Annotated in this window: 38 protein-coding genes, 1 pseudogene, 1 CRISPR repeat array and 1 riboswitch; of the genes and pseudogenes, 37 read left to right on the top strand and 2 right to left on the bottom strand. The window is 50.8% G+C overall.

The window, feature by feature from the left end; all coding sequences use genetic code 11:
* Positions 1–115: 115 nt before the first annotated feature.
* Positions 116–1,278: direct repeats of the CRISPR family, unit length 32 nt; unit sequence GTCGCTCCCCGTGCGGGAGCGTGGATTGAAAC.
* A 145-nt stretch (positions 1,279–1,423) separates the two neighbouring features.
* A complete protein-coding gene (locus QOL74_RS17265; protein ID WP_283410751.1) occupies positions 1,424–2,518 on the bottom strand; it encodes an HD-GYP domain-containing protein in 1,095 nt (364 codons plus the stop codon).
* A 59-nt stretch (positions 2,519–2,577) separates the two neighbouring features.
* Positions 2,578–2,659, bottom strand: a riboswitch (cyclic di-GMP riboswitch).
* 276 nt (positions 2,660–2,935) lie between these two features.
* Between QOL74_RS17265 and QOL74_RS17260 the strand changes: the two are divergent.
* The 5 genes and pseudogenes from QOL74_RS17260 to QOL74_RS17240 form a co-directional block, all read left to right on the top strand.
* Positions 2,936–3,226, top strand: a pseudogene (locus QOL74_RS17260) (glutaredoxin family protein); the annotation flags it as partial.
* A gap of 32 nt (positions 3,227–3,258) precedes the next feature.
* Positions 3,259–3,837 (top strand): dihydrofolate reductase family protein, encoded by a 579-nt coding sequence (locus QOL74_RS17255; RefSeq protein WP_283410750.1) that lies wholly within the window; start codon positions 3,259–3,261, stop codon positions 3,835–3,837.
* A 72-nt stretch (positions 3,838–3,909) separates the two neighbouring features.
* Entirely contained in the window at positions 3,910–4,770 is an 861-nt protein-coding gene (locus QOL74_RS17250) for an NAD(P)-dependent oxidoreductase (RefSeq protein ID WP_283410749.1), read from the top strand.
* A gap of 289 nt (positions 4,771–5,059) precedes the next feature.
* Complete coding sequence (locus tag QOL74_RS17245; protein WP_283410748.1) at positions 5,060–7,525, top strand: transglycosylase domain-containing protein; 2,466 nt, start codon at positions 5,060–5,062, stop codon at positions 7,523–7,525.
* 11 nt (positions 7,526–7,536) lie between these two features.
* Positions 7,537–8,826, top strand: a complete 1,290-nt coding sequence (locus tag QOL74_RS17240; protein WP_283410747.1) for a dihydroorotase — start codon at positions 7,537–7,539, stop codon at positions 8,824–8,826.
* Positions 8,827–8,993: 167 nt separating this feature from the next.
* On the opposite strand, the gene QOL74_RS17235 is transcribed toward QOL74_RS17240, so the two are convergent.
* Complete coding sequence (locus QOL74_RS17235; RefSeq protein WP_283410746.1) at positions 8,994–11,198, bottom strand: diguanylate cyclase domain-containing protein; 2,205 nt, start codon at positions 11,196–11,198, stop codon at positions 8,994–8,996.
* A 266-nt stretch (positions 11,199–11,464) separates the two neighbouring features.
* On the opposite strand from QOL74_RS17235, the gene QOL74_RS17230 reads away from it, so the two are divergent.
* From QOL74_RS17230 to lysS, 32 genes are all read left to right on the top strand, one after another.
* Positions 11,465–12,709 (top strand): EAL domain-containing protein, encoded by a 1,245-nt coding sequence (locus tag QOL74_RS17230; protein ID WP_283410745.1) that lies wholly within the window; start codon positions 11,465–11,467, stop codon positions 12,707–12,709.
* 155 nt (positions 12,710–12,864) lie between these two features.
* On the top strand, positions 12,865–13,233 hold the full coding sequence (locus tag QOL74_RS17225) for a hypothetical protein (protein WP_283410744.1): 369 nt from the start codon (positions 12,865–12,867) through the stop codon (positions 13,231–13,233).
* A gap of 51 nt (positions 13,234–13,284) precedes the next feature.
* Entirely contained in the window at positions 13,285–13,632 is a 348-nt protein-coding gene (locus QOL74_RS17220; protein ID WP_283410743.1) for a cupin domain-containing protein, read from the top strand.
* A 78-nt stretch (positions 13,633–13,710) separates the two neighbouring features.
* Positions 13,711–14,865, top strand: a complete 1,155-nt coding sequence (locus QOL74_RS17215; RefSeq protein WP_283410752.1) for a THUMP domain-containing class I SAM-dependent RNA methyltransferase — start codon at positions 13,711–13,713, stop codon at positions 14,863–14,865.
* A gap of 31 nt (positions 14,866–14,896) precedes the next feature.
* Positions 14,897–16,321, top strand: a complete 1,425-nt coding sequence (locus QOL74_RS17210; protein WP_283410742.1) for a sigma-54 interaction domain-containing protein — start codon at positions 14,897–14,899, stop codon at positions 16,319–16,321.
* A 394-nt stretch (positions 16,322–16,715) separates the two neighbouring features.
* Positions 16,716–17,759: an L-erythro-3,5-diaminohexanoate dehydrogenase gene (gene kdd / locus QOL74_RS17205; RefSeq protein WP_283410741.1), complete on the top strand. Its 1,044-nt coding sequence runs from the start codon at positions 16,716–16,718 to the stop codon at positions 17,757–17,759.
* Between the two features lie 132 nt (positions 17,760–17,891).
* Entirely contained in the window at positions 17,892–19,142 is a 1,251-nt protein-coding gene (gene kamA, locus QOL74_RS17200; protein WP_283410740.1) for a lysine 2,3-aminomutase, read from the top strand.
* On the top strand, positions 19,139–20,206 hold the full coding sequence (gene kamB, locus QOL74_RS17195; RefSeq protein WP_283410739.1) for a lysine 5,6-aminomutase reactivase subunit KamB: 1,068 nt from the start codon (positions 19,139–19,141) through the stop codon (positions 20,204–20,206). Before kamA ends, kamB begins: the two co-directional genes overlap by 4 nt.
* A complete protein-coding gene (kamC, locus tag QOL74_RS17190) occupies positions 20,203–21,876 on the top strand; it encodes a lysine 5,6-aminomutase reactivase ATPase KamC (protein ID WP_283410738.1) in 1,674 nt (557 codons plus the stop codon). The genes kamB and kamC overlap by 4 nt, the downstream gene beginning before the upstream one ends.
* Complete coding sequence (gene kamD, locus QOL74_RS17185; protein ID WP_283410737.1) at positions 21,873–23,429, top strand: lysine 5,6-aminomutase subunit alpha; 1,557 nt, start codon at positions 21,873–21,875, stop codon at positions 23,427–23,429. Before kamC ends, kamD begins: the two co-directional genes overlap by 4 nt.
* Positions 23,429–24,184, top strand: coding sequence for a lysine 5,6-aminomutase subunit beta (kamE, locus tag QOL74_RS17180; RefSeq protein ID WP_283410736.1), 756 nt, complete (start codon positions 23,429–23,431; stop codon positions 24,182–24,184). Before kamD ends, kamE begins: the two co-directional genes overlap by 1 nt.
* 158 nt (positions 24,185–24,342) lie before the next feature.
* A complete protein-coding gene (gene tilS / locus QOL74_RS17175) occupies positions 24,343–25,737 on the top strand; it encodes a tRNA lysidine(34) synthetase TilS (RefSeq protein WP_283410735.1) in 1,395 nt (464 codons plus the stop codon).
* Between the two features lie 132 nt (positions 25,738–25,869).
* Positions 25,870–27,900: an ATP-dependent zinc metalloprotease FtsH gene (ftsH, locus tag QOL74_RS17170; RefSeq protein ID WP_346771764.1), complete on the top strand. Its 2,031-nt coding sequence runs from the start codon at positions 25,870–25,872 to the stop codon at positions 27,898–27,900.
* Between the two features lie 357 nt (positions 27,901–28,257).
* A complete protein-coding gene (locus QOL74_RS17165) occupies positions 28,258–29,934 on the top strand; it encodes an acyl-CoA mutase large subunit family protein (RefSeq protein WP_283410733.1) in 1,677 nt (558 codons plus the stop codon).
* A 30-nt stretch (positions 29,935–29,964) separates the two neighbouring features.
* A complete protein-coding gene (locus QOL74_RS17160; protein WP_283410732.1) occupies positions 29,965–30,369 on the top strand; it encodes a cobalamin B12-binding domain-containing protein in 405 nt (134 codons plus the stop codon).
* A gap of 32 nt (positions 30,370–30,401) precedes the next feature.
* Positions 30,402–31,373: a methylmalonyl Co-A mutase-associated GTPase MeaB gene (gene meaB / locus QOL74_RS17155; protein ID WP_283410731.1), complete on the top strand. Its 972-nt coding sequence runs from the start codon at positions 30,402–30,404 to the stop codon at positions 31,371–31,373.
* Complete coding sequence (mce, locus tag QOL74_RS17150; RefSeq protein WP_283410730.1) at positions 31,354–31,761, top strand: methylmalonyl-CoA epimerase; 408 nt, start codon at positions 31,354–31,356, stop codon at positions 31,759–31,761. Before meaB ends, mce begins: the two co-directional genes overlap by 20 nt.
* Before the next feature lie 52 nt (positions 31,762–31,813).
* Entirely contained in the window at positions 31,814–33,361 is a 1,548-nt protein-coding gene (locus tag QOL74_RS17145) for an acyl-CoA carboxylase subunit beta (RefSeq protein ID WP_283410729.1), read from the top strand.
* A 39-nt stretch (positions 33,362–33,400) separates the two neighbouring features.
* On the top strand, positions 33,401–33,814 hold the full coding sequence (locus tag QOL74_RS17140; RefSeq protein WP_283410728.1) for an OadG family protein: 414 nt from the start codon (positions 33,401–33,403) through the stop codon (positions 33,812–33,814).
* Positions 33,815–33,866: 52 nt separating this feature from the next.
* Positions 33,867–34,262: a biotin/lipoyl-containing protein gene (locus QOL74_RS17135; RefSeq protein WP_283410727.1), complete on the top strand. Its 396-nt coding sequence runs from the start codon at positions 33,867–33,869 to the stop codon at positions 34,260–34,262.
* Between the two features lie 39 nt (positions 34,263–34,301).
* Positions 34,302–35,540, top strand: a complete 1,239-nt coding sequence (locus QOL74_RS17130) for a sodium ion-translocating decarboxylase subunit beta (protein ID WP_283410726.1) — start codon at positions 34,302–34,304, stop codon at positions 35,538–35,540.
* Between the two features lie 100 nt (positions 35,541–35,640).
* On the top strand, positions 35,641–36,612 hold the full coding sequence (locus QOL74_RS17125; protein WP_283410725.1) for a biotin--[acetyl-CoA-carboxylase] ligase: 972 nt from the start codon (positions 35,641–35,643) through the stop codon (positions 36,610–36,612).
* Positions 36,613–36,754: 142 nt separating this feature from the next.
* On the top strand, positions 36,755–37,573 hold the full coding sequence (locus tag QOL74_RS17120; protein ID WP_283410724.1) for a type III pantothenate kinase: 819 nt from the start codon (positions 36,755–36,757) through the stop codon (positions 37,571–37,573).
* An 88-nt stretch (positions 37,574–37,661) separates the two neighbouring features.
* Entirely contained in the window at positions 37,662–38,840 is a 1,179-nt protein-coding gene (locus QOL74_RS17115; protein ID WP_283410723.1) for an acetyl-CoA C-acetyltransferase, read from the top strand.
* Between the two features lie 214 nt (positions 38,841–39,054).
* Positions 39,055–40,467, top strand: a complete 1,413-nt coding sequence (locus tag QOL74_RS17110) for a sigma-54 interaction domain-containing protein (protein WP_283410722.1) — start codon at positions 39,055–39,057, stop codon at positions 40,465–40,467.
* A gap of 394 nt (positions 40,468–40,861) precedes the next feature.
* Positions 40,862–42,427 (top strand): acyl CoA:acetate/3-ketoacid CoA transferase, encoded by a 1,566-nt coding sequence (locus QOL74_RS17105; RefSeq protein WP_283410721.1) that lies wholly within the window; start codon positions 40,862–40,864, stop codon positions 42,425–42,427.
* Positions 42,428–42,454: 27 nt separating this feature from the next.
* Entirely contained in the window at positions 42,455–43,756 is a 1,302-nt protein-coding gene (locus QOL74_RS17100) for a GntP family permease (protein WP_283410720.1), read from the top strand.
* 84 nt (positions 43,757–43,840) lie between these two features.
* Positions 43,841–44,581 (top strand): 3-oxoacyl-[acyl-carrier-protein] reductase, encoded by a 741-nt coding sequence (gene fabG, locus QOL74_RS17095; RefSeq protein ID WP_283410719.1) that lies wholly within the window; start codon positions 43,841–43,843, stop codon positions 44,579–44,581.
* A gap of 248 nt (positions 44,582–44,829) precedes the next feature.
* Positions 44,830–45,657, top strand: a complete 828-nt coding sequence (locus QOL74_RS17090) for a methyl-accepting chemotaxis protein (RefSeq protein ID WP_283410718.1) — start codon at positions 44,830–44,832, stop codon at positions 45,655–45,657.
* Between the two features lie 202 nt (positions 45,658–45,859).
* Entirely contained in the window at positions 45,860–46,852 is a 993-nt protein-coding gene (dusB, locus tag QOL74_RS17085; RefSeq protein ID WP_283410717.1) for a tRNA dihydrouridine synthase DusB, read from the top strand.
* Between the two features lie 162 nt (positions 46,853–47,014).
* Entirely contained in the window at positions 47,015–47,503 is a 489-nt protein-coding gene (greA, locus tag QOL74_RS17080) for a transcription elongation factor GreA (RefSeq protein ID WP_283410716.1), read from the top strand.
* A gap of 77 nt (positions 47,504–47,580) precedes the next feature.
* Positions 47,581–49,068, top strand: a complete 1,488-nt coding sequence (gene lysS / locus QOL74_RS17075) for a lysine--tRNA ligase (RefSeq protein WP_283410715.1) — start codon at positions 47,581–47,583, stop codon at positions 49,066–49,068.
* The last annotated feature ends 413 nt before the right edge of the window (positions 49,069–49,481 follow it).

Raw genomic sequence — 49,481 nt, 5'->3', positions numbered from 1 at the left:
CTTGATCCCATTTGTATCGTCTCCTTTGTCATTTCATTATATCTTTGACATCGGAAAGTCTCAATTCAACATGTCCTATTTTCATTCTAACATCATTACTCTTGGAGAACTTTATGTCGCTCCCCGTGCGGGAGCGTGGATTGAAACGAGCGGGGGCTCGGCTGTTGGGTTTTGAATATAGGTCGCTCCCCGTGCGGGAGCGTGGATTGAAACGCCCTTAGTCATGAGAGTTCACCCCTTCAACGCTAGTCGCTCCCCGTGCGGGAGCGTGGATTGAAACCCAGACACCATACATGGAGTCATCACCCAGTCAGGGTCGCTCCCCGTGCGGGAGCGTGGATTGAAACCAATTGATGTCAGAGCTGACTGGTATGGACACACCGTCGCTCCCCGTGCGGGAGCGTGGATTGAAACTTGACGAAGCAATGGAAGCCTTTGGAGATCTGGAGTCGCTCCCCGTGCGGGAGCGTGGATTGAAACTTAGGAATCAAGCAGAGATGCTTTTCGATCCCTTGTCGCTCCCCGTGCGGGAGCGTGGATTGAAACTGGACACTGATATGATCGCAGTGCCAGGGAGAACGTCGCTCCCCGTGCGGGAGCGTGGATTGAAACCAAAGCAAAAGGCGGCAAGCCGGTTGACAAGTCTGTCGCTCCCCGTGCGGGAGCGTGGATTGAAACCTTCCTGAGGTGCCTAACAAATATCGGGAGTATAGTCGCTCCCCGTGCGGGAGCGTGGATTGAAACTGGGAGATTCCCAGGAACACCTTTACAGCCTGCGGGTCGCTCCCCGTGCGGGAGCGTGGATTGAAACATTCCGTCAGTCACACCACCGGTTACCAAACCATCGTCGCTCCCCGTGCGGGAGCGTGGATTGAAACAAATACGGTGTTAATTAAATTATATAAATCAATAGTCGCTCCCCGTGCGGGAGCGTGGATTGAAACTCCTTTGACAATTTCCCGAAAGGATCCGTAGCGGGTCGCTCCCCGTGCGGGAGCGTGGATTGAAACTATCAAAAGAAGGTAATGCTGCCACTGTTAACCTGGTCGCTCCCCGTGCGGGAGCGTGGATTGAAACAAGACAGACGGCAACACGCGGCCGCTGATTATCAGGTCGCTCCCCGTGCGGGAGCGTGGATTGAAACAAGACAGACGGCAACACGCGGCCGCTGATTATCAGGTCGCTCCCCATGCGGGAGCGTGGATTGAAACAATCATCACATCACGCATTTCTTCCAGCAATTCTGGTCGCTCCCCGTGCGGGAGCGTGGATTGAAACACATAACATAAGAAACGCTTGTGCCATTGATCAACACAATTGTTAGCTGCGCGTTAAAATAATCCCCTAAGATAAGACCCTTGAAGCTTTGCTACTTCAAGGGTCTTATCTTAGGGGAACATACCGTCGAATATAAAAACAATATTTAACTGATCGCCGCCATGGTTAAATCTGTCAAAATCACTCGGTTGAGAGATTTCATCAGGTCGATGATTTCGCCTCGATCAGATCCCTTGAGAATTTTAACCTTGGGGCGCAAGAAAAAGTTGCGGTTGGTTTCCACCACTGTGGCGACACTGCCGTCATTCAGTTTGACCAGCGTATTAACCGGGTAAGGGTTCACGTGCTTCATATAGATTTTAGTGAGAGCCGGATCAAAGTGAGAACCTCCGCCCCCCATAATGTACTCAAGGCACTCGCTGAGAGTTTCCGGTTTGCGGTAAGGTCTTTCTGAAGACAGAGAATCAAAGCGGTTGGCGATGGCGGTGATTCGGGAGAATTGGTGGATCTCTTCCCCGGATTTCTGGTGGGGGTAGCCGGTGCCATCAAATTTTTCATGATGCTCCAGCGCCATGATTTTAACGGTGGAAGGCATATTCAGCTGAGTGGTTAAAAAAGCAAATCCCTTGATGGTATGAGCCTGAGCAATTGATAGTTCTTCAGGAGTCAACGGATCTTGTTTGCTTAGTATTTCTGAAGGTGTTTGAAGATGCCCAATATCATGGAACAGGGCTCCCAGTGCCAGCTTTTCAAGAGCGGGCCGGCTCAGACCGGCAGCGCTTCCCAAAATGGTGGCATGAATCATGGTGTTGACAGAATGTTGAAACAGTGCGGAGTTGACGTGCTTTATGTCCATCATTTCGACAACAATATCCGGTTTAAGAAAAATATCATCCACTATCTCGGCAACGCCAGATCGCAGCTGAAGAAGGTTGGCAGCTGTTTGTTGGTTTGTCATGGTGTTCAGTGTGCCATCGCTGTCATAGGACAGTCCTGAAGCCAGACGACGCAGCTGAGTAACCATTTTTTGCCGTAGTTCGGGATTTACCACATCATTTAGCTCATAATCATTGTCTTCAGCATAAATATAAATAAAATGATAGTCCATGGCTATCAGCCGGTTAATAATATAACTGGTCAAACGGGTCCCTTTTTTAACAAGAACTTGAGAGTGGTCATCATAAAGTGGCTGCCCCAGAATTTGGCCGGGCACCAATTGAGAGACGCGGGTTAGCTGCATGAGTATTCTCCTAACAATAAACTTGTTAATCGGTTGGCGAAAACAGGTTTATCCTGAGTTGCGGCAACTGGCTGCCATAGCGTATGCTTTAGGCCCTTGGCTTTGCGTCGCCGGCTTTCGCCGGGTTTGCATTTCACAGATGTCGTTATAATACATTTTGACATAGTTGTCCGGGTTTTTCAATAAAACCAGTGTTAAGAAATCATTTGTACGATGATCAGTACAGTAGTTAGTGATTCGATTAGTCAGGATTTGAAAAGATCTAACAGCATGATTAAGTTGAGATGTTGTCAGGGAAAAAGGGTATGAGATTTTTAGAACCAGTCACCAAACACAAATGTTAGGAGAGATGACAAGATGAAACATGAGTATAAAAAGATCATTATGTATTCAAGCCAGACATGACCCTACTGTCAACAGGCGAAAGCGTTTCTTTCGCAGAGTGGATTTTTTTATGAAGTGAGAGATATTAACACGAACCAGCTGTATCACGCCGAATTTTCGAAACTTGGGGCCACGGGTGTACCCACCTTTCTTGTAGGCGGCGAAATGGTGGTTGGATTTGACAAAAACAGGATTGAGACGTTGTTGGATTATCGCGTGGTTGCATGTGCTGCGTGCAAGAGCCGCATGCGAGTACCCAAAAATAAAGGGAAACTACGCATTACCTGCACCCATTGCCGTCATCAGTTTGAAATAATTACTTGATACCATATCCCATGCAATAGGGAGGCGAAAAAATGAAAACAGTCTTCAATGCTGCTGCCAGCCTGGACGGGTATATAGCAGATGACCGCAACTCGCTGGAATGGCTGTTTCAGTTGGGAGATCCTGAAGATACTGAGTTTGACAGATTTTATGATCAGGTGGGGACTATTGCCATGGGATCCACGACTTATCAGTGGATTTATGATCATCAGGTAAGTGTTTCCAATAAACCATCAGATGCCTGGCCATATAAGGTGCCTGTATGGGTATTCTCCAATCGGACGATGCCCCGAATCGAAAACAGGGACATTCGTTTTGTCTCAGGCAGCGTGGAACCGGTGCATGATGCCATGTGCCGGGAGGCAGGTGATAAAATCAGGTGGATCGTTGGTGGTGGAGATCTGGCAGCACAGTTTTATGATGCGGGTCTGCTGAATGAAATCATCATTACCGTTGCTTCGGTGACGTTGGGAAAGGGTGCGCCGGTTTTTCCCCGAAGAACAGATGCGCCATTGAAATTGTTATCTGTTAAACAGTATGGAAGCGCTTTCGCTGAACTTCATTATGAGATACAATACGTGAATCCATCGACTGCAGTGAAAGATCAATAGAAGAATACGATTCTGATAACCGAACTTACCAGACCGCTGAATGATGGGACTCTGCGAAGGAGGAATACTGACATGAAACCACAAACTGCCTTTATTGGACTGGGTGCCATGGGGTTCCCCATGGCCTGCCGATTACTTGACGCAGGATACCCCGTGAAAACGGCTGTGCATCGCAATCTGGAAAAAGCCAGCCAGCTGAAAGAGAAAGGCGCTGTCATTGCGTCCGATTTTTCGGAGGCTGTGAAAGGGGCTAAACTGATCTTTTCCATTGTTCCCGCTGATGAAGCGATGAAAGCGCTCTACCTGAATGAGCAGGTGATGGCAGCCATTGATCCGGAAGCCATCGTCATTGAAATGACATCGGCCTCCATGTCGGCGATGCAGGAAATTGGTCAGGCACTTCAGAAAAGAAACATCCGGGTGTTGGACAGCCCGGTGAGCGGCGGTATAAGCGGTGCCAGGGAGGGTACCCTTACCTTTATTGTCGGGGGAGATGCTGCCGTGCTTGATGAAGTCAGGCCGGCACTGGAATGCATGGCAAGCCGTATCATTCATGTGGGGCCGCTTGGGGCAGGCAAAGGCATGAAAGCGGCCAACCAAATGCTGGTGGGCATCCACATGGCAGCGGCGGCCCAGGCGCTGGCACTGGCGGAATCTGTCGGCATTGATCCTGATACATTCTTTCAGGTGATCAGCACCAGCTCGGGTGCCTCGAAAGTACTGGAAAACAAATTTCAACTGATGAAAAATCACCGTTTTGATCAGGGGTTTCAGCTTCAGCTTTTGGTGAAAGACATGAACATTGCCCTGGCACAGGGAGAAGGGCTGGATTTATCCATGCTGGAACAAGCCAGCGCCCTTTTTGCACAAGTACCGGCTGAACTGGCAGAGAAAGATTTTGCAGTGATCAGCGAGTTGTTCCGCAAAGCATAAAGTGTCTGATAGGATCCCGAAACATGCCGCAGAAAACAGTTGCGTTGCACCAATGACAGAAATCCTTTACAATAGAGGCTGAAAGCATGGTGGAGACCTTGATCTCCACACGCTTTTGGCCACTGTCGTTTTTTGACAGGGATTCACAGAGGTGAGACGAATCGTTATTATATCTGGTTCTTAACATCAAGCAGTAAGCAGTAAGTGGTAAACAGTAAACATCCAGCATTAAGCAGCCAACAATAGGCTAAGTGCAGTAAGCATCAATAATCATAAAGGATGAACCCTTATGGCCGAAAAAGCGCCCCGCACAGAAAAAATACAAAAAAAGAAACGCAAATGGCTCCGTACTTTGCGCACGATTTTTCTAACGGCGGTGCTGGTGATGCTGGTGATGCTGGGCGCTGTCACTGGAACGGCAGTGGCCATTGTGAGGGGCATCATCAATGATCTGGAACCCCTGGAAGCAGGCAACCTTTATCGGTTACTGGAAGAGAGCTCCTTCATCTACTACCGGGACCAGGGCGAATTGAAGGTGTTGGAGAAAATCGAAACGCCCCTTTACCGGGAAATTCTGGATTACGATGAAATGCCGCCCATGCTATTAAATGCATTTGTCGCCATTGAAGACGAACGTTTCTGGCAGCATAATGGCATCGACCTGCGCCGCATTCTGGGGGCTGGGTGGACCAATTACCGAACCGGGTCCCGTCAGGGAGCCAGCACCATTCACCAGCAATTGGCAAAAAACCTGTTTCTGACCCATGAACAAACCTATACCCGTAAAATTCAGGATGCCTATTATGGCATGCAGCTGGCAGAGCAACTGCCAAAAGAAAAAGTGCTGGAGGTGTATCTCAACACCATCTATCTGGGAGCGGGAGCCTATGGTGTTCAGGCAGCTTCACAGGTTTATTTCTCGAAGGATGTATCAGAACTGAACCTGGCGGAGATGGCACTGCTGGCAGGCATTCCCCGAAACCCCGCCCAGTATGCACTGATGAGAACGTTGGAAGAATCACAGGTACGTCCTCATCATACGGTGCTGATGCAAGAGGATGAAGGTTATGTGTTGGTTTACAACCCGGAAACCCGGCAGCGCCAGCGGCTGGTGCTTCATAAAATGAGGGAACTGGGATGGATCAGTGAAAACCAGTATCAGGAGGCTCTTGATCAGGATGTGCTGGCCCTGCTCCAGCCCAGCCGGTTTCAGCAGAATGACGAAATATCCACTTATTTTGGCGACCTGGTGCGCCAGGATGTACTGAAAAGCCTGGAGAGCTGGGGATATAGCCGGGAAGAGGCCCGACACCTGCTGTATCAGGGCGGATTACATATTCACAGCACGCTGGACTTGCAGCTGCAGCAAATACTGGAAGAAACCTTTGACACACCGGAATTATTCCCCGGTACTTTGCGTGACGCCAACGGGGATCTGCTGTTGGACAGTCATGGCAATGTACAGCCCCAGGCGGCCATGGTGGTGATGGATTATCGCACCGGTGAAATTAAAGCGCTCATGGGCGGCCGCATGGTGAATGGCGGGCGGCAGATTCTGAACCGGACACTGGTGGCCCGGCAGCCCGGATCTGCCATTAAACCCCTGGCTGTTTACACCGCCGCCATTGACAAGGGATGGACCGGCGCCTCCCGCATCAATGACGCGCCGGTGTACCTGGATGCCTCGCGGCCCAACCAGGCCTGGCCCCGCAACTGGTACCGGCAGGGCTATTTCGGATGGATCACCCTGCGGGATGCCCTCCAGTGGTCCAGCAATGTGGCCACGGTGAAATTACTGGCAGAAGTGGGCGGCAGTCGGACCGGGGCTTATGAAGTGATGTTTGAATACCTGGAAAAACTGGGAGTCACCACTCTTGTTTCCCGGGATGACCCTTACCGTGGTGCTGACGGCGGCCTGTATCATGATGAAACCTATTCCACCGCCCTGGGTGGAATGACCCTGGGGATTTCACCCCTGGAAATGACGGCGGCCTATGGGACCCTGGCCAATGAAGGGGTTTATGTGGAACCGGTCACCTTCACCCGCATCACCGACAGAAACGGGAATGTGCTGGTGGAACGGCCGGTGCGCCGGGAGCGGGTGCTCACGCCTCAGGGAGCTTTTGTTATGACAGATTTGCTGGTACACAGCATCACCTACGGAACCGGTGCCCGGGCAAAGCTGGATGCCACCAATAGCCTGATTCCCGTTGCGGGAAAAACGGGGACCACCACTGAAAACAAAGACGCCTGGTTTGTGGGATACACCCCTTATTACGCCGCCGGTCTCTGGATCGGCAACGACCGGCCTGAAGAGCTGGTGCAAGGCAGCGCCATGGCCGCCTCACTCTGGCAGCACATGATGATCCGCATTCATGAAAACCTGGAACCCAAAGACTTTGACCAACCGACAGATATTGAAGAAGTCACTATTTGTACCGTGTCAGGCCTGCGGGCCAATCGCTATTGCAGCAGTACCCGAAAAGAGTACTTTATCCTGGGAACAGCGCCGACAGGTGTTTGCCGGGTCCATGCGGCACCGCCGCCGGTGACGCCGTCTGAACCTGCAGAAGAAACGGGAGAAACGGGAGAAACGGCGGGAGAACCTGGTCAGCAAGCTGCGCCTCCAGGCCCGGAGGCACCTGCAAGTCAGCCGGGGCCTGAAGCTCCTCCTGCGACGTCACCCCAGCCGGCACCTGAATCAACACCCCAGCCGGCACCTGAGACAGAAGCACCTGAAACCAGTGGAGAATAGGAGAATTAATCATGAAAACCATCATTAAACACGTGCATTATCTGGACCCGGATACAGGCAGAGAACAGCAGGGACACCTGGTGATGAGCGACGGTTGCATCAGCGGGTTCACCGGTGACATGATCAGTGATGCCCATGAAGTGGTGGAAGGAGACGGCAAATGGGTATTGCCGGGTTTCATCGACGTGCATGTTCATTTTCGGGAACCTGGCGGTGAAATGAAAGAAACCCTTGAAAGTGGCTCAAAGGCAGCGGTGGCCGGTGGGTTTACGACAGTGGTCTGCATGCCCAATACCCAACCATCTCTTGATCATGGAGAAATCCTTCGGCAGCAATTGGCGAAGGCGGCAATGCTTCCCTGCCAGATGCTTTTCATGGGAGCGGTAACCCGGGGGTTGGCCGGCAGAGAAAGGGTGGATTTTAAGGAATACAACTTTCCCGGCGTGGTGGGCGTGACAGATGACGGCCGCCCCATTTCAGAGGCGCGTCTGATGATGGAGGCGCTGCAGGAAGGGAAACGATACGGCCTGTTGGTGGCCAACCACTGCGAAGATGAAAGCCTCATGTTTGACCGAAGTATGAATCAGGGAGTCGTATCTGAAAAACTGGGTCTTCATGGGGTGCCGGCCCTGGCAGAGGAGTTGATGGTGCAGCGGGATCTTTATCTGGCTGGTGCCACCGGCTGCTCTGTCCACTTACAGCATATTAGTACTGCCGCCAGTGTGGAGCTCATTCGCCGGGCCAAGGCCGAGGGGGTTTCTGTGACGGCTGAAGCTGCGCCCCATCATTTTGCCCTCACGGAGTACGCTGTGATGACCCGGGGGGCCATGGCGAAAATGAGCCCGCCCCTGCGACGGGAAGCTGATATGCGGGCGGTGAGGGAGGGACTGGCAGATGGCACCCTGGACTGCATTGCCACCGACCACGCCCCCCATGAAGCCGCTGCCAAGGGAGAGGATCTGATGAAGGCAGCCAACGGGGTGGTGGGACTGGAAACTGCTTTTGCTGCCGGTGTCACCCACTTAATCGATACGGGAACACTTTCGCTGAAACAGCTGGTGACCTGCATGAGCTCCCGGCCTGCTGCCATTTTGGGACTCTCGCAAAAAGGAACTCTGAAAACCGGCACTGACGCTGATGTGGTGTTGGTGGATCTTCGCCGCCGATGGACGGTGGATTCATCTGCATTTGCTTCAAAAAGCCACAATACCCCCTTTGAGGGAATGGCTCTCAGGGGGCAGGTGCAAGGCACATGGGTCAGGGGAAAGCGGGTCTATGAAAATCGGGTTTCAGCTGAATAGGCTTCACCGAACAGAAATCCTGTCAACCCAAGTGATGCTGTCAACTTTACCAATGTTGTCGATTCTGTCAATCTTACTGATTCTGTCATCTTTATCGATCCTGTCAATAGTGCCATCCTTGACGATTTTGTCAATCTTGTCAACGCTGCCGATCTTGACAAGGCGGTCTATATTGCAGCGGCGTCCTCTTCAATGAACTGGAGCACCCGGGTTTTGATCTGATCCCGAATGAGTCTCACCTGGGCCAGTTTATCTTCATGAGTACCTTCCACAGCCCCTGGATCCGGAAAGCTCCAGTTTTGACGCATCACCTTTCCGGGAAAGATGGGGCATTTTTCAGAGTTGTGCACATCACACACAGTGATGACATGGGTATACAGACGGCCTTCCTTAAAAAAATCAAACACACTGTTGGTGCTGTTGCCGGAAATATCGAAATCAATTTCCTGCATCACTTCCACCACCAGGGGATTTAAAGTGCCGGGCTCCAGTCCGGCACTTTCCACTTGGTAGGCATCTTTGCCGTAATGCTTCAAAAATGCTTCGGCCATCTGGCTGCGGGCAGCATTGTGCACGCACATAAAGAGAACTTTTCGTTGACGCATTGATTCATCTCCTCCATTTATGGCGGCATCCACCTGCCGCCAGTCTTCTTGTGTCAGTGATAGAAAGGAACTGCCGGTTGTTTCCTTGCACCGCTTTTTCCCCAGAGCGGCTGCCAGAGTGAGTCGGTCAATACTGCCGAAATCACTGGATTCATTGGTAACTGCGGCAATTGAAAGAGACACCAGTGGAAAGGTTTCCTTTTCGTGCCGGCGGTTTTGAGCCACTACGAAGCCCCGGGCCAGATCACCGGCATGATAATACTGGCGAATGGTTGAATCAAACTCTTGGATCACCTGTTGGCAAAGGGACTCATAGTGATAATGGGGAAGGATGATGACAAAATCATCACCGCCAATGTGGCCCAGAAAGGCATGGGGTTCATTGAGGAGCAACAGGTTCTTCTGAAGGATACTGCCCAGCGAACGAAGCACCCGGTCTCCTTTTTCAAATCCATAAATGTCGTTATAAGCTTTAAAATGGTCAACATCCACGTAAAGGAGTGTGCAGGTATTTAAATGCAGGGCCTGCTCCAGCTGGCGGGCGATGAGTTCATTGCCGGGGAGGCCGGTAAGGGGATTGGTATATTTGGCAATGCTCACATTCATCTCGGAGATGCGAATCAGCAGCTCCCGAATGCTTACCACCCCATGATAACGATCTTCCTTCTGAACAATGACATAATCATATAAATGATCCTGGCTGCGGCGCATGGCCAGTTCACCCACTTCATCAATGGGAGTCTGGTCATGAACCACCAGTGGATGGGTGACCATGATCAAACCAATGGGACGGTTCATAAAGATTTCATAACCATACTGGCGGCTGAGGTTCCGGTAAAACTGCTCCCGCATGATGAGTCCTGCGGCCCAGCCTTCATCAGACAAAACCACCAGCCCTTCAGTCAATGGATTGACAGCAAACAGTTCTTTTACTTCGGCACCAGTGCTTTTCAGTGAAACCGCGGGCACTTTGCCGGCAATGCTTCCCACCTGAACCGTCGCCGGCGGCGCAGGTCTGGTGGAAAAAGTGGACGAATTGGAGTTAACCACCTCTTGCAGATGAACGGCCGCCGGTGGCGGTTTCAGATCAGTGATGCAATCAAGGGGAGGGGAGAAATGGGTTCCGGTGCAATAAGGGATTTCAAAATGGACCGCCTTTTCAAGAGTGGCTGTATCTGCCACCTGACCAAGAAGAAGGGGGACGCCTGTCCATTTGGAAAACGCCTGGTAAAATGAATGATGTGGCATGGTTTCGTCAGCGGGACACCATTTCAACAGACAATGGCTGGCTTTCATTTCTCCTGAATGCTTCAACCATTCGTTTAGGAGAGGCATTGATACCGAAGCATCCACCTGAATGGTCAAGAAAAGGATATTAACCTGACGATAGTTGGTAATAAGGGGCTGAATGTATTCCATAAAACGGGGATCATTAAGAAACAACCCGGAAAAATTAATATAGACGGGAAGCCCCAAAGCATGTGTCTCACTGAGGTGAGCGACAAAAAGAACCTCTGTAAGAAACTGAATGCGGCGTTGCAGATGAAAAAGCTCATCTGCTGAAAAAGCGGCTTCTCCCATGAAAGCTTCCAGTAATGGATCAAACCGCCGGCTGAAAGAGGAGCGCAACTCATAGCCACACACATTGAAATAAGTGGTGCTGAAAATTGGTTCGAAAGTGGTTTGAGGTGGAAGTATTTCATGGAGCTCTTTGAGAGTCTGACCGGTTTCCTGAATCACCTGGTCATAAAGACGTCGGGAAATCATACTGCCAAGAACTCCTTTCCCGCACCCTGAAATCGAGGAATCACACAGGTGCATGAGGGGATGACGAAAACGGAACGTACTGAAAGCGTAACAGAGTCACATCAAGAACATGTCAATGGATGGTAAATATTCTGTTAAGCTTCCGGTTTTCCAAAAATTCACGGGAAGTTAACAAAATACTAACAGAAGCAAGCCGCGCTCGTGATAGAATAACAGCACCATTTATCATTCAAATACATAGGTGTAAGGGGAAGTGGGGAACAATTATGACAGCTGTGCCGCAGAACAACCACCAACTGAATCAGGAATTTTTATCCTTGCTGCATCACAAGCAGATCACCACCCACTTTCAGGCCATTGTTTCTCTAAGTGACGGCGAAGTGCTTGGCTATGAAGCTCTCAGCCGTGGACCTGAAAAAAGTTGGTTTTATAGGCCCGACCGGCTTTTTGACCATGCCCGCAGGCTCAACCGGGTGTGGGAGTTGGATCTTTTGTGCCGAAGCTGTGCTATTCAAAATGCCAGAGAGACCATCGGAAAGCATAAGCTTTTCATCAATGTTGACCCCGACAGCATCCTTGATCCAAAATTTCGAAAGGGGTTCACCCGGGAACAACTTAAAAGTGTGGAGCTGGATGCAGCCACCATTATTATTGAACTGACAGAAAAAACGGCGGTGACCGACTACCGCCATTTCAACAGGTTGCTACGCAATTATCTGGATCAGGGGTACCGTATCGCCATTGATGATGCCGGCAGTGGTTATTCTGGGCTTCGACTCATCGCAGAAACCAGGCCAGACTATCTGAAAATCGACATGGACTTGGTGCGTAATGTGGATAAAGACATGGTGAAGCGGGAGCTGCTGCGAAGCGTGCAACGATTTGCCCAACTGACAGGCATTAAAACCATCGCCGAAGGCATCGAAACCTGGGATGAGGCCAGAGCGCTCATGGATATGGGGGTGCATTACGGTCAGGGGTATTGGATCCAAAAACCGGCTCCGGTGATGGGTTTTCCCGCACCCGAAAAAGTGGAGGCCATGAAGGCTCATGGAAAACTGTTGACGCAGCTGAAGGGCAAATCTGAAGGGCTGACTGCCAGGGAGATCATGCGGCAGGACGCGACGCTGCAGTTAACAGACCGGTGCCGGGCTGCCGGCGACCTGTTTTCTGAAAATGACAACCTTCAGGGAATTGCCTTGTTGCAACAGAACCGGCCATTGGGTCTGGTGATGCGAAGCAAATACTATTATCAGATGGAAAAAAGCGGTGATGCTCACCGATTCCAGGAGCTTCCCCTGGGAGATGTGGCAGATCTTCAGCCGTTGATGGCCGGGAGTGACACACCTCTTCTTGATTTGTGCCGCATGGCCATGAGCCGGCGTGAACATCAGCTGTATGATTACCTGGTGATTCATGAAGACCAGCAATATTGCGGTGTTATTCCAGTGGCGCTGCTGCTGGATACGCTGGCACGCCGTCAGGAAGAAAATCAGTTTTCGGCGACATAACTGCCGGCAGCTTCGCCATCAGAGATAGTTCGCGGCTTTCAGACTTGCCTGTACCACTGCCGGTACAGGTTTTTTTGAGTCTTTGAACCATTGCAGAAACTCTGCTATAATGAGAAGAAACGCAGATGAAAATGCGCCGAAGAAGGGGTATGGGTATGGGCAAAAAGCAAGGAAAACAAACAGACACCCGGCAAATGAGCCTCGCAGGACTGTACGCCAGGGGCAAGAAACGCTATCTGCTGGTAAATGGTATGATTAGCTGGGGGTTGTCCACGGGGATTATTTTTTTGACCCTTTCCAGCCTCTGGAAGAACGGATTTTCTTTCAGTCACTGGAAACAGACCGTTTTCGGAGCGCCTGCAGTGGGAACGCTGTTGATTTTCATGGCGGGTGGATTGCTTTGGGGGCTCATCACCTGGTCAATGGTTGAGAAACAGATGGCCGCCCTGCAAACGTCAAAAAAGAAACAGACACCCAAAGGATCAAAAAGCGTCAGGGAAATAAAAGGAGTTAAAGGGAGTTAAAGGAGCTAAGGAACAAATAGACGGCCACCCCGTCATAAGGAGGAAAAAAACATGATTGTCGGACATACACAACAACTGGAGAAAAAAACGGTTACCCACCCCGAAGCCAAAAATGCTGCCATGCAGGTTCTCATCTCGCCAGAAGAAGGCTGGCAGGGCCACGTGATGCGGGTTTTCGAAGTGGCACCCGGCGGGTTTACTCCCAGACACCAACACCCCTGGCCGCACATAAACTACATTATTCGCGGCAATGCGACGCTGCATCTTAATGGAAGCGACCATCCACTGTCACCTGGATCCTACGCCTATGTACCGGCAGGTGCCCTGCACCAGTTCCAGAATACGGGTGAAGAACCCTTTGAATTTATCTGCATTGTGCCCGAGGAAGGACATCAATAAGTGAAAAAACAGGAAAGTAACCAATCCAATGCGATTCAAAAGGGAGCCGCCGCCAGCCAAAGGGCTGACCAGGGCCAGCTGGTGCAGTTGATTGCCACCACTGCCTTCGGGCTGGAAGCCATCGCTGCCAGGGAAATCAAGGCCCTGGGCTACGAGGTGCTTGAAACTGAAAATGGCCGCATCACCTTTCAGGGGCCTTTGGAAGCCATTTGTCGCGCCAACCTGTGGCTGCGTACCGCTGAGCGGGTGTTGCTGAAAATCGGCAGTTTCAAGGCAATGTCCTTTGAGGAACTGTTTGAGAAGACGAAGGCGCTTCCCTGGAGCCTCTATATTCCCGAAAAAGGCATTTTCCCGGTTTCAGGAAAATCCATCAAATCAAAATTGTACAGCGTGCCGGACTGTCAGGCCATTGTCAAAAAAGCGGTGGTGGAGAGTTTGAAAGGCACCTATGGCACCTCCTGGTTTCAGGAAAATGAAGGGCACTATGCCATCGAAGTGGCCCTGCTGAAAGACCAGGTGACCCTGACCCTTGACACCAGTGGCAGTGGCCTGCACCGCCGTGGTTACCGGGAAAGTTACCATCAGGCACCGTTGAAAGAAACCCTGGCGGCTGCCTTGGTCATGCTCAGTTACTGGAATCCAGACAGGGTGTTGGTTGACCCCTTCTGTGGTTCCGGCACAATTCCCATCGAAGCCGCACTCATCGGAAAGAACATCGCTCCGGGGATGAATCGTGATTTTGCTGCTCAGGAATGGCCCTGGATCGATGCCGCTCTATGGCGGCAGGCCAGAAAAGAAACCCATGAAGTGGCGCAGTTTCGGCGGCCTCTTCAAATTCAGGGCTACGATATCGACGAAAAGGCCATCCGTATGGCACGCCAGTATGGCGAACAGGCCCTTGACAGCCAGGAGATTCACTTTGAGCGCAGGGCAGTGGAAGACCTGGGATCCCGTTATCATTATGGCTGCCTCATCACCAACCCCCCTTACGGGGAAAGGATGGGAGAAGTGGAAGCTCTGGGCCAGCTCTACGAGACCATGGCCCAACGCTTTTTCAAACTCGATACCTGGTCCATTTATGTGTTGACGGCATACCCTGATCTGGAACGGATTTTTGGTAAAAAAGCAGACCGGCGACGAAAACTCTATAATGGCCGCATTATGTGCCAGTATTATCAGTATCAGGGTCCGCGACCTCCGCGAAGAGATGCAGAGATAAGTGCCGAAGATTAGGCGCTATGCCGAAAAATAGGCGGTGATAAGATTGGATCCCTTTAAAAACCGGCAAAATATGGAAAACCTTCTGGAACTGTTGAACGAAGGGATTCAGATGGTGGACGCCCAAGGGGTCATTGTGTACTGCAATGAAGCGGCAGCCACCTTGGACAGCCTTCATAAAGAGCAGGTGGTGGGCCATCATATTCTGGAGATCTATCCTTCTTTAACAGCAGAGTCAAGTACATTGCTGCAGGTGCTGAAAGTCGGTGAGCCCATTTGCGATTATCAGCAGACCTTTCTGAATTACCAGGGGAGTAAGATCACCACCATTAACACCACCATTCCCATTGTAGAGCAGGGAGCCATTGTTGGCGCTTTGGAAATCTCCAGGGATATCACCCGGGTGCGGGAACTGTCAGAACAGCTGGTGGATCTGCAAAAGAAAATGTACGGCACTCAGCGGCAATCGGCCCGACAATCCACCCGACAATCAACGGGAACGGCAAAATATACCTTTGACCATGTGGTGGGCCAGAGCACGGTGCTGGCCAGGTTGAAACAGAAGGCCATGAAAGCGGCCATGACCCAGTCTTCGGTCATTGTTTACGGCAGCACAGGAACGGGAAAAGAGTTGATTGTGCAGGCGATTCATAATGCCAGCCAGCGGCGGGAGAATCCCTTTGTGGCCCAGAACTGTGCGGCAATTCCGGCCACGTTGCTGGAGAGTATTCTTTTTGGAACGGTCAAGGGAAGTTTTACCGGAGCCGATCACCGGCCTGGTCTTTTTGAACTGGCAAACAAAGGCACTCTTTTTTTGGATGAAATCAACTCCATGCCCATGGAGCTGCAGGCAAAGCTGCTCCGGGTGCTGGAAGAAAAATCCATCAGACGGGTGGGGGATATCCGCACACGGGATGTGGATGTCCGCATCATCGCGGCGATGAATGTGGATCCTTTTGAGGCGGTTCAGAGCAAGATGCTGCGGGAAGATCTGTTCTACCGGCTGAATGTGGTATCATTGCGGCTGCCCGACCTGAAAGAACGTCAGGAAGACTTTCCCCGGCTGCTGGAACATTTTATTGAGAAGTTCAATGAACGACTGGGAAAGCATGTGAGGGGAATCACTCCCGAAGCCTATCGAATGCTGGAGCAGCATGACTGGCCCGGCAATGTCAGGGAGTTGGAGAATATCATTGAGGGGACGCTGAATGTCATGGAAGGTGATGCCATTGAGGCAGATGATCTGCCGCCCTATCTTCAGCGACGGCGCCCCCAGGCCGGCAAGGCGGCAGGTGTGGTGATGGTGGAGGGAGAAACGCTGAAGGGAGCCATGAACCGGCTGGAAAAACAGTTTATTCTGGCAACCTACCATCAAACCGGTGAAAATATCACCCGAACTGCGCGGTTGTTGGGACTTCCCCGCCAAACCCTGCAATACCGCCTGGGAAAGCTGGGCATCAAAACGCCGTAAACGCCGGCCAACGCCTGTCACTGAGACAGCGTTGGCCGGTTTTTTATGGGATCATTCCTTGTCATTTCGCGTGGAAGTTTCAAAGTTGTATGCCGAATAATCGGCGGTTGATGACATGGGGAGGCAATAAACTCCGTTTTTGCTGACTGAAAGCCAGTCATAATAGGCTAAAAACCGCATGGTTGAAGGATTTGTGAGATTTATTGACATCATGAATCGGGTTGGCATGATGATTGCATATCCATAAGAGAGGAGGATCATTCAAAGCGAGAAAAGCTTTGGGATGATCAGGATCATTTTTGAGGGAGGGTGAGTGCCGCTGGCGCATCACCTGACTGGTGGTTATGATGGCAGCACTTGGTGCGGCCTTAAAATCAAGAGGAGGGTTAAAAAAATGACAAAAGGAATCGGATGTCCCTACGGAACTCATCGGGTATTGGAGCCAAAAGGTGTCCTGCCCCAACCGGCACAGCGCATCGACAACACCATGGAAATTTATGACAATGAGGTACTTATTAATGTGCAGACCTTGAATGTGGATTCTGCCAGCTTCACCCAGATCAAAGAGCAGGCAGGCGGTAACCCTGAAAAAATCAAAGAAATCATGCTGGGAATCGTTACAGAACGGGGAAAACATCATAACCCTGTCACCGGATCAGGCGGCATGCTCATTGGAACCGTTGAAGCCATCGGCCCCGCCCTGGAAGGGAAAACAGACCTGAAAGTGGGCGACAAGCTGGCCACTTTGGTGTCTCTGTCGCTGACACCCCTGGTGATTGATGAAATTGTAGCCATCCGCAAAGAAATCGACCAGGTGGACATCAAAGGAAAAGCCATTCTTTTTGAAAGCGGAATCTACGCAGTGATTCCAAGTGATATGCCTGAAAATCTGGCCCTGTCAGTGCTGGATGTTGCGGGTGCGCCTGCACAGACAGCCAAGCTGGTAAAGCCGGGGGATACAGTGGTGGTCATCGGCGGCAACGGCAAGTCAGGCATGTTGTGTCTCTATGAAGCGAAGAAGCGGGCTGGCGTCACCGGCAAGGTCATTTGTGTGGGACGACGGGCAGAAGCGCTGGAAGAAATCAAGCCTCTGGGGCTGGCAAACGAATATGTACTGGCTGATTCCACCGATGCAGTGGGACTCATGGAGGCGGTCAAAAATGTGACCAACGGCGAAATGGCCGACGTGGTCATTAACTGCGTGAATATCCCCAATACCGAAATGGGCAGCATCCTGGCGGCTAAAGATACCGGGCTGATTTACTTCTTCAGCATGGCCACCAGCTTCACTAAAGCTGCACTGGGTGCAGAGGGTGTGGGACGTGACACCACCATGATCATTGGTAACGGATACACCAAGGGCCATGCGGCCATTGCCCTTCAGATTATGCGGGAAAGTGATGTATTGCGCAAGCGTTTTGAAGCCCTTTATGCATAAACCGCGGATCACAGGCCGGTTGAAAGACCTGTGGAAAAAATCGCCCTTCTGGCGATTTTTTCCACGCCAAATGAAACAGGCATGAGGGCAAGCCATTGATGCCAATCAAGAAAGTGAACGGAGGAGAAGAAAATGCGTTCCTATCAGGAAATTGAGCTTTGGAAGGATGTCACCGACGACCAGTGGAACAGCTGGGAGTGGCAGGTGAAAAATCGCATTACACAGGTGGAAGACCTGAAAAAAGTCATCAACCTGACACCCGAGGAAGAAAATGGTATCGAAAAAGCACTGGAAACCCTGCGTATGGGCATTACTCCCTATTATGCAGCGCTGATGGACCCTGATGATCCCCGCTGTCCGGTGCGCATGCAGGCGGTCCCCACTATGCGTGAACTCCATAAAAGTGCCTCTGACATGGATGACCCCCTTCATGAAGACGTGGACAGCCCGGTTCCCGGACTGACCCACCGCTACCCCGACCGGGTGTTGCTGCTCATTACCGATATGTGCGCCATGTACTGCCGTCACTGCACCCGCCGGCGTTTTGCAGGCCAAAAGGATACGGGTATGCCGGTGGACCGCATTGATGCAGCCATTGAATATATTAAAAACACCCCCCAGGTGCGTGACGTGCTGTTATCCGGCGGCGACTGTCTGCTGGTCTCCGACTCCCGCCTGGAATATATCATTGCCAAACTCCGGGAAATTCCCCATGTGGAAATAGTCCGTCTTGGCAGCCGCACACCGGTGGTGATGCCCCAGCGCATTACCGACGATCTGGTGAACATGCTGAAAAAATACCACCCCATCTGGCTGAATACGCATTTTAATCATCCCAAAGAACTGACGCCGGAAGCCAAAGAAGCGCTGGCACGCCTTGCCAATGCAGGCATTCCCCTGGGCAACCAGTCGGTGCTGATGCGGGGTGTGAACGACTGCATTCACGTGATGAAAGAACTGGTCCACGGCTTGGTGAAAGAACGGGTGCGACCCTATTACATTTATCAGTGCGATCTTTCCATGGGCATTGAGCATTTCCGCACCACCGTGGCAAAAGGCATTGAAATTATTGAAGGACTTCGGGGACACACCTCTGGTTATGCAGTTCCCAACTTTGTGGTGGATGCCCCCGGCGGCGGCGGTAAAATTCCCGTGGGGCCCCAGTACATGATTTCGCAGGGTGCCGGTAAAGTGGTGCTGCGAAACTATGAAGGCGTGATCACCACCTACTCTGAGCCCACTGATTATGTCAGTGATCCCGCCTGCGATGTATGCAACGGCAAAAGAAACAAAGAAGTCGGCGGTGTGGCCGGGCTGATTTTGGGAGAAAAAATTGCACTGGAACCTTCAGATCTGGAACGACACCGTCGCAGTCACCAATGAACCTGTGGTCGCTGATTCCCGACGAACTGAAAACAGTGGCAGTCATAGGAATGGCGAAGAATGCGGGAAAAACCGTGGTACTGAACCGTCTGATTACCGAAGCTGCTCAGGAAAACCGGCTGCTGGGGTTGACCTCCATTGGCCGGGATGGCGAGCTGGAAGACCTGGTGACAGGGACGGAAAAGCCGGGAATACTGGTGGAACCGGGAACGCTGCTGGCGACCACTGATTTGTGCCTCAGGCGCAGTGATGCCCGGGTGGAAATACTGGAGACAACCCGGGAAAAGACACCAGTGGGTCAGGTGGTGCTGGTGCGGGTCAGACAGCGGGGCTGGGTGGAACTGGCGGGTCCTGATACCAACAGAGGTATCCGCCGGGTTTGCAGGCAAATGCTGCGGTATGGTGCCCGCCAGGTGCTGGTGGATGGAGCGCTGAACCGTAAAACCAGCGCCTCGCCCGCCATTGCTGACGGCGGTATTCTGGCTACCGGTGCTGTACTGTCACGGGATTTGCGGGAGGCAGTGGCAGAAACGGCCCATCAGGTACAGGTGCTGGAAACACCCCTCTGGCAGCCCCAGGTACCACCTGTGCATCTTACCCAGGCCCGGATGGCAGGCATGGAAGCCTTGCTGCCTGAAGAGAGCGGCGTGGGACTGGTGCATGCCGATGGCGCCATTGAAGCCCTGCCTTTCGCCACGGCGTTGAGTCAGGGGAAAGAAATCGGCCGCCTGATGAAGCCCAGCCACCAGGGAGTACTCATCAGAGGCAGCCTTACCAACCGTACCGTCAGAGATCTGGTGGATACCACCCCGCTATACCGCGACATGCCCCTGGTGCTTGAGGACGCCACCCGCCTGTTTATTTCCCGGCAGGAGGCGAGGCTTTGGCAGAAGCAGGGATTGCAGCTTCAGGTGCTCCGCCCCATCCGCTTACTATTTCTCACTGTGAATCCCTGGTCACCAGGAGGATGGCGCTTTCAGAGCACTGATTTTTGCCGGCAGATGAGAGAAGCAGTTCAGACAGTGCCGGTGGTCAATGTGATGGGAAGGGAGGGCCTGGCATGACATTCTTTTTGAATGACAGCATTCCCGAAGCAATAGGGCTGACAGAAACCCTGGCCCGCCTGCCTTTGGAAACAGAATACGGCCGGCTGGCAAAAGAAGCCCTGAAACCTTTCTCCCGAGAAGAAGCGCTTCAGCTGGAAGAGTCGTGGCGTGAGATTGGTCTTTACCTGGAAGCAGACATGGCAAACCCTGATCTGTTGAAAAGCCTGCGGCAACATCTTCATGGCCTGCCCAACCTGCGCAAGTCGCTGCTGTTGGCAGCTCGGGGGGATCGACTGACAGATATTGAACTGTTTGAGATCAAAAAGCAGGCTTTTGCCACGGAGCGAATCAGAAAAGTGCTTCAGCACAATCGGAAGCTGTTGGTTTCGTCAGTTGAACTGGCCCCGGTTCAGTGGCTCATTAATCTGCTGGATCCCGAAGGAACAGGCATCGAAACATTTTATGTGTACGACTGTTATGATGATGAGCTGAAACACATTCGCCAGGAAAAAAACAGGCTGGAGGAAGGCCTGCGTCGCCAGACAAAGCTGCAGGAGCAGCAGGCTGTGGAAGTAACGGGCATACAGCCCCTTTGGAATGGTGAATTTCTTATTCCAGCAACCCATATAGAAATCATTCATCGCCTCGAGTCGCTGGGGACGTACGAAAAGACCGGCGAAACGGGAGGCGAATGGATTTACCGGCAGCGCAGACTACCGGAAGCAGAACAAACAGAAACGCTGTTAATGAGGGAAGATGAAGCGGAAAATCGGGTGCGCCAGCGTCTCAGTGAAAGGATCGGGGAAGCGCTGGAGCCGCTGATGGCCAATACATTTGCCCTGGCACAGATGGACCTGTTGCTGGGCAAGGTGGTACTGGCCCGGCGATATCGGTCCTGTTGCCCCGCGCTGACAGACGAAGCTGCCATTTGCATCACGGGAGGAAGGCACCCGGTTCTGGAAGAAGCCCTGCGCCGACAGCGCCGACAGCCCACCGCGGTGGATATTGAAATGAGCCGGGGGGTGACGGTGATTACCGGAGCCAATATGGGCGGTAAAACCATGACACTGAAGATGACGGCCCTCCTTACCACCCTGGCCCAGATGGGGTTTTGGGTACCGGCGGATCACTTCGCCTTTCAGCCGGTGGACTGGCTTTATTTTTCAACAGGCGACCAGCAGTCTCAGTCCATGGGACTGTCCACCTTTGGAGCAGAAATATATGCACTGAAAGAAGTGCTGCAGCGTACGCATGAATCAGGACTGTTGCTGCTGGATGAGCTGGCCAGCGGCACCAATCCTTTGGAAGGGACCTGTATTTCCAGGGCTATTGTGGCACATTTAAGTCAAAGCGAAGCCATTTCAGTCGTCACCACCCATTACGACGGTGTTGGCGATCTGCCGGGAGTCAGACATCTGCAAGTGCTGGGACTTAATCGGGCAACCCTCCAAAAGCTGAAGCATCAGGTACAGGAAACAGGATGGTCTTCAGGCCTTTTCGAAGCTGCCATGGACTACCGCCTGCAACCCCGGGAACCCGGCGTGCCGGTGCCGAAAGATGCCATTGCAGTGGCATCGCTGATGGGATTGCAGCCTGACATTCTGGAGGCGGCCCAACGGTGGCTGTGCCTTCATCAGGAAGCAACAGTGGAAAACCCCGTTAACGGGGAGAGGGAGGAAAGCGAATGAAAAGTAAACTGAACCTTAATCCGGCACTCATTCAGCAAGCCAGAGCATCGGCAGAGGCTATTGCACAGGAAGTGCAGGGATTCATTGACGATCATACCACGGTTACCGTGGAGCGCACCATCGCCCGATTAATGGGCATTGACGGGATTGATGAAGTGGATCAACCCCTGCCCAATGTGGTGGTGAACCACATTCGTGAAGGGGGAGGTCTGGAAACAGGCGTGGCCTACTGGCTGGGGAATGCCATGGTGGCCACCGGCAAAAGCCCCCAGGAAATTGCCGAAGGGGTGAGTGATGGTTCCCTGAACTTACTTGAAATTCCTGCGCAAAACCGTTCAGAAGTGGAAGCGGTGGTGGGGCGTGTTGCCGGTGACATGGTCACCAGAATCCGCCAGAACCGGCAGACCCGGGACCAGATGCTGACAGAGCTGGGAGAAGGGCCAAAGCCATACCTGTACCTGATTGTGGCCTCTGGCAATATCTATGAAGACGTGGTGCAGGCCCAGGCGGCGGTGCGGCAGGGTGCCGATATCATTGCCGTGATTCGCAGCACTGCCCAGAGCCTGCTGGACTATGTACCCTATGGGCCCACCACAGAGGGATTTGGAGGCACTTATGCCACTCAGGAAAACTTCAGGATTATGCGAAAAGCCCTGGATGAGACAGGTGAACAGGTGGGTCGCTACATTCGGCTGTGCAATTACTGCAGCGGTTTGTGCATGCCCGAAATTGCCGCCATGGGAGCCATTGAACGGCTGGATGTGATGTTGAATGATGCCCTTTACGGTATTCTGTTCCGGGACATCAACATGCAGCGAACACTGGTGGATCAATTTTTCTCAAGGGTGATCAACGGGTTTGCCGGGATCATCATCAACACTGGAGAAGATAACTACCTGACCACTGCTGATGCGGTGGAAGAAGCCCACACGGTGGTGGCTTCCCAGTTCATCAATGAACAGTTTGCCTTAAAAGCAGGGCTTCCGGAGGAACAGATGGCCCTGGGCCACGCCTTCGAAATGGACCCGGATATTCCCAATGGTTTTCTTCTTGAGCTGGCCCAGGCACAAATGGCCCGGGAGATCTTTCCCAAAGCTCCCCTGAAATACATGCCTCCCACCAAGTTCATGACGGGAAACATTTTTAAGGGACACATTCAGGATGCCATGTTCAATCTGGCATCCATCTGGACCCATCAGGGAATTCAGCTGCTGGGAATGCTCACGGAAGCCAATCATACCCCCCATCTACATGACCGGGCCCTAGCCATCGAAAATGCCAAGTACATTTTCAACAACTGCCGGGATATCGGTGAAGAAGTGGAGTTTAAAGAAGGCGGCATGATTCAGCGAAGGGCGCAACAGGTACTGGCAGACGCGGTGGCGCTCTTAACGCAAATCGAATCAGACGGCCTTTACAAAACGATTGAAGAAGGAAAATTTGGCGGCGTTAAGCGATCCCGCACCGGCGGTAAAGGGCTGAAGGGCGTTTTCCGAAAAGGTGCCGGATATATGAATCCCTTTATTGCTTTGATGCTGGGAGGTGAGCGGTAATGTCGGTACAACAGGTTGATCTTGCAAATGTTAAACCTTACGGAGATACCCTTGACGACGGAATGGTGCAATTAAGCTTCTCGCTGCCGGTACCCTATGGGGAAGAAGCCCGGGAAGCAGCCCGAAGACTGGTGCTGAAAATGGGGATGGAAGAACCCAATGTGGTGAATGCCATGGACCTGGGTATTGGTTACACCTATTTCATTGTTTATGCCAAATGCCAGCACAGCATTAACTACAATGCCATTAAAGTGCCCAAGGTGGAAGTGGAACGCATGAGCAAGGAAGAAGTGGAAGAGTTCATTGAACATCAGGTGCGCCGGGATGTGGTGATATTGGGAGCCTGTACCGGCAGTGATGCCCATACGGTGGGGATTGATGCCATTATGAACATGAAGGGTTTTCATGGTCATTACGGTTTGGAGCGCTATAAAGGTGTGCAGGCGTACAACCTGGGAAGTCAGGTGGAAAACGAGGAACTGATTGCCAAGGCCATTGAGCTGAAAGCAGATGCATTGCTGGTGTCTCAGGTGGTCACGCAGAAAGATGTCCACATTAAAAACCTGACACATCTCATTGAACTGCTGGAAGCGGAAAACCTTCGTGACCGGCTGGTGGTGGTGTGCGGCGGTCCGCGCCTGTCCCATGAACTTGCAAAGGAACTGGGATATGATGCCGGTTTTGGATCCGGCAGTTACGCCGAAGATGTGGCGGCCTTTGTGGTACACGAAATGGTGGAACGAAAGCTGGTGTAACGCCGGTCGCTCCTTTATATTTTCTGCCCGTTTCCGGTCATCAGACCGGCAGCGGGCTTTTTATGTTACAATAAAGCTGAATCATCAGCGTGAATCATCAATCAAAACGCATGACAAATCCACTTCAGTTAATGCAGGTGACATTGGGGGTGTAGGTGATGACGACCACCATTGAAAAAAAAATACTTCAATCAGCCCTTTTTCAGCCGGGAGACCGTATATTGGTGGGGCTCTCCGGCGGGCCTGATTCAGTCTGTCTGCTCCATGCCCTGGCCATGCTGGGAAAAAAATGGCCGCTTACCCTGTATGCGGCTCACTTGAACCACAACCTAAGAGGCATGGCTGCCAATCGCGACGCTGCCTTCGCCATGCGTTTTGCCCGTCAGATGGGCGTTCATTGCGTGGTGAAAAGTGAAGATGTTGGCACGGTGGCCCGGGAAAAACGGTTGTCGGTGGAAACAGCTGCCCGCCTGTGCCGCTATGAGTTCCTCAATGAAGTGGCAGAGCGCATTGAAGCTGACTGGATTGCAGTGGCACATCATCAGAATGATCAGGCAGAAACCCTGTTGATGAATTTGCTGAGGGGAAGCGGGCTAAAAGGATTGGGAGGTATGGCGCCCTGCAATGGCAAAGTGATCAGGCCGCTTCTGGAGGTAAGCCGCGATGAGGTAATGGCCTACTGCGCCCATCACCAGCTGGATTTCTGCCAGGATGAAACCAACGAAATGCCCGAGGCAACCCGCAACAAGATTCGGTTGGAACTGATGCCCCATCTTGCTGTCTTCAATCCAGAAATTGTCAGCAATCTGGGACGAACAGCCACCCTGCTTCGGGAAGATGAAGCGGCCCTTAACCAGCTGGCGGAAGAAGCCATGAATACGCAGGCGTATCAGGAAGAAAGCAGCTGTCAATACGAAAACGAAGCCTTGAACAGGTTGCCGGATGCCCTGTTATCCCGGGTACTTCGCAATACCTGGCAGCAAATGACCACCACCACCCATACCCTTACCTATCGCCAGGTGAAACAGGCTGTGGGCATGATTCGAAACCCCGTGCAGGAGAAATGGCTTCACTGGCCGGGTGATATTTATGTTAAAATCACCTGGAAGAAAACAATCTTCATGCCGAAGGCAGAAAAGCCAGAAACAACAACGGCACCCATGCCGCCTGTTTTGCTGAAGCGAAACGGGGTCACCTGGCTTCCCCGGGGGCGGGGCAGTGTTTTTTCCCGGGAAATGGCTGCCGGTTCAGCACGGGTGAAGCGACATGATCCTCATTGCCAGGTAATTGCCGCAGACGACTTGACCCAGGACCTGGTGATGCGCTCCCGGCGGCCGGGGGATCGTTGGAATCCAATGGGAATGAATGGGTCCAAGACCATTAAAAAAACCTTAGTGGATGCAAAAGTTCAGGGAGAAGACCGTGAAAACTGCCTGCTGCTGTGCCACGGAGAAACCATTCTGTGGGTGACTGCCTGGGGAATCAGCGAAGGGGCTGCGCTTCGCCCTGAAACCAAGCGGACGCTGGTGCTGGAATATCGGCCGGAGGGATGAATTTCCACCGGAGAATGGTTGTGTGCGCCTGCCAATGGCTAAGATTTCAGGTTGTTTCACGACTTATTCTGTGTTACAATGAGATGATGTTAAGATGAATTTTTGTCGGAAGGAGGACAAGGCTTGAGGAAAATGTTCCGCGGTGCCAGTTTCTATATCATTATTTTCATCGTGTTGTTGATACTGGTACAGCAGTTTGTGCAGCCACCACAGCAAACCATCGAAATTCCCTTCTCGGAGTTTTATGCGGAGCTGCAGGGCGGTACGATAAAAGAGATTACCAACATTGACCGGGCGGTTGAAGGTACCATGATCAAAAATGGTGAGGAGGTTCCCTTCGAATCCTTTGTGCCCGTTGTGTTCAGCGAAGAAGAATTAACAGCCATCCTGATGCCGTTAATGGAAGAACAGCAGTTGCAGGTAAAGGGTGCGCCGCCGCCGACCACTCCCTGGTTTATTCAGCTGCTGCCGTCTGTGTTCATGATCCTGATTTTTGTCGTGCTGTGGTTTGTTTTCATGCAGCAGTCTCAGGGCGGTGGAAATCGGGTGATGTCCTTTGGAAAAAGCAAGGCAAAGCTTCACAAGGACGATGAAAAAAACCGGATTACATTTAACGATGTGGCCGGACTGGATGAAGAAAAGGAAGAACTGCAGGAACTGGTGGAGTTCCTGAAAAACCCGCGCAAGTTCATTGAACTGGGCGCCCGTATTCCCAAAGGAATTCTCATGGTGGGTCCGCCGGGAACCGGTAAGACTTACCTGACCAAAGCCGTCGCCGGTGAGGCAGGCGTACCTTTCTACAGCATCAGTGGTTCCGACTTTGTGGAGATGTTTGTCGGGGTGGGGGCTTCCCGTGTGCGAGATCTTTTTGACCAGGCGAAAAAAACAGCTCCCTGCATTATTTTCATTGATGAGATAGATGCAGTCGGACGCAAGCGTGGTGCCGGACTTGGCGGCGGTCATGATGAGCGGGAACAGACCCTGAACCAGCTGCTGGTTGAAATGGACGGGTTTGGCATTAATGAAGGTGTGATTGTGGTGGCAGCCACCAACCGGGCCGATATCCTTGACCCGGCGCTTCTGAGACCAGGCCGGTTTGACCGCCAGGTAATGGTGGGGCTGCCCGATTTACGGGGACGAGAAGCGATTATGAAGGTACATGCCCGGGGCAAGCCCCTGGCAGATGACGTGGACCTGCAAGTGCTTGCCCGTCGCACACCCGGTTTTTCCCCTGCGGATATTGAGAATCTGATGAACGAAGCAGCACTGCTCACTGCCCGTAAAAATCAAAAGAAAATCATGATGGATACCATTGAAGAAGCGATTACGAAAGTGATTGCCGGTATGGAAAAACGCAGCCGAATTATCAGCGAAAAAGAGCGAAGAATTACAGCTTTCCATGAAGCGGGACATGCGTTGGTGGCTTCCATGCTGCCCAACACAGATCCGGTTCACCAGGTGAGTATTATTCCCCGGGGACGTGCCGGAGGCTTTACCATGATCCTGCCCAAAGAAGACAAGTATTACGCCACAAAAACCGAAATGCAGGAGCATATTGTGCATCTCCTGGGAGGCCGGGTGGCTGAAAAACTGGTGTTGTCAGATATCAGCACCGGTGCTCAGAATGATCTTCAGCGAGTCTCGGCAGTTGCCCGGGCCATGGTCACCAAATACGGCATGAGCGAAAAACTTGGCTCCATGACCTTTGGCAGTGATGAAGATGAGGTTTTTCTGGGCCGCGACTTCACATCCAAAAGAAATTATTCAGAAGATGTGGCAAAAGTGATCGATGAAGAAATTCGGCGATTGGTGGATCAAGGTTATCACCAGGCAGAAAAACTGCTGACAGAAAACATGGCACTGCTCCATTCCATTGCCAATGCATTACTGAAGCTGGAAACCCTGAATGCGGACGAATATATCCGTATCTTCAAGGGGAATATCACCATTGAAGAAGAAGATGACATTGATGAAGTGCGTCAAAAAATTGCTTCAGTACAACTGGAAGCGCCTCTGGAACACCTGATCCCTGAAACTGAAGAGGCTGAGCCAGTCGAAAAGACGGCACAACCTCTGGAGAATGAACTTGAACAGAAAACAGGTGCCACAAAAGGAGAGCCACTTAAGGATGGGTACCAACCAGCCCGGAGCCAGGAAAATTAAAGACTGTGAGTCATAAAATGCGAGAGCCCTATTTTCAGATAGGGCTTCTCGTGTTTTATTCTTTAATCCGGTTTATGAAAGATTCGCATCAAAACTTTCATAAACATGCAAAAAAGACAGAAGTATTTCGCTTTGAACAATTCGTATCTTTCCTTCTATATTTTTTGGTTTTATTCCAATAAGTTCCTAAAAAACAAAGATTTTCACGGAAATCAATAGAATAGGTTGCGCCCCCTGTGAAAAAAATGTAGAATAAGACTGGATATTCAACCAGCTTCTGAACAAGGAATAGACAACCGGGTGCAAGGATTGGTGCTGGTCAATGATGGTACAAAATGATTTGAGGGAGGAAACAAGATGGCCGAAAAAGAAAAGCTGGAAGCACTCCGCATGAGAAGACAGCAATGGGACGAGAAAACCGCAAAAAGTCTGGAACGATTCCCGGAACGCAAGGAAAAATTTGTGACGGGTTCCAGCGAGCCGGTGGAACGCCTCTACACATCCCTTGATCTGGAAGATTTTGATGAAAATGAACAGTTGGGTTTGCCGGGAGAATATCCTTTTACAAGGGGTGTTCAGCCGACCATGTATCGCGGGCGGTTCTGGACCATGCGTCAGTATGCCGGGTTTGCCACCGCAGAAGAATCCAACAAACGCTACAAGTATTTGCTGGAACAGGGGCAAACAGGTCTATCGGTTGCGTTTGATCTTCCCACTCAGATTGGATATGACTCTGACCATGCCCTTTCTGAAGGAGAAGTGGGAAAAGTCGGCGTGGCCATTGACTCTCTGAAAGACATGGAAATTCTTTTTGACGGCATTCCCCTCGATCAGGTAAGTACCTCCATGACCATCAACGCCCCTGCATCTGTGCTGCTGGCCATGTACATTGCTGTTGCAGAAAAGCAGGGTGTTTCTCCGGGGCAGCTTCGGGGCACTATTCAAAATGATATTCTAAAAGAATACATTGCCCGGGGCACTTATATTTTCCCTGTGGAACCTTCCATGAGGCTCATCACCAACATTTTCGAATACTGTTCCAAAGAAGTTCCCCAATGGAATACCATCAGCATTTCCGGCTACCACATTCGAGAAGCCGGTTCTTCGGCTGTTCAGGAAGTCGCTTTCACGCTGGCCGATGGGATGGCCTATGTGGAAGCCGCCATTGAAGCAGGGCTGGAAGTGGACAGTTTTGCGCCCCGCCTCAGCTTCTTCTTCAACGCCCATAACGACTTGTTGGAAGAAGTCGCCAAATTCAGGGCGGCCAGAAGAATTTGGGCGAAGCTGATGAAGGAAAAATATGGTGCCAAGAGCGAAAAATCAATGATGTTGAAATTCCATACACAAACAGGCGGCTCGACGCTGACAGCGCAGCAGCCGGATAACAATATTGTGCGCGTGGCCATCCAAACCCTGGCCGCTGTACTGGGAGGCACTCAGTCGCTGCATACCAATTCAAAGGATGAAGCCCTGGCATTGCCCACAGAGGATTCTGTTCGCATAGCCCTTCGCACCCAGCAGATTGTGGCCCATGAGAGTGGCGTGGCCGAAACAGCTGATCCCCTGGCAGGGTCCTACTATGTGGAAGATCTGACCAACCGGATTGAAGCAGGGGCCATGGCCTATATTAACCGGATCACTGAAATGGGCGGTGCACCTGCGGCCATTGAAAAGGGCTATATTCAAAAGGAAATCATGGACAGCGCCTACGAATACCAGAAACAAATTGAAAAAAATGAACGCATCGTTGTCGGTCTTAATAAATTCCAGGTCAAAGAAGCTGCACCCAAAGGCTTGTTGAGAGTGGACCCCTCTGTGGGTGAAATGCAAAAAGCCAAACTGGATCAATTACGTGGCGAACGTGATAACCAGCAGGTATCAGATCGCCTTGCAGCTTTAAAAGAAGCCGCTGTAACAGAAGCGAACCTGATGCCCTTCATTCTTGATGCGGTAAAGGAATACGCCACATTGGGCGAAATCTGCGGTACCCTTCGGGAAGTTTTTGGCGAATACCAGCAAAGTGTGGTTTTGTAATCAATAGCCATAGGATGAGGAGGAAGTTGAATGGATAGACCGATTCGTGTACTGGTGGCAAAACCCGGCCTTGACGGCCACGACAGAGGCGCAAAAGTCATAGCCCGTGCCCTGAGGGATGCAGGCATGGAAGTCATTTATACAGGCCTGCGCCTGACGCCGGAACAAATTGTACAGGCAGCCATCCAGGAAGATGTGGATGTGGTGGCTCTCAGCATTCTTTCCGGAGCCCATGGTCACTTGCTTCCAAAAGTGGTGGATTTACTGAAAAAAGAAGAAGTATATGATGAAATACTGGTGCTTGGCGGCGGCGTGATACCGGAAGAAGACATTCCCGAACTGAAATCGAAAGGGATTGCAGAAGTATTTACACCGGGAACTCCCACGACAGTAACCATTGACTTTATTCGCGAAAACCTGAAACGCAAGCAATAGGAAAGGCAACTGAGTTTTTAGGAGATGAAGGCATGGAACTGGGTGAACGATTACTGCAGGGTGATAAAAAAGCAGCTGCACGCATGATCTCGCTCATTGAAAATGATGATCCCAAAGCTGTTGCCATTCTGGCATCCCTCTATCAGCACACCGGGAAGGCGAGAGTCATCGGCATTACCGGCCCGCCAGGGGCAGGTAAAAGCACATTGGTGGATAAAGTGGTGAAACAGCTGCGAAGCAGAGGCGCCACCGTGGGTGTTATTGCGGTGGATCCCACCAGTCCCTTCACGGGCGGCTCTATTCTGGGAGACAGAATTCGCATGTCTGACCTGAACCTGGATCCGGGTGTTTTTATTCGCAGCATGGGAACCCGGGGTCACCTGGGAGGGCTCTCCAAGGCAACGCTGGGTGCCGTCAAAATTCTGGATCTTTTGGGAATGGATTATGTGCTGATTGAAACCGTGGGTGTGGGACAGTCTGAGGTGGACATCGTTAAAGTGGCCGATTCGGTACTGATGGTAATGGTACCCGGCCTGGGAGACGACATTCAGGCCATCAAGGCCGGCATCATGGAGATCGGTGATGTTTTTGTGATTAACAAGGCTGACCGGGACGGTGCCGACCGAACGAAAATGGAAATCGAAATGATGCTGGATTTTAATCATCAGGAGTGGCGCCCCCCGGTAACAAAAGCCGTGGCAGTGAAGAATGAAGGTATCGAAGAAGCCGTGGACAATCTGGAAAAACACTGGGAGTATTTGGAATCCACAGAAAAACTGGCAGAAACCCGGATTCGCAACAGTGAGCTGGAAATCATGGATTTGGCGCAGACGGCACTGGTGAAGCAGCTGATGCGTAACAGTGACAACCGAAACTGGTTGAGGGGTTTGGCAGAAAAAGTGGCACAAAGGGAACAAGACCCTTACACCACCAGCCGGTTGGTATTGCAGGAAATGATGAAGCAGTCAATCAAGGAGGAAGCCCATGAAAACACTGAAAGTTGATCATATTGGCATTGCTGTCAGCAATTTGGACGAAACACTGAAGTTTTATGAAGAGGTGCTGGGCATGACCTGCACCGGTAAGGAAGAAGTGGCAGATCAGAAGGTACGGGTTGCTTTCCTTCCCGTCGGTGATTCCGAAGTGGAACTGCTGGAATCCACCGATCCTGAAGGGCCCATTGCCAAATACATTGACAAGAAGGGGGAAGGCATCCAGCATATTGCATTCCGGGTGGACAACATTGATGAGGCCATCGCAAGCATGAAAGAGAAGGGCATTCGGATGATTGATGAAACACCCCGGTACGGAGCAGGCGGCGCCAAAATCGCTTTCTGCCATCCAAAAAGTACCGGCGGCGTGCTGGTTGAATTGAGTGAACGCGAAGATTAGAGTTACCTGTACTGGCAGACAGCAATGAAAAAAGGTAGGAGGGTATACGAGGATGAGCGTAAACAAGCTTGAAGAACTACGCGAACGCAAAGAAAAGATCCAAGCGGGCGGCGGCGAAAAACGCATCGCTGGTCAGCATGAAAAAGGAAAGCTGACAGCCCGCGAACGCATCAATCTGTTGTTTGACGAAGGCTCTTTTGTTGAACTGGATGCTTTTGTGAAACACAGATGCGTTAATTTTGGCATGGACAAGGTGGAGTCACCAGGAGAAGGTGTTGTCACGGGCTATGGTCAGGTTGACGGCCGACTGGTGTATGCCTATGCGCAGGATTTCACTGTGGTTGGCGGATCACTGGGAGAAATGCATGCCAAGAAAATTTGTAAAGTGCAGGACATGGCCCTCAAAATGGGAGCTCCCATTGTGGGGCTCAATGACTCAGGTGGTGCCCGTATTCAGGAGGGTGTGGATGCCCTTTCAGGCTATGGACACATCTTTTACCGAAACACCATTTCTTCAGGAGTCATTCCTCAAATCACAGCCATCATGGGCCCCTGCGCCGGTGGCGCTGTTTATTCACCAGCCCTGACAGATTTTGTCTTCATGGTGGATAAAACCAGCCAGATGTTCATCACCGGACCACAGGTCATCAAGACAGTTACAGGGGAAGAGGTGTCGGCAGAAGCTCTGGGCGGTGCCATGACACACAACCGTATCAGTGGGGTGGCACACTTTATGGCTGCCAATGACGAGGCCTGCCTCATGGAGATCCGGCGTCTCATCGGATTTTTACCATCCAATAACCAGGAAAATGCACCGGTTTATGAAACGGCCAACGACATCAATCGGATTATTCCTGAACTGGATGAAATTGTACCAGAGAATCCCAACAAACCCTACGATATGAAAAATATCATTACAGCCATCGCTGATGATGCAGATTTTCTTGAAGTACAGCCATACTATGCCCCGAATATGATCACCGGATTTATTCGGATTAACGGCCAGTCTGTCGGCGTCATTGCCAACCAGCCAAAAGTACTGGCGGGCTGCCTTGACATTAATGCTTCCGATAAGGCAGGGCGCTTCATTCGTACCTGCGACTGCTTTAACATCCCGGTGCTTAACCTGGTGGATGTACCCGGTTTCCTGCCGGGAACCAGTCAGGAATATGGCGGTATCATCAGGCATGGGGCCAAAATGCTTTATGCCTACAGTGAAGCCACTGTGCCAAAGATCACTCTGATTATCCGCAAGGCCTATGGCGGTGCGTATATCGGTATGTGCAATAAAGAATTGGGAGCAGACATTGTATTGGCATGGCCTTCAGCAGAAATTGCAGTCATGGGGCCTGAAGGGGCGGCCAACATTATTTTCCGAAAGGAAATTTCTGACTCCGACAACCCACAGGAAACCAGGGTTGAGCTGATTGATAATTATAAGCGAGAATTTGCGACTCCTTACAAGGCCGCAGAACGCGGTTTCGTGGATGATGTCATTGAACCTTCAGCAACCCGTCCAAGGCTGGTGGATGCACTCAATATGCTGGCAAGCAAGCGGGAAACAAGACCTCCGAAGAAACATGGCAATCTTCCGGTATAGGGAAAAAGTCACTTTGGAGGAAGGAGAGGTGAATTAATCATGACATTGCTGGAAGAAATGAAGGTTTCCATTGAGACCATGACGATGGGGGAGAAGTTCCTGGCCAGTTTACAGGTAACCCTGCTGGGTGTTGCCATTGTCTTTGTGGCCCTGGGAATGCTCTTCATCATCATCAAAATTCTGGATACTTTTGTTCACAAGGCAGAAAGCAGTTCTGCCAAACGTAAAGAACAGAAAACAGCCGCTGCGCCGGTACCCACCCCTGAACCAGTGGTCGCAGAAAAAGCACAGGATGACGGTGAGCTGGTGGCGGTGATTGCTGCTGCAGTGGCAGCAAGCCTTCATACATCCACCCATAACATCATCGTTCGAAACATTGTCAGAGTGCCTGATCAGGCACCTGCCTGGAACCGGTTGGGCCGTATGCAGCAGATTAACCGACAGCTTCACTAATCCCTGACCAACAGGGTCATTCTTTGATCTCAATTAAGGAGGAACTGGAAACATGAAAAAGTTCAGTATTACCGTTAATGGTGTGAATTATGAAGTGGATGTAGAAGAAATAAAGGACGGCGTTCCTGCTGCTCCTGCCGCACCCCGGCCACAGACAGCCGCTCCGGCAGCAGCTCCTGCAGCGCCCAAGGCTCAGGCGGCAGCCCCTGCTCCTGCAGCAGCAGCTCCTGCAGGCGGCACAACGGTGGAAGCACCCATGCCGGGTAATGTATGGAAAATCATTGTCAAAGAAGGCCAACAGGTGAAAGAGGGCGAAACCCTGATTATTCTGGAAGCCATGAAGATGGAAAATGAAATTCCCGCACCTTGCGACGGAGTGGTGGCATCCCTCCACGTAGCAGAAGGTGCAGCTGTCAACGGTGGAGACCTGCTGGTTTCACTGAAATAACCATTTTGACAGTGCACCATTACGAAAGGAGATGCCCACATGTTAACCGTATTGATCAAATTCTGGGGAACAACAGGATTTGCCAATATTACCTGGCAGCATCTGGTGATGCTGACAGTGGCCTGCATTTTGCTTTACCTGGCCATTGGCAAGGGTTTCGAACCCCTCCTGCTGGTACCCATTGCATTCGGCATGCTGCTGACGAACCTGCCCTTGTCTGGGGTGATGGAAATTGGAGACACTGTGCTCCGCGCCATCAGCCCGGAAGCAGCGGGGCAAGCAGCAGAACTGTTACACCATCCAACTGCAGAGATGCTTCGGGAAGGCATTCCGGTGGAATACTACACCCGCACTCCCGGTGGTCTGATTCAGTACCTGTATACCGGTAATAAACTGGGAATCTTCCCGCCGCTTATTTTCATGGGCGTTGGTGCCATGACAGACTTCGGTCCACTCATTGCGAACCCCCGCAGCCTGTTCCTGGGGGCTGCCGCTCAATTCGGTATTTTCTTCACCTTTACCGGAGCGGTTCTTCTGGGTTTCACAGCCCAGGAAGCTTCTGCCATTGGTATCATTGGTGGCGCCGACGGACCAACGGCGATTCTTGTAACAGCCCTGATGGCCAGTCATCTGCTGGGGCCCATTGCAGTGGCAGCCTACTCCTATATGGCCCTGGTTCCCATTATACAGCCGCCAATTATGAAGGCCCTGACCACCAAAAGAGAACGCCGCATTAAAATGCAGCAACTTCGTACTGTATCCAAAACAGAGAAAATCTTATTTCCCATTATGGTCACCATTGCAGTATCGCTTTTACTGCCTTCGGCCACCCCGCTGGTGGGGCTGCTCATGTTTGGTAACCTGTTGAAAGAATCCACTGTGACTGAGCGTCTTTCCAAAACAGCACAGAACGAACTCATCAATATTGTCACCATCTTCCTGGGTGTCAGTGTTGGAGCAACCGCACAGGCAGAACAGTTTTTAAAAGTGCAGACACTGCAAATTATCCTACTGGGTGTCGTGGCATTTGCCATGGGCACTGCCGCCGGTGTCTTACTGGCGAAAGTGATGAACAAAATGATGGGCGGAGACGCCATCAATCCCCTTATCGGATCGGCAGGAGTTTCGGCCGTTCCCATGGCCGCCCGTGTGTCACAGGTGGTGGGGCAGAAAGAAAATCCCAGCAACTTCCTGCTGATGCATGCCATGGGTCCCAATGTGGCAGGCGTGATCGGCTCGGCGGTAGCGGCTGGTGTGCTCCTCTCTCTGTTCAACTAATCGGCATCCAATAAAAGCCCCGCGTCACCGCGGGGCTTTTCACTATCCAATGAGAGACCGCCACAGGCGGGATTCTTCTTCAGTTACAGGAGTGACAACAATGAAAGAAACTATTTTGAAACTGCTGTTTCGCCATGCGGGCAGTTACCTTTCGGGTCAGGAAATCAGTGATGAACTGGGTGTCAGTCGCACAGCAGTCTGGAAACACATCAAGGCCCTTCAGGCTGCCGGATATCAGATTGAAACAGGCCATCGAAAAGGGTACCGCCTGCTTCCTCAGGAAGAAAGCCTTTTGCCGGGAGAAATCAAATCGGTACTGAAAACCCGGTGGCTGGCACATCAACTGGTGCATTTGGAATCAGTGGATTCCACCAATATATGGGCTAAAAAACATCACCATGAACTGCAGCATGGAGCATTGGTACTGGCTGAAGAACAGACCGGCGGCAGAGGACGGCTGGGGCGCAGCTGGGAATCCTCCAAAGGAGAAGGAATCTGGATGACACTGGTGTTGGAACCCGGCCTCCCCATGCACGATGCGGGAAAAATGACTCAACTGGCAGCCGCTGCCATGCATCAGGCAATTGTCGGGGTGACTGGACTGCCGGTAAAAATCAAGTGGCCCAACGATTTGTTGGTGGGAGACCATAAGATTTGCGGTATTTTGACAGAGGCATCGGGAGAGCTGACCCGGATCGAACGCTTACTGGTGGGGATTGGCGTGAATGTGAACCAGCAAGCTTTTAGTGGTGAAATAGCCGCTGTGGCCACCTCCCTGAGAATCATGATGGAGCAGCCGGTCTCCCGTGTCGCTCTGCTCATGCTTTTTCTGGAAATCTTCGAAAAATGTTACGATGATTACGTCTTGCATCAGTCTTACGGCGCGGTGCTACGTGTTGTTCGAGAGCATTCCATGCTGCTGAATCAGCCCATCGATGTGATTCGCGGCGACCAGCGGGTGGCGGCAAGAGCGGTGAGCATTCATGAGGATGGTCGTCTGGAAGTTGTTTATGAAGATGGTCAAAGTGAACTGCTGGCCGGGGGTGAGGTGTCGGTTCGCCGGAAGCTGTAATGGCGTCATTTCTGTTCCGTTTGCTTCAATTTGCCATGCAGCCGTAAAATTGATAAAATAATGACTAACTCATCTCCTGGGTACGGCATGAAATATCCTGCCTGAGGTCTTGAGACAGAAACCTAACAAGGAAGGTGAAAGCATGCTGCTGGTTTTTGACGTGGGAAATACCAATATTGTTATGGGTACCTTTGAGGGAGACGAGCTGTCATTCTCTTGGCGAATGTCAACAGATAAAGACAAGTCGTCTGATGAATATGTGATCCTCATCAGCCAAATGCTTCAGTATCAGGATATTAAACCGTATATGATCGATGATGTGATTGTGTCATCGGTTGTGCCTGACCTGATGTACTCGTTGGAACATGCCATCCGAAAACTTTTTAAACTGATGCCGCTGCTGGTGGAGCCAGGGATCAAAACCGGAATGGATATTCAGTACGATAATCCCAAGCAGGTGGGCGCTGACCGAATTGTCAATGCCGTAGCTGCTTTCCAAAAATATGCCGGTCCGCTGATTGTGGTGGATTTTGGAACAGCCACCACCTTTTGCGCCATTGCAGAAAAAGGCAACTATTTGGGTGGAACCATTGCGCCGGGCATCAAAATCTCCAGTGACGCCCTCTTTCAAAAGGCGGCAAAGCTGCCACGCATTGATCTGGTAAAGCCGGGACAGGTCATTTGCAAAAATACAGTCAACAGCATGCAGTCCGGGATCATTTACGGTTATGTGGGTTTGGTGGAACACATCGTGAACAAAATGAAAAAGGAACTGTCGCCAGACGCGCCTGAAAAAGTGAAAGTGATTGCGACCGGCGGCTTGTCAACGCTGATTTCAAGTGAAACAGAGATCATTGACATGGTGGATAAAACCATTACACTGGACGGGCTGAAGATTATTTACGATCTCAACAGTCAAGACCGGGAAAAAGAAATTCCACCGGAAATGCTGGAAGGATAGGCATAGCGCAAAATTGGTATAATCCTTGCATCATATAGTAACGTACCTGTCCGATAGTAACCGAACTCACTAAAGGAGGCAATGCATCATGAAAGAAGTCGTAATTGTCAGCGGTGTCAGAACTGCCATTGGAAATTTTGGCGGTGCACTGAAAGATGTTTCGGCAGCAAAACTGGGAGAAATTGTCATACGGGAAGCGTTGAAAAGGGGCGGCGTAGCCCCGGAGCAGGTGGATGATGTCTACATGGGCTGCATTCTTCAGGCGGGAGCCGGCCAGGGCATTGCCCGGCAGGCATCGGTGAATGCAGGCATCCCGGTGGAAGTGCCGGCGACCACGCTCAACATGCTTTGCGGGTCGGGGCTGCGTGCTGTTTCCCTGGGCGTGCAAACGATTCTGACAGGAGATAATGACGTAGTGGTGGCAGGTGGTACCGAAAGCATGAGCCAGGCCGCTTATATTCTTCCCAAAGCTCGCTGGGGGGCACGTATGGGCAATGACAGCCTGGTGGACACCATGATAACGGATGCCCTGACAGATGCTTTCAATCAGTATCACATGGGAGTGACTGCCGAAAATCTGGCAGATAAATACAACCTTTCCAGAGAAGAACAGGATGCATTTGCAGCGGCCAGCCAGAATAAAGCAGAGGCAGCCATGGCAGCCGGTAAATTCAAAGATGAAATTGTTCCCGTTGAAATTCCGCAGCGCAAGGGCGATCCCCTGGTTTTTGATCAGGATGAGTTTCCGAAAACCGGCATGACCGCCGAAAAGCTGGCCAAACTGCGACCAGCCTTCAAAAAAGAGGGCACTGTTACTGCCGGTAATGCTTCCGGCATCAATGACGGTGCTGCTGCCGTCGTGATCATGTCCAAAGAAAAAGCTGACGAGTTGGGATTGAAACCTCTGGCCACCATTGTTTCTTACGGCAGCGCGGGTGTTGACCCGGCGATTATGGGAATTGGGCCTGTCAGCGCCACTGAGAAAGCGCTGAAAAAGGCGGGACTGACCATTGATGACATGGATCTGATTGAAGCCAACGAAGCCTTTGCAGCCCAGGCACTTTCTGTTGGAAAAGAACTGGGATGGAACCCTGATAAGGTGAATGTGAATGGTGGCGCCATTGCGCTGGGTCACCCGGTGGGGGCCAGCGGTGCCCGCATTTTGATCACATTGCTGCATGAAATGGAAAAACAGGATGCGACTTATGGTCTGGCAACCCTTTGTATTGGCGGTGGGATGGGAACCTCCCTGGTGGTCAAACGGTAAAGCGGCTGAAAGTCAGCAACTGGTGAAATAGCATAGAGAAATAAGCATTGACTGAAGTCCCTCCCTGCCTGCAGGTTAATGGAAAATCCATTAGCCTATCAGCAGGGATTTTTTTGGTTCCTGTCAGTCGTTGTTCCTGTAAATCATGGGAAGAAATGCCCCGGTTAAGTGATGATGATCATGTGATATAATCGAAAAAAGAGAGGTGAATGCAATGGGCGAACAGGTGGAACAGTCTTCCATGATGCTGGAAGACCGGGAGCAGCTGCTGGAAATGTATAACAGCATTTTCGACATTATCTATAATTGGATCGTGGTCGTTGACAGGCAGGGCATTATTCGAATGATCAACAGCCGGTATTGTCATTTTCTGGGGGTGGAACAGCAGGAAGCGGTGGGAAAGCACGTCACAGAAATTATTGAAAACACCAGAATGCACATCGTTGCCCAGAATGGACGCAGGGAAATTGGAGATATTCAGCAAATCAAAGGCAACAAAATGATCGCCGACCGAATTCCCATCTATCAGAAGGGGCAACTTATCGGAGCTGTGGGGACTGTCATTTTTAAAGACGTGGTGGAACTGGATGCCTACGTGAAGCGGGTAGGCCACATGGAGAAAGAACTTGATTTTTACAAAAAAGAACTGAAAAAAGCGTTGGGCACTGATAACACTTTCGACAATATCATAGGTACCAGTCAGGCACTGCAACGGGCGATGAATCTGGCGAAACGGGTAGCCAGCACAAAATCCAATGTGCTCCTGCTGGGAGAAAGCGGTACGGGTAAAGGTCTTTTTGCCAGTGCCATTCACAATGCCAGCCCCCGGTCAGAGTATCCCCTGATCAAAGTCAATTGCGCTGCTATCCCTTCTGAACTGCTGGAATCAGAACTTTTTGGATATGAAGGCGGTGCTTTCACCGGTGCAAAAAAAGGAGGAAAACCCGGCAAGTTTGAACTGGCGCATAAAAGCAGCATTTTTCTTGATGAAATTGGCGATCTTCCTCTGAACATGCAGGCAAAATTACTAAAGGTGTTGCAGGAAAAAGAAATTGAACGGGTCGGCGGTGTGAAAAGCCAAAAGGTTGACATCCGCATTATTGCCGCAACCAACCGCAATCTGGAAGAAATGGTCAAAGAAAAGACTTTTCGTGAAGATCTGTATTATCGGCTCAATGTGATTAACATTCGCATTCCTTCCCTGCGTGAGCGCAAAGAAGACATTCCTATGCTGGCAGACTACCTCATTCGTAAGACGGCCAAGGAAATGGACCGTTTTGTAACAGAAATTTCTCCGGCAGCCATGCGCTGCCTGGTTGAATACCAGTGGCCTGGAAATATTCGTGAACTTGAAAATGTCATTGAGAGGGCGTTTAATCTGGTGGACAAAGAAGCGGGGATTACCCTGAAACAGTTGCCAACTTATCTGGTGGCAGAACAGGAAACGGAAGCCGTTTATGCAGAAACATCGCTGAAAGAGGCGGTGGAAGCGGTTGAGCGAAAAACGATTTCGCGCTGCCTTAACGAAACAATGGGAAATAAATATCAAACAGCCCGACTTTTGGGAATCAGTCGAACAAGCCTTTATGAGAAAATGGAGAAATATGGCATTGAAGTGTCCAAATAATGTTCGGTGTATGAAAAATGGACAATTGGAACACTGAACCATCAAAAGGAATCGTTTTCCTTGATCTGCAAGGGATGAACCTTCATTGGAAAGCACTTTGATGTGTTGTCGATAACTGCGAATGTACATAAAGTGAACAAAATAATGCTTATTTGTCAAAACAATGCAACATCCAAGAAAAGTCAAAAAATTATCAAGAGAAACAGTCTGCCGATATATTGGTGGCTGTTTCTTTTTTGAGGCCGGTGAAATGATCTCAACACCTTCTTAAAACGGGCGTTGAAAATATTTGGAAGCACAAATAGATCAGTAAAACAGATTATTTTGAGACGTTTTGCCGGATTGGCACAAAGATTGCAATTTTATCCCTTATCAATATGGAGGAGGGATCATGATGGCACCAAAATTTCTGAGTGCAGCTGAAGCGGTAAAGCTGATACCGTCGGATTGTACAGTGGCGACGGGAGGATTTGTGGGCAATGCCGTGCCGGAAGAACTTGAAATTGCCCTTGAAAATCGTTTTGTTGAAACGGGCGAGCCACGAAACTTGACGTTGACCTATTGTGCCGGGCAAGGGGATGGAAAAGACCGGGGGGTCAACCACTTTGGTCACGAAGGTCTTTTGAAACGTGTTGTGGGAGCTCACTGGGGTCTGGCACCAAAAGTACAGAAGCTGGCCCTGGAAAACAAAATTGAAGGATACACCTTTCCTCAGGGTGTCATTGCCCATCTCTTTCGGGATATTGCGGCAGGAAAACCGGGAACCATTACCCATGTTGGATTAAAAACGTTTGTTGACCCGCGCATTGAAGGCGGAAAGCTAAATGAGATAACAACGGAAGATTTGGTGGAAGTGGTTGATTTGGGTGGACGGGAATATCTGATGTATAAAACATTTCCCATCCATGTGGCGTTGCTGCGGGGAACCTATGCCGATGAAAACGGCAACGTCACCATGGAGAAGGAAGCGGGATCACTGGAGGTGCTTTCAATCGCCCAGGCGTGCAAAAACTCCGGCGGGCGGGTGATTGTCCAGGTGGAAAAGGTGGTCAAGGCGGGAAGCCTTAATCCCTGGATGGTGAAAATACCGGGAATTTATGTGGATACCATCGTGGAAGTGGAAGATATGCGCAACCACATGCAAACCTTTGCAGAGCAGTTCAACGAAGGGTATACCGGACGCATTCAGGTGCCGGTTTCTTCAGTCAAACCATTGCCGTTGGATGAGCGGAAAATCATTGCCCGCAGGGCGCTCATGGAACTGGTTCCCAGCGCGGTGGTGAATCTGGGGATTGGAATGCCTGAAGGGGTGGCAGTGGTAGCTAATGAAGAAGGTGTGGGAGATCAAATGGTGCTGACTGTCGAACCGGGCCCCATTGGGGGGATTCCCGCAGGCGGCCTCAGCTTCGGAGCAGCCACCAACCCTGTGGCCATCATCGACCAGCCCAACCAGTTTGACTTTTATGATGGCGGCGGCCTCGACGTGGCATTTTTGGGTCTGGCCCAGTGTGATGAGACGGGGAATATCAATGTCAGCAAGTTTGGGCCCAAAATAACCGGGCCTGGAGGCTTTATCAACATCACCCAAAATGCCAAAAAAGTCGTTTTTTGCGGCACCTTTACAGCCGGCGGTCTGAAACAGGAAGCTGTTGATGGTAAACTCAATATCATACAGGAAGGCAAGTTTGTCAAATTCCTGAAACAGGTGGAACAAATCACTTTCAGCGGCGAGTATGCAGTGGAGGTGGCACAACCGGTGTTATATGTCACTGAGCGGGCAGTCTTCCAGCTAAGCCCCGAAGGGCTATGCCTGATTGAAATAGCACCGGGAGTTGATCTTCAAAAGGATATTCTGGATCTCATGGAATTCAAACCGGTGGTGGCGGAAGATCTCAAGTTGATGGATGAACGGATTTTTAAACCCGAAAAAATGAACTTTTCATTGAATGGTGAAGCATAGTCAACAAAAATGAAGGAGGAGAGAAACATGATTGGAATCATTATTGGTCTGGCATTGTTGATGTATTTAGCCTATCGAGGAATGTCCATCATCTGGATTGCCCCCATCTGCGCCGGAATTGTGGCTCTAACAGGAGGCTTAAACCTGATTGAAGCTTACAGGGAAGCCTACATGGGTGGCTTTGTAGGGTTTGCCAAAGCCTGGTTTCCTGTCTTTATGCTGGGCGCGATCTTCGGCAAAATTATGGATGATTCAGGCGCAGCCCGGGCGGTGGCTCACTGGATTACCGCCAAAATCGGAACTAAACGGGCGATCTTTGCTGTGGTCATGGGTTGTGCAGTACTGACCTATGGCGGTGTTTCCCTCTTTGTGGTTGTCTTTGCCATGTATCCCCTGGCACTGGCTCTCTTTCGTGAAGCCAATCTGTCCCGCAAGCTGATCCCCGGATCCATCGCCCTTGGTTCCTTCACCTTTACCATGACGGCCATTCCGGGAACACCGCAGATTCAAAACCTGATTCCCATGCAATATTATGGTACCACACCAACGGCAGCGCCCATTATGGGGGTGGCAGGTGCGCTGGTGATGCTGGGTGTTGGCATGGTGTGGATGACTTATGCAGAACGGAAGCTGACGGCTGCCGGTGAAGGCTTCACCGAACCAAGTGAAAAACTGGCAGATATAGATGTGACAAGTCTTCCCAGCCCTGTTTTATCATCACTTCCCCTGTTGGCAGTCATCCTGATTCTCAATGTGGTTCCTATGATCATTGACCGGGATGTGGACATTATCATTGCGTTGACAGCAGGAATCCTGCTGGCCATTGCCCTGAACTATAACCGGCTGACTGAAAAAGTCAAAACCATCAATGCCGGTGCCTCCGGCTCTGTCTTGGCGATTATCAATACCAGTGCAGCAGTTGGATTTGGAGCCGTTGTTCGTGCGGTACCCGGATTTGAAACCCTGACAGATCTGGTGATGGGAATTCCGGGAAATCCCCTGGTTTCTCAGGCAGTATCGGTTAATATACTGGCAGGAGCCACGGGTTCTGCCTCCGGCGGTATGGGAATCGCTTTGGCGGCCTTGGGAGAAAGATACATGGAAATCGCCGTTGCCACGGGTATTTCGCCAGAAGCTTTCCATCGAGTTGCTTCCCTCTCCAGCGGCGGGTTGGATACACTTCCGCACAACGGTGCGGTGCTGACGCTGCTGGCCGTAACTGCCATGACCCATAAAGACTCCTATAAAGATATCTTCATGGTGGGAACAGCCATTCCCATTCTGGCAGTTATCGTTGCCATTATTCTGGCAAGCATCGGCCTAGTTTAAACAGCAGCATTCGTTTGGATCAGAGAGTTGTTCCAAAATCATCAACACACATCCGAAGGGAATATTCCAAAGGAGGAAATGAACATGAAACTAAAGGGTAAAGTCGGTATCATCACCGGTGCAGCCAGAGGAATTGGACAGGCAACCGCCTATCAGTATGCACGGGAAGGCGCGCGGGTCGTCGTGTGCGATTTGAGTCTGGAAATGTTGCAGGAAACGTTGGATGAACTGACAAAAATGGGAGCTGATAAGCTGGCGTATGAAGTCGATGTAACAGATCGGCAGACCATTCAAAAAATGGTGGATGATGTGATTGGGCAATGGGGCCGGATCGACGTGCTGGTGAACAACGCCGGTATTACAGCAGATGCCCAGTTGAAAAAAATGGCAGAGGCAGATTTTGATAAAGTGATCGACATCAATCTGAAGGGCGTGTTCAACTGCGCTCAGCTGGTGATTCCGCAAATGATTGAGCAGGGCGGCGGAGTGATTCTCAATGCTTCCTCTGTGGTGGGTGTTTATGGTAATTTCGGGCAAACCAATTACGCTGCCACCAAGTGGGGTGTCATCGGCATGACAAAAACCTGGGCAAAAGAACTGGGGAAAAATGGCATTCGGGTGAATGCGGTGGCACCAGGGTTCATCCTGACGCCTATGGTACAAAAAATGCCCGAAAATGTGCTGGATATGATGAAAGACAAGTCGCCGCTGAAACGCCTCGGCACCCCTGAAGATATTGCTCACGCATATGCGTGGCTGGCATCTGATGAAGCGGGTTTCATAACGGGCACCGTACTGAGTGTGGACGGAGGCGTTGTATTGTAGAGGTTTAAGTGATTAACTATAAGGCTGGTGGCGATCAGGCGATCATTTGAAAGATTTTCAAGAAAGTAAAGAAGTAAAGAAGTAAAGAAAGAAAGAAAGAAAGTAAAGAAGTAAAGAAGTAAAGAAAGAAAGAAAGAGGAAGAGAAGCCCTGTGAAAAGCGCGGGGCTTTTCGCCCATTCAAAAGCATTTCAGCAAACATCAAAGCAAGTGTACATATACGCCATTTGTCCAAAAAGGGGGACCTGATGTGAAGAACAGTTCGCAGATGATGCAGGCATTTTTAGAGACGGCACCCTATGCGAAGCATTTGAGTATGACAGATGTGGCCATTGCAGTGTGCGACAGAGAAAAATACCTGGGGTTTTTCCCGGGTGAGGCGCTGCGTTTTCCCGTGAAAGCCGGAGATGCCATAAAGAAGGAAACGGTTGTCAGCCAATCCATGCAAATCGGAAAACCTATGAGTCAGCGAATGGGGAAAGAATTGTTCGGTTTTCCGTACATTGCTTTGGCAACACCGGTTTTTGAAGGTGCTGAAGTGGTGGGCGGGGTGGTGTATCTTGTCTCCACTGAACATCAGGAACGGTTGCTGCAGATGGCAGAAACCATTGCAACAGGGATCGAAACACTTGAAGAGTCTTCCGGGCGCATGACAACCAAGGCAGATGAGCTTTTGGAAACGGGAGACACGCTGGAGAAGATGACCCAAACAGCGCTCAGGCAAGCTGATACGACTGAAGAAATCACAGAAATGATTAAAAAAATATCAAGCCAGTCAAACTTGCTGGGCCTGAATGCATCCATCGAAGCGGCCAGATCGGGCGATTCTGGCAAAGGATTTGCCGTGGTGGCAGATGAGATTCGCAAACTGGCGGTATCGACCAATGAATCGGTTGAAAACATCGAAAAGATCATGAAAGATATTCGCGAGATTAACCGGCGGATAGCAGAGGAAGTGGAACAAATCAGGCTGACAGCAAAGGATCAAGTGGCATCGTCGGCAGAGGTGAACGAAGCAATCCAGTCGCTGGACACGATTATCAGGCAGCTTCGCCAGGAGGCAGAGCAATACGCATAGACACCTGCAGGACGATGGTCGTGAAGAATGCGTCGGGGATAGGGCTTTGTGTGACTTCACAAGCATGCAGATTGCCGGCGGAGAGGAAATCAACATCATATGGAGGGCATGACTTGCGAAAATGAGGGGGATCGGTTACAATTGACAGGCAAAAATCAATGCTGTCGGTGGGTAACATGCGACAGAGCAGGAGGAAAAAGCCGTGCTCAACCCTTTAGCAATTGGTCACATCATCATCCCCGTTCCCGTCATACTGGCCCCGATGGCGGGCATTACCGACCTTGCCTTTCGGCGTATCTGCAAACAGATGGGATGCGGCATGGTTATCACAGAAATGGTCAGCGCCAAAGGCCTCTATTATAAAGATGATAAATCTCACGAATTAATGCAGACACATCCTGAAGAAACGCCGGTGGGAATTCAGATATTTGGATCCGATGAAAAAATCATGGCCTGGGCGGCAGATAAGCTGAATGAAATGCCCCATGCCTTTCTGGATATCAACATGGGGTGCCCTGCTCCTAAAATTGTTAAAAATGGCGACGGTGCGGCACTGATGAGAGAACCTGAAAAAGCTGGCCGCATTATCCGGGCGGTGGCAGAAGCCAGTGTCAAACCAGTGACGGTCAAAATAAGAAAAGGCTGGCAGGAGAACGAGGTGAATGCGCTGGAAATGGCTCGCATTGCCGAAGCCAATGGAGCATCGGCTGTGACGGTGCACGGTAGAACCCGGGATCAGTTTTATGCAGGAGAGGCCGACTGGGAGATCATTCGCCAGGTGAAAGAGGCCGTCCAAATTCCGGTTATTGGAAACGGAGATCTTTTTTCAGCGGAGGCGGTGCTGCGCATGGTGGATGAAACCGGCTGTGACGGTGTGATGGTGGGCAGGGGAGCGCAGGGTAATCCGTGGATTTTCAGGGACGTGCTGGGCTTGCTGAAGCATGAGCATGAGGGAAAACAGCCAGATGGTTCAGAAATTTATGATGTGCTGAAGCAACATCTCCAGTTGGTCACCAGTTACAAAGGTGAGTGGATTGCAGTGAAGGAAATGCGCAAGCACGCAGCCTGGTACACAAAGGGGCTTCCCGGCTCTGCGGTGATTCGCCATCAAATTAACCGTGCAGAAACAGCGGCTGACATGTTGAAGCTGCTTTCGGACTATCTGTTGAAGGACTTGTGTTGCTTGACAAGATGATATCACTGCCTTATAATGGGTAAGAATAAGAAACCCGTCCAAACACTGAGCATATCAGTGTTTCTTGCTTTATGCTCAGATATAAATCAATACAGCAGTGGGAAAAAATGCAGAAATGAAAGATTTCAAAGCGGAAGATTATATGCAAGGGAGCGAAAGACCATGGTGAGTAAAGAAACGATCTTGACAATCAAAGGAAAAGAAAAGATTGAAGCTGAGCTGGAACAGTTAAAGACGGTACGTCGAAAAGAAATTGCCGCACGCATTAAGCAGGCCATTGAGTTTGGGGACATCAGCGAAAATTCGGAGTACGATGAAGCCAAGAATGAACAGGCACAAATCGAAGAGCGCATCATGAAACTTGAAAACCTGCTGAAAAAAGCAGTCATTCTGGATGAAGATGAAATCAGCACCGATGTTGTGGGTGTTGGATCGACTGTCTATTTGCGAGAAAACGATGATCCTCAGGAAGTCAAGTACACCATTGTCGGCTCTGCAGAAGCAGACCCCTACGAGTTGAAGATTTCCAACGAATCACCGGTGGGGAAAGCCCTGCTGGGAAACCGGGTGGGAGATAAGGTGGAGATTCAAATCCCTGACGGTGTGACAGTTTACGAAGTGATTCGCATCGAAAAGGCAGAAGTGCTTTAAAGAAGCCTCAGGAGCCATCGGAGTACCACCGGTGTGACAGTGGCACTCATACGAAACTAACCAAAGAAGGTGACGAAATGACTGGGCCAGGAGAAGAAAAAAACCTGAATGAACTGTTGCTTATCCGCAGAGAAAAGCTGGAACACTTGAAATCGGCAGGCAAAGATCCATTTTCAGTGGAAAAGGTTGATGTGACCCACTACAGTCAACAGGTAAAAGAGCATTTCGACTCCCTGGAAGGAACTGAGATGACCATGGCAGGTCGGATCATGACCCGCCGGGAACATGGAAAAGCGACGTTCATCAACCTGCAGGACAAAGACGGGCAAATTCAGGTCTATGTACGTGAAGACCGTATCGGTGAAGCTGCATATGCCGACTTTACCCATTATTACGATATAGGTGATATCGTTGAAGTGCAGGGCGAGTTGTTTCAAACCAAAAGAGGCGAAATATCTTTAAAAGCACAGATGATCCGACTGCTGTCCAAATCCCTTCAGATCCTGCCGGAAAAATGGCATGGACTTAAAGATACAGACACCCGCTACCGTCAGCGTTATGTGGATCTTATCGTGAATCCGGAAGTCAAAAAAGTGTTTCGACTGCGCAGTAAGATCATTAAAGCCATTCGGGCCTACCTGGATGAGCGTGACTATCTGGAAGTGGAGACACCAATTCTGGATACACTGGCCGGGGGAGCCAACGCAAAACCCTTCATCACTCACCACAATTCACTGGATATTGACATGTACCTGCGGATTGCCACAGAGCTTCATTTAAAAAGGCTGACTGTCGGTGGTTTTGACCGGGTCTATGAAATCGGCCGGATTTTCCGTAACGAAGGGATGTCAATTAAACACAACCCTGAATTTACTTCCATTGAATTATACCAGGCTTATGCCGACTACGAAGAGATCATGGAACTGACTGAAAACCTGGTGGCTCATGCAACGATGGAAGCGTTGGGAACCACGAAGGTGACTTATCAGGGCCAGGAAATTGACTTTGCACCTCCGTGGAAACGGATGACAATGATTGAAGCCTGTCGGGAGTACGCCGGCGTGGATTTTGACACCATCGAAACTGAAACAGAGTTGCGGTCGCTTTGCAAAGAACGGGGCGTTGAAATCGAGGGAGAGTTTTCGAAGGGGTGGGTCATTGCAGCGTTTTTTGAAACCTATGCAGAGAAGAACCTGATTCAGCCCACGTTCATCACCCAGCATCCTGTTGAGGTATCACCCCTGGCGAAAAGAAACCCTGACAATCCGCAGCTGACCAATCGGTTCGAAGCTTTTGTGAATACCTGGGAACTTGCCAATGCTTTTTCAGAATTGAATGATCCCATCGACCAAAAACAGCGGTTTGTGGAACAAGTCAAACAAAAGGCCTCTGGCAACGAAGAAACCCATCCCTATGATGAAGACTTCATTAATGCCCTTGAAGTGGGCCTTCCCCCCACCGGCGGTATGGGGCTGGGGATTGACCGACTGGTGATGCTGTTAACAGACTCGCCCTCTATTCGGGATGTGATTTTGTTCCCCACGATGAAACCACTGGAACGATAGAAATGCGATAATCGCATAAGAAACGCCCTTTCGGCATTGAATGAATCGCAATGATTCCAATGAGGAAGGGCGTTTTGAATTTCATTTCAAAAAAAGGCTTGACTTCGTGGGGAGAGGATGGTATTCTATATAAGCCGCCAAAAACGGCCGGCGAAAAAAATGAGTCACCCCAAGGTGTTCAAAAGAACAAACGAAAAAAAGTTCAAATACTGGGTTGACAACAAACGAGCAAGATGATATACTTAAAAAGTTGCTGCGAAGCAACGAAAAACGAAAAGCTCTTTGAAAACTGAACAGCAGGAAGAAGCGAAGAGAACCAAAAAAGCCAGAATCTGAAAAGAGACTGGGTTTGGGAAAAAAATTCTAATAAGAGTTTGATCCTGGCTCAGGATGAACGCTGGCGGCGTGCCTAA

It is taken from the genome of Anoxynatronum buryatiense (genome assembly GCF_900182905.1).
GTDB lineage: Bacteria > Bacillota > Clostridia > Peptostreptococcales > Tindalliaceae > Anoxynatronum > Anoxynatronum buryatiense.
This window is presented reverse-complemented; position numbering and strand designations above follow the sequence as displayed.

Excerpts from the sequence above, each read along its gene's own strand:
- QOL74_RS17130 (WP_283410726.1), top strand. The coding sequence starts at position 34,302 with ATGTTAACCGTATTGATCAAATTCTGGGGAACAACAGGATTTGCCAAT.
- mce (WP_283410730.1), top strand. The coding sequence starts at position 31,354 with ATGAAAACACTGAAAGTTGATCATATTGGCATTGCTGTCAGCAATTTG.
- QOL74_RS17245 (WP_283410748.1), top strand. The coding sequence starts at position 5,060 with ATGGCCGAAAAAGCGCCCCGCACAGAAAAAATACAAAAAAAGAAACGC.
- QOL74_RS17230 (WP_283410745.1), top strand. The coding sequence starts at position 11,465 with ATGACAGCTGTGCCGCAGAACAACCACCAACTGAATCAGGAATTTTTA.
- kamA (WP_283410740.1), top strand. The coding sequence starts at position 17,892 with ATGCGTTCCTATCAGGAAATTGAGCTTTGGAAGGATGTCACCGACGAC.
- QOL74_RS17115 (WP_283410723.1), top strand. The coding sequence starts at position 37,662 with ATGAAAGAAGTCGTAATTGTCAGCGGTGTCAGAACTGCCATTGGAAAT.
- QOL74_RS17235 (WP_283410746.1), bottom strand. The coding sequence starts at position 11,198 with ATGATTTCCCGACGTCTTTATGACCAGGTGATTCAGGAAACCGGTCAG.
- QOL74_RS17240 (WP_283410747.1), top strand. The coding sequence starts at position 7,537 with ATGAAAACCATCATTAAACACGTGCATTATCTGGACCCGGATACAGGC.
- QOL74_RS17220 (WP_283410743.1), top strand. The coding sequence starts at position 13,285 with ATGATTGTCGGACATACACAACAACTGGAGAAAAAAACGGTTACCCAC.
- QOL74_RS17105 (WP_283410721.1), top strand. The coding sequence starts at position 40,862 with ATGGCACCAAAATTTCTGAGTGCAGCTGAAGCGGTAAAGCTGATACCG.
- QOL74_RS17160 (WP_283410732.1), top strand. The coding sequence starts at position 29,965 with ATGGATAGACCGATTCGTGTACTGGTGGCAAAACCCGGCCTTGACGGC.
- QOL74_RS17255 (WP_283410750.1), top strand. The coding sequence starts at position 3,259 with ATGAAAACAGTCTTCAATGCTGCTGCCAGCCTGGACGGGTATATAGCA.
- QOL74_RS17140 (WP_283410728.1), top strand. The coding sequence starts at position 33,401 with ATGACATTGCTGGAAGAAATGAAGGTTTCCATTGAGACCATGACGATG.
- kamC (WP_283410738.1), top strand. The coding sequence starts at position 20,203 with ATGACATTCTTTTTGAATGACAGCATTCCCGAAGCAATAGGGCTGACA.
- lysS (WP_283410715.1), top strand. The coding sequence starts at position 47,581 with ATGACTGGGCCAGGAGAAGAAAAAAACCTGAATGAACTGTTGCTTATC.
- QOL74_RS17120 (WP_283410724.1), top strand. The coding sequence starts at position 36,755 with ATGCTGCTGGTTTTTGACGTGGGAAATACCAATATTGTTATGGGTACC.
- QOL74_RS17125 (WP_283410725.1), top strand. The coding sequence starts at position 35,641 with ATGAAAGAAACTATTTTGAAACTGCTGTTTCGCCATGCGGGCAGTTAC.
- meaB (WP_283410731.1), top strand. The coding sequence starts at position 30,402 with ATGGAACTGGGTGAACGATTACTGCAGGGTGATAAAAAAGCAGCTGCA.
- QOL74_RS17135 (WP_283410727.1), top strand. The coding sequence starts at position 33,867 with ATGAAAAAGTTCAGTATTACCGTTAATGGTGTGAATTATGAAGTGGAT.
- QOL74_RS17250 (WP_283410749.1), top strand. The coding sequence starts at position 3,910 with ATGAAACCACAAACTGCCTTTATTGGACTGGGTGCCATGGGGTTCCCC.
- kamE (WP_283410736.1), top strand. The coding sequence starts at position 23,429 with ATGTCGGTACAACAGGTTGATCTTGCAAATGTTAAACCTTACGGAGAT.
- QOL74_RS17225 (WP_283410744.1), top strand. The coding sequence starts at position 12,865 with ATGGGCAAAAAGCAAGGAAAACAAACAGACACCCGGCAAATGAGCCTC.
- kamD (WP_283410737.1), top strand. The coding sequence starts at position 21,873 with ATGAAAAGTAAACTGAACCTTAATCCGGCACTCATTCAGCAAGCCAGA.
- QOL74_RS17165 (WP_283410733.1), top strand. The coding sequence starts at position 28,258 with ATGGCCGAAAAAGAAAAGCTGGAAGCACTCCGCATGAGAAGACAGCAA.
- fabG (WP_283410719.1), top strand. The coding sequence starts at position 43,841 with ATGAAACTAAAGGGTAAAGTCGGTATCATCACCGGTGCAGCCAGAGGA.
- kamB (WP_283410739.1), top strand. The coding sequence starts at position 19,139 with ATGAACCTGTGGTCGCTGATTCCCGACGAACTGAAAACAGTGGCAGTC.
- QOL74_RS17110 (WP_283410722.1), top strand. The coding sequence starts at position 39,055 with ATGGGCGAACAGGTGGAACAGTCTTCCATGATGCTGGAAGACCGGGAG.
- QOL74_RS17100 (WP_283410720.1), top strand. The coding sequence starts at position 42,455 with ATGATTGGAATCATTATTGGTCTGGCATTGTTGATGTATTTAGCCTAT.
- greA (WP_283410716.1), top strand. The coding sequence starts at position 47,015 with ATGGTGAGTAAAGAAACGATCTTGACAATCAAAGGAAAAGAAAAGATT.
- ftsH (WP_346771764.1), top strand. The coding sequence starts at position 25,870 with ATGTTCCGCGGTGCCAGTTTCTATATCATTATTTTCATCGTGTTGTTG.
- QOL74_RS17145 (WP_283410729.1), top strand. The coding sequence starts at position 31,814 with ATGAGCGTAAACAAGCTTGAAGAACTACGCGAACGCAAAGAAAAGATC.
- QOL74_RS17265 (WP_283410751.1), bottom strand. The coding sequence starts at position 2,518 with ATGCAGCTAACCCGCGTCTCTCAATTGGTGCCCGGCCAAATTCTGGGG.
- tilS (WP_283410735.1), top strand. The coding sequence starts at position 24,343 with ATGACGACCACCATTGAAAAAAAAATACTTCAATCAGCCCTTTTTCAG.
- kdd (WP_283410741.1), top strand. The coding sequence starts at position 16,716 with ATGACAAAAGGAATCGGATGTCCCTACGGAACTCATCGGGTATTGGAG.